This is a genomic window from Streptomyces spinosus, assembly GCF_020400655.1.
In the GTDB taxonomy this organism is placed as follows: Bacteria; Actinomycetota; Actinomycetes; order Streptomycetales; family Streptomycetaceae; genus Streptomyces; species Streptomyces argyrophylli.
Genome location: NZ_JAINRC010000001.1, coordinates 457,172 through 514,467, shown reverse-complemented (window position 1 = coordinate 514,467; position 57,296 = coordinate 457,172). Strand labels below are relative to the sequence as shown.

The 57,296-nt window shown below is 74.2% G+C and carries 51 protein-coding genes (2 of these 51 running past the window's edge); 18 read left to right on the top strand and 33 right to left on the bottom strand.

Features of this window, described 5'->3' with window-relative positions:
• Window positions 1-867, top strand: partial view of a DUF5919 domain-containing protein gene (locus tag LG395_RS02190; protein ID WP_171151734.1) — the 3' portion only. The gene continues 372 nt to the left of window position 1, outside the view; 867 of the gene's 1,239 nt are visible here — the last part of the coding sequence; its start codon lies beyond the left edge, outside the window; its stop codon occupies window positions 865-867.
• A gap of 136 nt (window positions 868-1,003) precedes the next feature.
• Complete coding sequence (locus LG395_RS02185) at window positions 1,004-1,729, top strand: 3'-5' exonuclease (protein WP_225808221.1); 726 nt, start codon at window positions 1,004-1,006, stop codon at window positions 1,727-1,729.
• A gap of 91 nt (window positions 1,730-1,820) precedes the next feature.
• On the opposite strand, the gene LG395_RS02180 is transcribed toward LG395_RS02185, so the two are convergent.
• Entirely contained in the window at window positions 1,821-2,684 is an 864-nt protein-coding gene (locus tag LG395_RS02180; RefSeq protein ID WP_171151730.1) for a phosphotransferase enzyme family protein, read from the bottom strand.
• A 176-nt stretch (window positions 2,685-2,860) separates the two neighbouring features.
• Between LG395_RS02180 and LG395_RS02175 the strand changes: the two genes are divergently transcribed.
• From LG395_RS02175 to mgt, 4 genes are all read left to right on the top strand, one after another.
• On the top strand, window positions 2,861-3,793 hold the full coding sequence (locus LG395_RS02175) for a carbohydrate ABC transporter permease (RefSeq protein WP_225808220.1): 933 nt from the start codon (window positions 2,861-2,863) through the stop codon (window positions 3,791-3,793).
• Window positions 3,790-4,623: a carbohydrate ABC transporter permease gene (locus LG395_RS02170; RefSeq protein WP_171151727.1), complete on the top strand. Its 834-nt coding sequence runs from the start codon at window positions 3,790-3,792 to the stop codon at window positions 4,621-4,623. The genes LG395_RS02175 and LG395_RS02170 overlap by 4 nt, the downstream gene beginning before the upstream one ends.
• Window positions 4,623-5,921, top strand: a complete 1,299-nt coding sequence (locus tag LG395_RS02165; protein WP_225808219.1) for an ABC transporter substrate-binding protein — start codon at window positions 4,623-4,625, stop codon at window positions 5,919-5,921. The genes LG395_RS02170 and LG395_RS02165 overlap by 1 nt, the downstream gene beginning before the upstream one ends.
• 106 nt (window positions 5,922-6,027) lie before the next feature.
• Window positions 6,028-7,251, top strand: coding sequence for a macrolide-inactivating glycosyltransferase (gene mgt, locus LG395_RS02160; protein ID WP_225808218.1), 1,224 nt, complete (start codon window positions 6,028-6,030; stop codon window positions 7,249-7,251).
• Window positions 7,252-7,448: 197 nt separating this feature from the next.
• Here mgt and LG395_RS02155 read toward each other — a convergent pair whose 3' ends face one another.
• Window positions 7,449-9,692: an MMPL family transporter gene (locus LG395_RS02155; protein ID WP_225808217.1), complete on the bottom strand. Its 2,244-nt coding sequence runs from the start codon at window positions 9,690-9,692 to the stop codon at window positions 7,449-7,451.
• A gap of 279 nt (window positions 9,693-9,971) precedes the next feature.
• Here LG395_RS02155 and LG395_RS02150 point away from each other — a divergent pair, with 279 nt between their 5' ends.
• From LG395_RS02150 to LG395_RS02135, 4 genes are all read left to right on the top strand, one after another.
• The gene (locus LG395_RS02150) at window positions 9,972-10,994 is read left to right on the top strand and encodes a ketopantoate reductase family protein (protein WP_225808216.1); all 1,023 of its coding nucleotides are present in this window, start codon (window positions 9,972-9,974) and stop codon (window positions 10,992-10,994) included.
• Window positions 10,995-11,062: 68 nt separating this feature from the next.
• Window positions 11,063-11,746 (top strand): mycothiol-dependent nitroreductase Rv2466c family protein, encoded by a 684-nt coding sequence (locus LG395_RS02145; RefSeq protein WP_225808215.1) that lies wholly within the window; start codon window positions 11,063-11,065, stop codon window positions 11,744-11,746.
• A gap of 243 nt (window positions 11,747-11,989) precedes the next feature.
• Entirely contained in the window at window positions 11,990-13,516 is a 1,527-nt protein-coding gene (locus tag LG395_RS02140; RefSeq protein WP_225808214.1) for an AbeC-like domain-containing protein, read from the top strand.
• 71 nt (window positions 13,517-13,587) lie between these two features.
• Entirely contained in the window at window positions 13,588-13,911 is a 324-nt protein-coding gene (locus tag LG395_RS02135) for a hypothetical protein (protein WP_103811639.1), read from the top strand.
• Between the two features lie 42 nt (window positions 13,912-13,953).
• On the opposite strand, the gene LG395_RS02130 is transcribed toward LG395_RS02135, so the two are convergent.
• The 23 genes from LG395_RS02130 to LG395_RS02025 all read right to left on the bottom strand — a co-directional run bounded on the left by LG395_RS02130 (window position 13,954) and on the right by LG395_RS02025 (window position 40,449).
• Entirely contained in the window at window positions 13,954-15,291 is a 1,338-nt protein-coding gene (locus LG395_RS02130; protein WP_171151710.1) for a protein kinase domain-containing protein, read from the bottom strand.
• Entirely contained in the window at window positions 15,292-16,257 is a 966-nt protein-coding gene (locus LG395_RS02125) for a PP2C family serine/threonine-protein phosphatase (protein WP_225808213.1), read from the bottom strand.
• The gene (locus LG395_RS02120; RefSeq protein WP_103811642.1) at window positions 16,251-16,919 is read right to left on the bottom strand and encodes a vWA domain-containing protein; all 669 of its coding nucleotides are present in this window, start codon (window positions 16,917-16,919) and stop codon (window positions 16,251-16,253) included. Before LG395_RS02120 ends, LG395_RS02125 begins: the two co-directional genes overlap by 7 nt.
• 82 nt (window positions 16,920-17,001) lie before the next feature.
• On the bottom strand, window positions 17,002-17,127 hold the full coding sequence (locus LG395_RS41100; protein ID WP_263981976.1) for a hypothetical protein: 126 nt from the start codon (window positions 17,125-17,127) through the stop codon (window positions 17,002-17,004).
• Window positions 17,124-18,824 carry a TRAFAC clade GTPase domain-containing protein gene (locus tag LG395_RS02115; RefSeq protein ID WP_225808212.1) on the bottom strand — a complete coding sequence of 567 codons (1,701 nt, stop codon included), beginning with the start codon at window positions 18,822-18,824 and terminating at the stop codon, window positions 17,124-17,126. The genes LG395_RS41100 and LG395_RS02115 overlap by 4 nt, the downstream gene beginning before the upstream one ends.
• Window positions 18,821-21,487 (bottom strand): GTPase-associated protein 1-related protein, encoded by a 2,667-nt coding sequence (locus tag LG395_RS02110; RefSeq protein WP_225808211.1) that lies wholly within the window; start codon window positions 21,485-21,487, stop codon window positions 18,821-18,823. The genes LG395_RS02115 and LG395_RS02110 overlap by 4 nt, the downstream gene beginning before the upstream one ends.
• Window positions 21,484-22,755, bottom strand: coding sequence for a TRAFAC clade GTPase domain-containing protein (locus LG395_RS02105; protein ID WP_225808210.1), 1,272 nt, complete (start codon window positions 22,753-22,755; stop codon window positions 21,484-21,486). The genes LG395_RS02110 and LG395_RS02105 overlap by 4 nt, the downstream gene beginning before the upstream one ends.
• Before the next feature lie 3 nt (window positions 22,756-22,758).
• The gene (locus tag LG395_RS02100) at window positions 22,759-24,954 is read right to left on the bottom strand and encodes a hypothetical protein (RefSeq protein ID WP_225808209.1); all 2,196 of its coding nucleotides are present in this window, start codon (window positions 24,952-24,954) and stop codon (window positions 22,759-22,761) included.
• 318 nt (window positions 24,955-25,272) lie between these two features.
• On the bottom strand, window positions 25,273-26,010 hold the full coding sequence (locus LG395_RS02095) for a sirohydrochlorin chelatase (RefSeq protein ID WP_225808208.1): 738 nt from the start codon (window positions 26,008-26,010) through the stop codon (window positions 25,273-25,275).
• A gap of 2 nt (window positions 26,011-26,012) precedes the next feature.
• Window positions 26,013-26,897, bottom strand: coding sequence for an ABC transporter permease (locus LG395_RS02090; protein WP_171151698.1), 885 nt, complete (start codon window positions 26,895-26,897; stop codon window positions 26,013-26,015).
• Complete coding sequence (locus tag LG395_RS02085) at window positions 26,884-27,687, bottom strand: ABC transporter ATP-binding protein (protein WP_171151687.1); 804 nt, start codon at window positions 27,685-27,687, stop codon at window positions 26,884-26,886. The genes LG395_RS02090 and LG395_RS02085 overlap by 14 nt, the downstream gene beginning before the upstream one ends.
• Before the next feature lie 12 nt (window positions 27,688-27,699).
• On the bottom strand, window positions 27,700-28,812 hold the full coding sequence (locus tag LG395_RS02080; RefSeq protein WP_171151685.1) for an aliphatic sulfonate ABC transporter substrate-binding protein: 1,113 nt from the start codon (window positions 28,810-28,812) through the stop codon (window positions 27,700-27,702).
• Between the two features lie 272 nt (window positions 28,813-29,084).
• Complete coding sequence (locus LG395_RS02070) at window positions 29,085-30,419, bottom strand: sulfate adenylyltransferase subunit 1 (protein ID WP_225808207.1); 1,335 nt, start codon at window positions 30,417-30,419, stop codon at window positions 29,085-29,087.
• A 2-nt stretch (window positions 30,420-30,421) separates the two neighbouring features.
• Complete coding sequence (gene cysD, locus LG395_RS02065; protein ID WP_171151679.1) at window positions 30,422-31,357, bottom strand: sulfate adenylyltransferase subunit CysD; 936 nt, start codon at window positions 31,355-31,357, stop codon at window positions 30,422-30,424.
• The gene (gene cysC, locus LG395_RS02060) at window positions 31,354-31,920 is read right to left on the bottom strand and encodes an adenylyl-sulfate kinase (RefSeq protein WP_171151676.1); all 567 of its coding nucleotides are present in this window, start codon (window positions 31,918-31,920) and stop codon (window positions 31,354-31,356) included. The genes cysD and cysC overlap by 4 nt, the downstream gene beginning before the upstream one ends.
• On the bottom strand, window positions 31,917-32,627 hold the full coding sequence (locus LG395_RS02055; protein ID WP_171151674.1) for a phosphoadenylyl-sulfate reductase: 711 nt from the start codon (window positions 32,625-32,627) through the stop codon (window positions 31,917-31,919). Before LG395_RS02055 ends, cysC begins: the two co-directional genes overlap by 4 nt.
• Window positions 32,624-32,806, bottom strand: coding sequence for a hypothetical protein (locus tag LG395_RS02050; protein WP_171151672.1), 183 nt, complete (start codon window positions 32,804-32,806; stop codon window positions 32,624-32,626). Before LG395_RS02050 ends, LG395_RS02055 begins: the two co-directional genes overlap by 4 nt.
• On the bottom strand, window positions 32,803-34,500 hold the full coding sequence (locus tag LG395_RS02045) for a nitrite/sulfite reductase (protein ID WP_225808206.1): 1,698 nt from the start codon (window positions 34,498-34,500) through the stop codon (window positions 32,803-32,805). The genes LG395_RS02050 and LG395_RS02045 overlap by 4 nt, the downstream gene beginning before the upstream one ends.
• A gap of 125 nt (window positions 34,501-34,625) precedes the next feature.
• Window positions 34,626-34,709 (bottom strand): putative leader peptide, encoded by an 84-nt coding sequence (locus LG395_RS41610; protein WP_309486338.1) that lies wholly within the window; start codon window positions 34,707-34,709, stop codon window positions 34,626-34,628.
• Window positions 34,710-34,836: 127 nt separating this feature from the next.
• Entirely contained in the window at window positions 34,837-35,409 is a 573-nt protein-coding gene (locus tag LG395_RS02040) for a GNAT family N-acetyltransferase (RefSeq protein WP_225808205.1), read from the bottom strand.
• 342 nt (window positions 35,410-35,751) lie between these two features.
• Complete coding sequence (locus tag LG395_RS02035) at window positions 35,752-37,086, bottom strand: hypothetical protein (RefSeq protein ID WP_225808204.1); 1,335 nt, start codon at window positions 37,084-37,086, stop codon at window positions 35,752-35,754.
• A 154-nt stretch (window positions 37,087-37,240) separates the two neighbouring features.
• Window positions 37,241-38,536, bottom strand: a complete 1,296-nt coding sequence (locus LG395_RS02030) for a GAF domain-containing protein (protein WP_225808203.1) — start codon at window positions 38,534-38,536, stop codon at window positions 37,241-37,243.
• A gap of 278 nt (window positions 38,537-38,814) precedes the next feature.
• Window positions 38,815-40,449 (bottom strand): acyl-CoA dehydrogenase family protein, encoded by a 1,635-nt coding sequence (locus LG395_RS02025; RefSeq protein ID WP_225808202.1) that lies wholly within the window; start codon window positions 40,447-40,449, stop codon window positions 38,815-38,817.
• 141 nt (window positions 40,450-40,590) lie between these two features.
• Between LG395_RS02025 and LG395_RS02020 the strand changes: the two genes are divergently transcribed.
• Together LG395_RS02020 and LG395_RS02015 are read left to right on the top strand one after the other, a co-directional pair.
• Window positions 40,591-41,790 (top strand): YihY/virulence factor BrkB family protein, encoded by a 1,200-nt coding sequence (locus tag LG395_RS02020; protein ID WP_171151661.1) that lies wholly within the window; start codon window positions 40,591-40,593, stop codon window positions 41,788-41,790.
• A 99-nt stretch (window positions 41,791-41,889) separates the two neighbouring features.
• Window positions 41,890-42,579 (top strand): helix-turn-helix domain-containing protein, encoded by a 690-nt coding sequence (locus tag LG395_RS02015; protein WP_225808201.1) that lies wholly within the window; start codon window positions 41,890-41,892, stop codon window positions 42,577-42,579.
• Here the strand turns inward: LG395_RS02015 and LG395_RS02010 are convergent.
• Window positions 42,559-42,963 carry a VOC family protein gene (locus LG395_RS02010; RefSeq protein ID WP_225808200.1) on the bottom strand — a complete coding sequence of 135 codons (405 nt, stop codon included), beginning with the start codon at window positions 42,961-42,963 and terminating at the stop codon, window positions 42,559-42,561. The genes LG395_RS02015 and LG395_RS02010 overlap by 21 nt on opposite strands.
• Before the next feature lie 24 nt (window positions 42,964-42,987).
• On the bottom strand, window positions 42,988-43,386 hold the full coding sequence (locus LG395_RS02005) for a DUF817 family protein (protein WP_225808457.1): 399 nt from the start codon (window positions 43,384-43,386) through the stop codon (window positions 42,988-42,990).
• Between the two features lie 56 nt (window positions 43,387-43,442).
• Here LG395_RS02005 and LG395_RS02000 point away from each other — a divergent pair, with 56 nt between their 5' ends.
• The 4 genes from LG395_RS02000 to LG395_RS01985 all read left to right on the top strand — a co-directional run bounded on the left by LG395_RS02000 (window position 43,443) and on the right by LG395_RS01985 (window position 47,183).
• Window positions 43,443-44,135: a ThuA domain-containing protein gene (locus tag LG395_RS02000; protein WP_225808199.1), complete on the top strand. Its 693-nt coding sequence runs from the start codon at window positions 43,443-43,445 to the stop codon at window positions 44,133-44,135.
• 123 nt (window positions 44,136-44,258) lie between these two features.
• Window positions 44,259-45,122, top strand: coding sequence for an isocitrate lyase/PEP mutase family protein (locus LG395_RS01995; protein ID WP_171151653.1), 864 nt, complete (start codon window positions 44,259-44,261; stop codon window positions 45,120-45,122).
• Window positions 45,119-45,373 (top strand): hypothetical protein, encoded by a 255-nt coding sequence (locus LG395_RS01990; RefSeq protein WP_225808198.1) that lies wholly within the window; start codon window positions 45,119-45,121, stop codon window positions 45,371-45,373. Before LG395_RS01995 ends, LG395_RS01990 begins: the two co-directional genes overlap by 4 nt.
• Before the next feature lie 241 nt (window positions 45,374-45,614).
• Entirely contained in the window at window positions 45,615-47,183 is a 1,569-nt protein-coding gene (locus LG395_RS01985) for a carboxylesterase/lipase family protein (RefSeq protein ID WP_225808197.1), read from the top strand.
• 320 nt (window positions 47,184-47,503) lie between these two features.
• Here the strand turns inward: LG395_RS01985 and mmuM are convergent, their stop codons facing one another.
• Complete coding sequence (gene mmuM, locus LG395_RS01980; protein ID WP_225808196.1) at window positions 47,504-48,442, bottom strand: homocysteine S-methyltransferase; 939 nt, start codon at window positions 48,440-48,442, stop codon at window positions 47,504-47,506.
• A 146-nt stretch (window positions 48,443-48,588) separates the two neighbouring features.
• Here mmuM and LG395_RS01975 point away from each other — a divergent pair, with 146 nt between their 5' ends.
• Window positions 48,589-50,310, top strand: coding sequence for a DUF2264 domain-containing protein (locus LG395_RS01975; RefSeq protein ID WP_225808456.1), 1,722 nt, complete (start codon window positions 48,589-48,591; stop codon window positions 50,308-50,310).
• 63 nt (window positions 50,311-50,373) lie between these two features.
• A complete protein-coding gene (locus LG395_RS01970; RefSeq protein WP_225808195.1) occupies window positions 50,374-51,186 on the top strand; it encodes an isocitrate lyase/PEP mutase family protein in 813 nt (270 codons plus the stop codon).
• Between the two features lie 135 nt (window positions 51,187-51,321).
• On the opposite strand, the gene LG395_RS01965 is transcribed toward LG395_RS01970, so the two are convergent.
• The 5 genes from LG395_RS01965 to LG395_RS01945 all read right to left on the bottom strand — a co-directional run.
• On the bottom strand, window positions 51,322-51,906 hold the full coding sequence (locus tag LG395_RS01965; protein ID WP_171151644.1) for a TetR/AcrR family transcriptional regulator: 585 nt from the start codon (window positions 51,904-51,906) through the stop codon (window positions 51,322-51,324).
• 27 nt (window positions 51,907-51,933) lie between these two features.
• Entirely contained in the window at window positions 51,934-52,107 is a 174-nt protein-coding gene (locus LG395_RS01960) for a hypothetical protein (RefSeq protein WP_225808194.1), read from the bottom strand.
• Window positions 52,104-54,986 carry a glycoside hydrolase family 2 TIM barrel-domain containing protein gene (locus LG395_RS01955; RefSeq protein ID WP_225808193.1) on the bottom strand — a complete coding sequence of 961 codons (2,883 nt, stop codon included), beginning with the start codon at window positions 54,984-54,986 and terminating at the stop codon, window positions 52,104-52,106. Before LG395_RS01955 ends, LG395_RS01960 begins: the two co-directional genes overlap by 4 nt.
• Window positions 54,987-55,202: 216 nt before the next feature.
• Entirely contained in the window at window positions 55,203-56,453 is a 1,251-nt protein-coding gene (locus LG395_RS01950) for an ROK family transcriptional regulator (protein ID WP_225808192.1), read from the bottom strand.
• A gap of 141 nt (window positions 56,454-56,594) precedes the next feature.
• Window positions 56,595-57,296, bottom strand: the 3' portion of a protein-coding gene (locus LG395_RS01945) for an FAD-binding protein (protein ID WP_225808191.1). 609 nt of this gene lie beyond the right edge of the window; 702 of the gene's 1,311 nt are visible here — the last part of the coding sequence; its start codon lies beyond the right edge, outside the window; its stop codon occupies window positions 56,595-56,597.

Below are 57,296 nucleotides of genomic sequence, written 5' to 3'. Positions count from 1 at the left end.
CCGGCCGACGACAACGTGCTCAGCTTCCTCACCCTGCCCCAGCTGCGCGAGCTGGTGGTCCAGCACTGGCCGTGCTTCGAGCCGTACTTCGACGAGCGGCGGGACCTCGAACTCGCCCTGGACGAGCTGGAGGTCACCCGCAACGTCGTCTCCCGCAACCGGGCCCTGTCCGAAGCGGTCCTCAGCCAGGCCGAGCGGGCCTCCGCGCGGCTGCTGGAGATGCTCGGCGCGGGCGGTGACGTGCCCTCGGCGCGCCGGCTGCCCGTCGACGCGGTCGAGGACCTGGTCGGCGACCGGTACGCCGACGTCGTCGCCGTCCACGCCGACCGGGTGCGGCTGCTGCGACAGTTCCCGGCCGAGGACATCTTCGGCGGCGCCCGCAGGCTCGACGCCATCGGCATCGGCCTCAACCTGCTGGTGCAGAACTTCTCCGGGCGGCGCCTGGTCCGGCTCGCCGAGGGCGGCTGCCGGGTGCGGCTGCTCTTCCTCAACCCGGCCTCCAGCTCGGTCAAGCGCCGCGAGCGCGAACTCGGGATGAAACGGGGCGAACTGAGCCGCTCGGTCGAGATGAACATCCTGCACATGCGCCGGGTGCGCTCCCGGCTGCGCGACCCGGGCGCGTTCGAGATCCAGGTGTACGACGAGACGCCCCGCTTCACCGCCTACCTGGTGGACGGCGACGGCGCGGACGGCATGGCCGTGGTGCAGTCCTATCTGCGCGGGGCGCGGGGGATGGAGTCGCCGGTGCTGGTGCTGCGCAACGGCAGCCGGCTGGTCAAGTCGGACGATGTGGGCGAAGTCGGTCTCTTCCCGACGTACCGCGAGGAATTCGAGCTGACGTGGGCGGATTCGCGTCCCGTGTCCTGAACGGCCGGAACCGGATGCGGGGCCCGGCGCGGGCCGGTTCCGGGCCGGGAAGCGGAACGCGGGCGTCTGATTGTCAGTGCCGCGTGCGATGGTGGAGGCCACTGGGGGAAAGCACCACCAAGAAGGGGGGCCGCCCATGGGCTGGCACCAGGAGCTGCTGATCGGCTTCGACCTGGAGACGACCGGGACCGATCCGCGCGAGGCGCGCATCGTCACGGGCACCGTGATCGAGGTCAAGGCCGGTGAGCCCATGGGGCGCCGGGAATGGCTGGCCGATCCGGGCGTGGAGATCCCGGCCGACGCGGTCGCCGTGCACGGCATCAGCAACGAACGCGCGACGGCCGAGGGCCGCCCGGCCGACCAGGTGGCCGACGCCATCGCCGGCGTCCTGGTGTCGTACTGGAAGTCGGGCGTTCCGGTCGTCGCCTACAACGCGGCCTTCGACCTCACGCTGCTGGCGGCGGAACTGCGGCGGTACGGTCTGCCGTCCCTGACCGACCGGCTGGGCGGCACCCACCCCGCCCCGGTCATCGATCCGTACACCATCGACCGCTGGGTCGACCGCTACCGCCGCGGCAAACGGAATCTGGAGGCGGTCTGCGCCGAGTACGGCATCGTCCTCGGCGCGGCCCACAACGCCACCGCCGACGCCCTCGCCGCGGCACGGCTCGCGTCCGCGATAGCCGACCGCCACCCGAAGATAGCGTCCCTCGGCCCGGCGGAGCTGCACCGCAGCCAGATCGAGTGGTACGCGCAGTGGGCGGCGGACTTCCAGGCGTTCCTGCGGCGCAAGGGCGAGGCGGAGGCGGTGGTCGACGGCAGCTGGCCCCTCCGGGAACTGACCGAGGACCAGCCGGCCTGAGGCCTCTCGTTCGGATCATGCCGGGCCCGCGGGCCCCGTCGTGGCGGACAGCAGCCGCCTCCGGGGGCGCCCTCGGAGTCCCGGGGCACCCTCAGAAGGGATACCACCGCACCGTCGCGTCCCCGTCCCGCAGCGACGCGACCCGGCGCCGGAACTCGGCCAGCGCCTTGGGGTTGGACGGCGCGTGCTGGGCCACCCACGCGCAGCTCGCCGTCTCCCGGGCGCCGCGCAGGACCGCGCAGCCCTCCCACTCCCGCACATCCCATCCGTACGCCTCGGTGAAGGAGTCGTACGCCTCGGCGGGCAGCCCGTAGCGGTCGCGGGAGAGGGCCATGACGACCAGGTCGTGCTCGCGCAGATCGGCGGCGAAGGTCTCCAGGTCGACCAGGACCGGCCCGTCCGGCCCAATGTGCACATTGCGCGGCAGCGCGTCCCCGTGGATCGGCCCTGGTGTCAGACGCGGCGTCAGCGCCGCCGCCTGGGCGGCGAAACCGTCGCGGCGCGCACGCAGGAAGGCCGCGTCCTCGGGGTCGATCGCGTCGCCCGCGAGCCGCAGCCAGCGTTCCACACCGTCCAGCAGATCGCGGGGCGGCAGTCCGAAGGGGGGAGAGGGCAGTGCGTGCACCCCGCGCAGCAGGACGGCCAGGTCCCGGGGCTCGGCCGACCGTACGGGATCCGGCAGCCGGTGCCACACGGTCACCGGGTGGCCGTCCACCAGCAGCGGCTTCGGCTCGGCCGCCCGGACCGCCGGCACGCCCGCCTCGGCCAGCCAGCCGGCGACGGCCAGTTCGCGCTCGGCCCGCCCCAGCAGCTCCGCGTCCCGGCCCACCTTCACCACCAGGCCGCCGGCCGCGAACACCGCGTTCTCGCCGAGGGCCAGGAGCCGCGCGTCCCGGGCCGGGTCCGGCAGCACTCCCGCCGCGGCCAGTACGTCCCGCGCGCGTGCCTCGTCCATCGTCCTGCCTCCGTGCCGTCTTCCCGTGCCGTGTCTGTCCGGTCCCCGGTCAGTCTCGCACTGACCCGGGCCGGGCACCGGGCGCGGCCCCGGCCGTCGTGCGCGGTCCCTTGACGGGGTACCGGGCCTTCACGAACATGAACACGCCAACCGGAGCGGGCAAAGGGGCTGATTCCGTGACAGCAGCGGTCGAAGCGCGGACACCACCGGCCGGAGCACGGCGGCCGGCCGGTCGCCGCGTCGCCGATCACGGCGCCTGGTTCCTGGTCCTGCCCGCCCTCGTGCCGGTCCTCCTGCTCAGCGTCGGCCCGCTGCTCTACGGCATCGGGCTGGCCTTCACCGACGCCCAGTCCGGCCGCACGTCCGCCACCCGGTGGATCGGCGCCCTGAACTTCCGGGACCTGCTGCACGACACCCTGTTCTGGGAGTCGTTCCGCATCGGCCTGGTCTGGGCGGCCGGCGTGACCGTGCCGCAGTTCCTGCTGGCGCTCGGCCTGGCCCTCCTGCTGAACGCGGACTTACGCCTGCGCGGCCTGGCCCGCGCCCTCGCGATCGTGCCCTGGGCGATGCCCGAGGTCGTCGTCGGCATCATGTGGCGCCTCGTCTACAACCCGGACGCCGGCGTCCTCAACGAAACCCTGCGCGACCTCGGCCTCGGCACCGGCCGGGACTGGCTGAGCGGCCTGGCCACCGCGCTGCCCGCGGTGATCGTCGTCGGCGTCTGGGCGGGCCTGCCGCAGACCACGGTCGCCCTGCTCGCCGGACTGCAGAACGTCCCGCGTGAACTCCACGAGGCCGCGGCGGTCGACGGGGCGGGCGCCTGGCGCCGCTTCCGCACCGTCACCTGGCCCGCGCTCAGACCGGTGGCCCTCGCCATCACCGCGCTCAACCTCATCTGGAACCTCAACTCCTTCGCCCTGGTCTACGTGCTCACGAACGGCGGACCCGGCGGGAAGACCCGGCTGCCGATGCTCTTCGCCTACGAAGAGGCCTTCCGTTACGGCCAGTTCGGCTACGCGGCGGCGATGGGCTGCGTGCTCGTCGCGGTGGTCGCGGTGCTGCTCGCGGTATTCCTGGCAGGCCGGCTGCGGGGCGGTGAGGAGGCGTGAGGCCCCGCCGCGCCGCCCGCGCCGGACAGTACGCCGCCCTCCTCGGCTACCTGCTCTTCCTGGCCTTCCCCTTGCTGTGGCTGCTGTCCACCGCGCTCAAGTCCCCCCGCGAGCTGGGCGGCCCGCACCCCACCTGGATCCCGCGCCACCCCACCCTGGCCAATGTCCGGCAGGCGTTCGCGGAGCAGCCGCTGGCGCACGCCGCGCTGAACTCCCTGCTGGTGGCGCTCTGCACGGCCGTCGTCGCGGTGCTGCTCGCGACCCCGACGGCCTACGTCATGGCCCGGCACCGCTCCCGGCTCACCCGGGCCGCCACGGGGTGGGTGGTGGTCAGCCAGGCGTTCCCCTTCGTGCTGGTGATCATCCCGCTGTTCCTGGTGCTGAAGAACCTGCGGCTGGTCGACTCCCTGACCGGGCTGGTGCTGGTGTACGTGGTGTGGGCGCTGCCGTTCGCGCTGTGGATGCTCACCGGGCACGTCCGGGCGGTGCCCGCCGAACTGGAGGAGGCGGCGGCCGTGGACGGCGCCGGGCGGCTGAGAACGCTCGTGTCGGTGACGGCGCCGCTGCTGGCACCCGGCATCGCGGCTACGGCCCTGTTCGCGTTCGTCACCGCGTGGAACGAGTTCTTCTTCGCGCTGGTGCTGCTCAAGAGCCCGGAGAGGCAGACCCTGCCGGTGATCCTGACCCACTTCATCGGCGCCGAGGGCGTGGCCGATCTCGGCCCGCTCGCCGCCGCCGCCTTCCTCGCGACCCTGCCCTCCGTGGCCGTCTTCGCGCTCGTCCAGCGGCGGATCACGGGCGGCCTGCTCGCCGGGGCGGTGAAGAGCTGATGGGCGCGGAAGAGCCGGTGCGGACCAGGGGCGCCGTGGCACTGGTCGTGCTCCTGCTGCTCCTCGCGGGCTGCTCCCCGGGCGGCCGGACGGACGGCGGTCCGATCACCCTGCGCTTCCAGTCCCTGGCCTGGCAGCAGGAGTCCGTCACCGCCAACAAGGAGCTGGTGAAGGAGTGGAACGCGTCCCACCCGGACGTCAGGGTCGAGTACGTCCAGGGCAGCTGGGACAGCGTGCACGACCAGCTGCTCACCTCCTTCGAGGGCGGTGAGGCCCCCGACATCGTCCACGACGCCTCCGACGACCTCGCCGACTTCGCCCACGGCGGCTACCTCGCCGACCTGACCGGCCTGCTGCCCGCCCGGCTCAGGTCCGGCATACCCGAGAGCAGCTGGGATGCGGCCGCCTTCGGGAACGGCGTCTACGGCGTGCCGTTCCTCCAGGAGCCCCGTGTCCTGATCGCGAACGCGGACCGGCTGCGCGCGGCCCGGGTGCGCATACCGACACCGGAACACCCCTGGAGCTGGGCGGAGTTCCGGCAGGTGGCCAAGCGGCTCAGCGGGCCCGGTCGGTACGGCGTGGCCTGGCCGCTGAAGGAGCCCGTCTCCGCCACGCTCAACCTGTCCCTGTCGGCGGGCGGGCGGCTGTTCCACCGGGGCGCGGACGGGAAGGTCACCGTGCGGTTCACGGCCGGGGACGCGGTCGTACCGCGCACCGTGCACGACCAGGTCGCCGTCGACCACAGCGCGCCCGCCTCCACGCTGGGCAGCGGCGGCTCGGACACGCTGCCGGGTTTCTTCGGCGGCCGGTACGCGATGGTCCCGCTGGGCTTCTCCTACCGCCAGCAGATCGCGCAGCAGGCTCCCGAGGGCTTCCGCTGGGAGGTGCTGCCCGCACCGGCGGGCGCCGACGGGCTCACCCAGGGGGTCAGCCCGCAGACGCTGTCCGTCTCGGCCGACTGCCCGCACAAGAAGGAGGCGGTCGCGTTCATCGACTTCCTGTTGCGGCCCCGGAACATGGTCCGCCTCGCCCTCGGCGACTGGATGCTGCCCACCGGCACCGAGGCCCTGAAGGACCCGGCCCTGCACACCACGGAGAACGGCTGGGCCACCGGCACCGCCCTCGCGTCCCGGCTGCGCCCGGCGCCCGCCCAGTCCGTGCGCGGCTACCCCGAGTGGAAGGACAAGGTCGCCACCCCGGCCTACCAGGAGTACTACAGCGGAGCCATCGGCCTCGCCGAACTGCGCCGCCGCCTGGAGAGAGACGGCAACCTGGTGCTGGCCCGCTACCAGCGCTGAGCGCGGCCACGGGCCCGGAAGCGGCCCGGTCCGGCCTCCCGCACACCGTCGTACCGGACGGGAAACCGATTGAACGAGACGTCTCGTCTCGTCTAGCCTGCCCGGCATGACCGCACCCGCCCACATCGCCATGTTCTCCGTCGCCGCCCACGGCCACGTGAACCCCAGCCTGGAGGTGATCCGTGAACTCGTCGCCCGGGGACACCGCGTCACCTACGCCATCCCGCCCGTCTTCGCCGGGAAGGTCGCCGCCACCGGGGCCCGGCCCGTGCCCTACACCTCCACCCTGCCGGGCCCGGACGCCGACCCGGAGGCCTGGGGGACCACCCTGCTCGACAACGTGGAACCGTTCCTGGACAACGCCGTCCAGGCGCTCCCCCAGCTCGTCGAGGCCTACGCCGACGACGTCCCGGACCTCGTCCTGTACGACATCACCTCCTACGCGGCCCGGGTCCTGGCCCACCGCTGGGGCGTCCCGGCGATCTCGCTCTCGCCGAACCTCGTCGCCTGGGAGGGCTACGAGGAGGAGGTCGCCGAGCCGATGTGGGCCGAGCCGAGGAAGACCGAGCGCGGACGGGCTTACTACGCCCGGTTCACGGCCTGGCTGGCGGAGAACGGGATCAGCCAGGACCCGGACTCCTTCGCCGGCCACCCCGCGCGCTCCCTCGTGCTCATCCCGAAGGCGCTCCAGCCCCACGCCGACCGGGTGGACGAGCGCGTGTACACCTTCGTCGGCGCCTGCCAGGGCGACCGCGCCGACCAGGGCGACTGGCAGCGGCCCGCCGGTGCGGAGAAGGTCGTCCTGGTCTCGCTCGGCTCGGCCTTCACCAAGCAGCCCGCCTTCTACCGGGAGTGCGCGCGCGCCTTCGGCGACCTGCCCGGCTGGCATGTCGTCCTCCAGGTCGGCCGGCACGTGACCCGCGCCGAACTGGGCGACGTACCGGCCCGGGTCGAGGTGCGCGACTGGGTGCCGCAGCTGGCGATCCTGCGGCAGGCCGACCTGTTCGTCACGCACGCGGGCGCCGGCGGCAGCCAGGAGGGGCTGGCGACCGGGACGCCGATGGTCGCCGTACCGCAGGCCGTCGACCAGTTCGGCAACGCCGACATGCTCCAGAAGCTCGGGGTCGCCCGGCACCTGCCCGCCGAGGAGGCCACCGCCGACCGCCTCCGCGAGGCCGCGCTCGCCCTGGTGGACGACCCGGAGGTCGCGCGCCGGCTCAAGGAGGTGCAGGCGGAGATGGCCCAGGAGGGCGGCACCCGGCGGGCGGCCGACCTCATCGAGGCGGAACTGCCGGGCCACCGCCGGAGTCGGGACCTTCCCTTCGGATGACGCCGGGCTCGCGGGCCCTGGCACCGCGCCTCGCAGCGCGGGCGGGTGCGGCGGCCGGCACCACCGCCGCGGGCACGGCCGGCGCCCCTGAGCAGACCCCGCCTGTCCATGCGGTTGCTCATCCGTGGGAACAGGAGCACGGACAGGGCCCGCCGGCTCCCAGCGGGAGCCGGCGGGCCCTGCGGCACCGGCCGGAATCAGACGGTCAGCCGCTCGCCCCGGTCGGGCACCGGCGCCGCCACCGGCTCCGGGGTCTCGTCGTGGGTGAGGTCCGGCAGGCGGTGCAGCCACTTGGGCAGGTACCAGTTGCGCTCGCCGAGCAGCGCCATCACCGCCGGCAGCAGCACTCCGCGGATGACCGTGGCGTCGATCAGGACCGCCGCGGCCAGGCCCACGCCCATCTGCTTCATGGACTGCATGGAGAGCGTGCCGAAGATCGCGAACACGGCGACCATGATGACCGCGGCGCTGGTCACGACCCCGGCCGTGGTGACCACGCCGTGCCGGATCGCGTCCTTCGTCGTACGGCCGCGCATCCGGGCCTCGCGGATCCGGGAGACCACGAACACGTGGTAGTCCATCGACAGCCCGAACAGGATCACGAAGAGGAACAGCGGCAGCCAGGTGACGATCGCGCCGACGCCCTCCGCGCCCACCAGCGAGGCGCCCCAGCCGTGCTGGAAGACGGCGACGAGGATGCCGTAGGCGGCGGCCACCGACAGCAGGTTGAGCACGATCGACGTGACCGCGACGGTCAGCGAGCGGAACGACAGCAGCATCAGCAGGAAGGCGAAGACGACCACGAACACGAAGACCGGGACGACGGAGCCCATGAGCTGGTCGTTGAAGTCGTGGTTGCCCGCGACCTGCCCGGTCACCGGTGCCTGCACGCCGTCGACCTTGCCGAGCGTGGCGGGCCGCACCTCGTCGCGCAGCTTCTCCAGGCTCCGTGTCGCCCGGTCCATGTCGGAGCCGCCGACCAGCGGCACGGACACCAGGGCCACGTTCCGGGCGTCGTACAGCTTGACGTCGACCGGGCCGCGCGAGGCACCCGAGGCGACCGCCTGCCGCTTGAAGCCGGCCAGGGCCCGGCGGACTTCGGGGGCGTTGACGTCCTTGGCCTTGACGACGACCTGGGCCGGTTCGCTGCCGCCCGGGAAGGCGTCGTTGACGCGGTTGTACGTCTGCACGATCGGCAGCGAGTCGCCGAACTCCTGGTCCAGGGTGAGCTGCTGGGTCTTCATGCCGAGCGCGGGCGCGGCGACCGCCAGCAGCGCGCCGGCCGCGACGACGACCGAGACCAGCGGCTTGGCGAGCACACCCCGCAGCACGGCCGTCCAGAACCGGCTGTCGCCGTTCCCCGCGCGCTTGCGGCGGCCCAGGAACGGAAGCCGTCCCTTCTCGACCCGCTCGCCGAGCAGCGACAGCAGCGCGGGCAGCACCGTCACCGAGCCGACCATGGCGACCGCCACCACCATCAGCGAGGCCAGGCCCATCGCCTCGAACTCGGCGAGCCCGGTGAACAGCATGCCCGCCATCGCCACGCACACCGTGACACCGGAGACGATGATCGCCCGGCCGCTGGTCGCGGCGGCGATCCGCAGGGCGGTGCCGGCGTCCCGGCCGGCCGTCCGCTCCTCGCGCTCGCGGCGCAGGTAGAACAGGCAGTAGTCGACACCGACGGCCATACCGACCAGCAGCATCACGGAGTTGGCGGTGTCGCTCATCGGCTGGAGGTGGCTGACCAGGCCCATCAGGCCCATCGTCGCCATGATCGCGGTGATCGCGAGGGCCACCGGCAGCAGCGCGGCCACCAGCGCGCCGAACGCGATCAGCAGGATGCCGAGGGCCACCGGCACCGCCGAGTACTCGGCCTGCTGGAAGTCGTCCCCGAAGGCGTCCTTGTACTGCTTCTGCATGCTGGCGCCGCCGATCTCCTCGATCCGCAGCGTGCCGTGGTCCTTCTGCACCCCGGCGACGGCCTCGAGCACCGGCTCGATCCGGTCGGCGGCCGTCTCCGCGTCACCGCGCACGTCGAACCGGACCAGCGCGCTGCGGCCGTCCCGGGAGACGGTGTGCGTGTCGTACGGCGAGGTCACGTCCGTCACCTCGCCGGTGCCCCGGACGGCCCGGACCACGTCGGCGACGGCCGCGCGGAACTGCGGGCTGGTGGCCCTGACGCCGGCGTCCTTCGACTGGACGAGGACCGTCTCCCCGGCCGGCTCCTTGATCCCGGCGTCGTCGATGATCGTCGCGGCGGTGTGCGTCTCGCCCTTGAGCTGGTCGCTCTCGTTCACGTCGACCCGGCCGGCGGCCGAGCCGAGGCCCATCGCCAGGACGACGAACAACACCCATATGCCGACGGCCGCCCAGCGGTGCCGGGCGCTCCAGCCGCCGGCGCGGGCGGCCAGCCCCCGCACCCGCACCTCTGTGTTCCCCATGACGGGTCTGCCCCCTCGTGTGCGGTGACGGCCCCCTGCCGCCACGTCTCCTTGCTCCTGTCCGACGGTAGGGGCGGGATAAAGCCATCTCGTCGTACTGCCCGGTGAACCGCGCGGGGCCCGGATCACCGCTGGGGAGGACGGCGGCCCCTTACATCTATCGCCGGTTCTCGGGGGCGGCTCTCAGGGACGCGGTGCCCGGTCCGCCGGAGCTTCGCCCGGCCCGGCCCACGCCCAGCCGGGCGCCGCCGGGCCCGAGGCGTGTGCGAGGCTTCGCCCATGCGCTACGTCATCATCGGGGCCGGCGCCGTCGGCGGTACCGTCGGCGGGCGGCTCGCCCAGGCCGGCCGGGAGGTCGTCCTGGTCGCCCGGGGCCCGCACCTGGCAGCCCTGCGCGAGCACGGACTGCGACTGCGGGTTCCGCAGGGCGAGTCGACGTACCGGCTGCCCGCCGTCGACGGGCCGGGACCGCTCGGCGAACTGCGCGCCGACGACGTCCTCGTCCTCGCCGTGAAGACCCAGGACACCGTGGCCGCCCTGGACGCCTGGGGTGACGTGCCCGTCGCCGGCGGCGGCACCGCGGCCGAACTGCTGCCGCTGGTCTGCCTGCAGAACGGCGTGGAGAGCGGCCGGCTGGCGCTGCGCCGCTTCCGGCACGTGTACGGCGTCTGCGTCTGGCTGCCGTCGACCTTCGTGGAGCCCGGCGTCGTCCGCGCCGCGGGCAGCCCGCTCACCGGCATCCTGCACCTCGGCCGCGTCCCGCACGGCACCGACGACACCGCGCGCCGGATCGCCGCCGACCTCGCGGACGCCCACTTCGAGGCGCCGGTGGTGCCCGACGTGGCGCGCTGGCAGTACGCCAAGCTCCTCGGGAACCTCGGCAACGCGCTCGAAGCGGTCAGCGGGCCGGTGGCAGGTGAGGAGGCGCGGGCCCTGTTCGCGCGCGTGCGGGCCGAGGGGGAGGCCGTGCTGGACGCCGCCGGCATCCCGTACGCCGGCGCGGAGGAGCAGCGCGCGGCCCGCGGCGACAAGGTCACCCTGGTCCCGCTGGACGGCGCCCCGCGCGGCGGCGGCTCCTCCTGGCAGTCCCTCGTCCGGGGCACCGGCACCATCGAGGCGGACTACCTCAACGGCGAGATCGTCCTGCTCGGCCGGCTGCACGGCGTCCCCACCCCGCTCAACGAACTGCTGCAAGTCCTCGCCAACCGGTTCGCCCGGGAGCACCGGGCGGCAGGGTCGCTGCCCGTCGCCGATCTGGTCCGACTGGCCGACGAGGCGGAGCGGCGCGTGACCGCCGGCTGAAATGGACCAAAGAAGATGTGGTGGATTGGGCCGGGATTCTGAGCCACCGGCGCACTAGCGTCGGTGCCATGACGCACCGCAGCACCCACACGTTCACCGCCGCCACAGCCACAGCCACAGCCACCGCCACCACGGCCGCCGTCACCGCCCCGGCCCGGGTCGACTTCTTCTTCGACCCCGCCTGCCCCTTCGCCTGGATCACCTCCCGCTGGCTGCTGGAGGTGGAGCGGCTGCGCCCGCTCGACCTCCGGTTCCGGGCGATGAGCCTGTACCTGCACAACACCGGCAACGAACTGCCCGACTGGTACCGCGACCTGGTGGACCGCTCGATCGGGCCCGTGCGGGTCGCCGTGGCCGCCGCCGAACGGTACGGCGACAAGGTCCTGCGCGACCTGTACACCGCGTTCGGCACCCGCATCCACGAACAGGGCGCGGAGGACTTCGACACGGTGGTCACCGAGTCACTGGCCGCGCTCCAGCTCCCCGCCGACTTGTCGGCCGCCGCCCACGACCCCTCCTACGACGACGCGGTCCGCCGCAGCCACGAGGCCGGCACCGAGCCGGAGACCGGCGGTTACGTCGGCACGCCCACCCTCCACGTCGACGGCACCGTGTGGTTCGGCCCCGTGCTGCGCGCCGTCCCGCGCGGCGCCGAGGCGGCCGAACTCTTCGACAGCTTCCGGGTGTTGGCCCGGCACCCCGACTTCTTCGAGCTGAAGCGCACCCGCACCGGCGCGCTCCGGTTCGACTGACCCGGATCAGGTTGGCCGATAAACGCCCCTCCGGCGCCCCGGCCGCACCGGACGTGTGACACGGCGGGGCCGTCCGGCGCAGAACCAAGAGCCACCGCGGTCCGACGTCACAGGGGAGCGCCGGACCGCGGAGGCCGATACCACACGACCGTCCTCTGGCACCGCCCCTCGCCGAACCAGGCGACAAACCCGCGGAGTTGTCCCTAGGGTGAACCGCGCGGAAGGCCGGAGGGGGACGGACGGATGAGTGGGACGGGCAGGGCGTTGCCGCCGTTGCCGCAGTACCGCAAGGACGGGGTGACCCGGCGCCTGAGCGCCTCGGTGCACCTCGACGACGACTTCGCCCTGTACGCCGACCGGATGCTCACCGGGGACCGGCTCAACGCCATCGGGCTCAGCCTCAACATCAACTTCGTCGCCCTCGCCCGGCACGCGCGCGTGGCCACCCGCCGCCGCGCCGCCCTCGACCGCCGGCTCGCCTGCCTCCAGGCGGTCGTGGCCCTCACGCTCCTCGTCGGGCTCTGGGGGCTGGTCAACGGACACCGGTCACTCGGATGGGTGGCGATTTTTGGCCCTCTCGGCGCCTACGCGGTCGCCTGGACACTGGTCCGCCACGCCCAGGCGCGCAGCCGCGACACGGCACGGGACGTGTTCCTCTCCACCGACAGACCCGAGCAGACTGCCCCCCCGGTGGAACCCGAGGCCGAGGCCGCGCTGCACGACCTGAAACGCGCCAACGTCCTGCCCTACGCAGACGAGGCCGCCTACACCAAGCCGTTCGTCGGCAGCGGCGACAAGATCAAGGAAACCGTCTGGCAGCCCATCGACGTCAGCAGGCCCGCCGACGCCCCGGGCGGCGGAAAACTGCCGATGCGCCCGTTCGACGTCATCGACCTGCACACCTACGTGGCACGGCACATGGAGAACATCTCCGGGCTCCAGGGACTGCGGGCCAGGAACCGGCTCTACGTCCTCGGCAGCAACGCCCACCTCATACCGGAGCTGGTGCCCGACCCCACCCGGCGGCCCCGCGCCCAGATCCCCAAGCGACTCGTGCAGGCCGGCCTGCAGACGCCCGGCGCCGGCATGCGCACCCACCTGTGCCTGGAACGCGTCGGCGAGGGCGGCCGGCTGATCGTCTCCATGTACCTGCGGGCGATCCTCCAGCACCCCAGCCTGACCTGGGAGGTGGCCGCCTACGCGATACCGCCGCTGGACGGCCGCTTCTACCGCGTGGACCGCCTCCCGGTCGCCCCCTGGGAGCGGTGGTGGGACCTGTTCCGGTACGCCACCCGCCGCACCGGCCCCGAACTGCGCGGCGCCCTCGGCCGCATCCTGCGGCGCCACCGCTGGCGCGGCGACCACGACCGGGCGCTGGCCAGGGCCCGCCGCGCCATCACCCGGCAGCACGTCCGCCACGACTACGGCGCCACGGGCAGCCTGCGCGAGGACCTCGGCGCCTGGGACGAGGCCGGCTACGCCGAACGCACCGACGCGCAGGACTTCCTGTTCCGGCTCCAGCAGGGCGTGCTGACCGCCACGGAACGGTTCCTGCGGGACCACAACATCGACACCGGTTCCTTCGACAAGGCCGTACAGGTCATCACCACGCAGACCTACAACATCGGTAACGTCAGCGGTCCCAGCAACTTCGGCGCCCACGGGACGATCCTCCTGGGCGGGCAGCAAGGGCCCGGACCCCAGGGCGGCCCGGGAGCCCAGGGCGGCCCCAATCCCGCGGGATCAGGCCCGCCCGCGCCGAAGCCGTGACCGCAAACCCCACCCATCCGACGGCTCCTCCGGTCCGGGGCGCGCCGCCGGACCGCGAGCGAGGACAGGACATGAGCACCTACAACTTCGGCAACGTCAACGGCCCCGCCAACTTCGGCGACCACGGGCAGATCCAGATCAACCACGCCCACCCCGACCTGCCCACCATGATGGACCTCGCGCAGCGGCTCACCGACACGCTGCGCGCCGAGTACCCGGAACTGGTGCCCCAGGGCGAGATCATCCAGGCCCAGTTCCAGGAGTCCGCCGAGGACGGCCTGCCGCCGAACCGCGGCCGGATCCGCTCCGCGCTGGAGACCATCGCCATCGCGGCCTCGGCCGGCACCGGCAGCCTCGCCTTCACCCAGCAGCTCATCAACGCCCTGGGGCTGTGACCGGCCGGAGCCCCGCCACCACGGGGCTCCGGCCCTGCCACGTCACCGGGCTCGCACCACCGCCCGGACCCCGCCGCCGAGGTCGAGGTCGAGCCCCGACCGCAGCGGCACCGTCTGGCCGGGCTCGATCTTCTGCACGGTGCCGTCCGAGCGGGTGCCCGTCCAGGTCTCCCGCGAGCGGTTGGCGAGCCCGAACCGCCCCGGTTTCCTGGGGTGTTCGACCAGCTCCGCGACGAGTGCCGCGTCCGAACAGTCGTGCCGCGCCGGCTCGGGCAGCAGATGGTGGGCCTGTACCCGGGCGGCGCGGCGCAGCCGGATGTGGTGCTCGGTGCGGGGCGGGGGAGTGGTCACCGTCAGCCGCGGCGGCAGCACCAGCCGGGCCCCGCACCCCCAGCAGTCCCGCGGCGGCGGGTTCTCGCCCGGCTCCGTCATGTTCTGCCGCCCGCACGCGGCGCACTCGACCACCGCGTCCAGCACCGCCCGCAGCGCGTCCCGCCACTCCGACTCCCGCACCCGGGCCGCGGGATCACGCAGTCCCGTCGTGAACGACCGCCGGAACAGCTCCCGCAGCCGCTCCGCCGCCGCGTCCCAGGTGGCCAGCACGGTCGCGTGCTCCAGCGGGTCCGGCCGGTTGGCGTCGTCCGCCGGGTCGAACACGAACAGCGGGCTCCTGCCGTACAGCTTGCGCTCCGCGGCCTCGTCCAGGCAGTGGATGCCCAGCTCGCGCCGGCCCTTGAGCGGGTGGTGGTTCATCAGCAGCATGAACAGCAGCACCGCGAGCGAGTGCAGGTCGGACTGGGTGCCCGGACGCGCGCCCGGGTCCGCGCGCACCAGCTCCGGCGCCATGAACTCCATGGTCCCCGAGATGCCGCTGGCGTCGCCCTCCACCACCGCGTTGTCGTTGTCGCAGACCAGCACGTCACCGGTGTCCGGGTCGAAGAAGATGTTCCCCCAGGAGATGTCCCGGTAGGCGATGCCCCGCGAGTGCAGCGCCTGATAGGCCTCCACCGTGTAGAGGCAGGCCGTCAGCAGCGCGCGCGGGCTGGTGCGCAACTGCCGCCGGAACAGCGCCGGGAGTCCCTTGTAGCGGTCCGGGCGCAGCCCCATCAGATAGCCGAACGAGCCGCGGTGCTCCGGCACGAAGGCCTCCGGCCACAGGAAGCGGTCGTCGGCGAAGTCCCGGGTCACCAGCTCCCGTACGATCGCCTCCTGGTCGGCGGTCGCGCAGGTCGGGTAGTACCACTTCAGGGCCCGTTCCCCGTCCGGTGTCCGGACCCGGTACACCTCGCCCTGGCCGCCCGCGCCGAGGAAGCCGAGGATCTCGACGTCGTCACCGTTCTCCGCCGCGAGGCGCGTCCCGTCATCGAGCATGCCGCTCATCTACGTCTCCGTTGTCCGTTCCGTGTCCACCTCGCCGCCGTCCGGGCCGGGTGGTGTCCGCGCCTCCGCCGCACCGGGCTCGACGGGCCCCTCCGGGCCGCCGGGGGCCGCAGGAGTGCCCGCCGGGACCGGTGCCGGGCGCACCGCCGCCGCCAGGGTCGTGTCGTCCCCGGAGTACCGGGACGCCTGGGCGAGCCAGTCCGGCAGGGCCTCGCGGACACCCGCGCCGCCCTCCTGGGCGAGCCGCCCGGCCAGCCCGCTGACGAACTCGCGGTACCCGTCGGCCGACGCGAAGCTCTTCGACAGGCCGTCCGTGGAGAGCACGACCAGCCGGGGCGACCGCGCCTCCTCGAACAGCGGCGCCCAGTGCATCCGCATCGCCCGCCACGCCTCCCGCCCGCACAACGACTCGGTCTCGTCGCCCAGGTCCTCCTCGGCGGGTGCGAGCGGCCGGACCAGCGTGCCGTCGTGCTCCACCACCGCGAGGTCACCGTCGCCGATCTGCCAGGCCACGAACAGCCACGGCGTGAGCACCGCGCCGATCAGCGTGGTGCCGTACAGCACCAGCTTCTCCTCGGTCCCCGGCTCCCGGGAGGCCTCCTCGACCACCGGGCGGTTGCGGTCCCAGTGGCCGAGGGCCTCCTGCCGCCACTCGTGCACCAGCGCCCGCGGGAAGTCGTCCCGCGCGTACGTCATCAGCCGGGCGAGCCGCCCCGGTTCATGGCAGTCGTGCGCCGCCCGCCCGAAGGCGCCGGCCAGCACCACGAACCGGTCCACGGCGAACCGCGCGCCCAGCGCGCTGCGCGCGTGCACCGCAGAGCCGTGCCCGTCGGCCACCGCCAGCACCAGCGGGTCCGGACCGGACCCGGTGCCCTGGCAGGCGTACCAGTCCTGGTTGCGCCGCTTGCCGACGCCCTGGACGCTGTCGGCCAGCGTCTCCCACCGCCGCACCCCGAGCGTCACCACACGTCGTCGTCATCGTCGTCGTCCAGCACCGGCGGCGCGTACGGCTGTTTCGCGGTGCTCACCCCGGAGCCGTCACCGGCGACCGGCTGGGAAGCCGCCTTCACGGCCGCCGTCGACGCCCAGCGGATCGCCGCCGCCAGCTGCTTGGGGCTGTTGGCGTCCAGCGGCTGCAGCTCCGGGTTGCCGAGGAACTCCTGGAGCACCCCACGGTCCGCGTCCGCGCCGATCGCGATGGCCACCCGGACCGCCTTGCGGCCCCACGGGGTGGCGTCCACGGCCTTCAGGCCCGCCTTCCAGTCGTCGGTGGGCACCCCGTCCGACACCAGCGCCAGCACCGGCTTCAGCGCCCGCTGCGGCATCGGCGGCGTCTGGAGCTCGCGCGCCACCAGGTGCAGCGCCTCACCGAGGTTGGTCATGCCGTCGACCTGCACGTCCTGCCAGGTGAAGTCGTCGACCGGGACCGGGGTCTGGTGGTGCCACTGCGCGGTGGTGGAGAAGGTGACCGTGCGCAGCAGCAGTTGGGCCGCGGGATTGTCGTGGGCCACCGACCGCATCTCCGGAACGGCCTCCCTGATCGCGTAGTTGAGCTTGGCGATCTTCTCGCCCTGCATCGAGTACGAGCAGTCGAGCAGCCAGATGAAGTGGACCGGCCGGTTGGCCATCGGCCCGCCGGGAATGTCACTCACGCCGCAGTTCCTTTCAGGTGAGAGGGAATCATGTGGGAGCAGGTCGTCAGGGGAGGTGTCAGGGCCGGGGCAGCACCAGCCAGACCCCGAGGACGAGCGCGGCGGCCGCCAGGAACAGGGCGGCGACGAACAGGCCCGCCATCACTCTCCGGGCCCGGCCGACGGACGGAGTCACGTGGTTCATACCGGGGTGTAACCGCCTTCCCTGTCGCCGTTCCCGCCGCCCTGCCCGGCGCCCTCCCGCCGCCGCCGGGGCCACGGCACCCGGCCCGCCCCGCCGCCCGCCCGCCCGGTCAGCGGGCCGGTGCGCAACCCGGAGGCCGCGAGCAGCCACAGCACCGGTTCCGCGGCGCGCCGCTGCTCGCTCTCCAACGGGCCGGTGCCGGTGGCCGCGTGGGAGCTGACCGCCCAGTAGCGGGCCGACCCGAAGTCGTGGCCGAGGGCCCGCACCAGCGCGCCCAGGCCGATGTCGCCGAGCCAGTGGTCGATCCGGCCGTCGCCGGGCACCGGCAGCGAGGTCAGCCGGTCCAGCACGTCCCGCTTGGTGACGACCGCGGCCACCGGCAGCCGGCGCCGCCGTCCGGTCAGCGCGGCCAGCTCGCCGGTCAGCCGCTCGTACGTCGTCCGCGGGCCCTGCGCCGACGGCCGCGCCCGCTGTGCCCGTTCGGCGTCCGCCGGACCGAGCCGGCCGCGCACCGTGGGGTCGGCGAGGACGTCGGCGACCAGGACGACCCCGTCCGCGTGCGCCAAGTATCCCTGCGCACGCACCCGTTCGGCGTCGCTCACGGACTCGCCCATCGGGTCGTACAGGTACAGCAGCCGGCGCCGGCGACCCCGGGCCACGGTGAGCATGAGGGCGCGTGGCGGCCCACCGGTCGTGGCGTGCGCCCAGCCGGACCGGTTCAGCTGCTGGTTGACGCCCGCGTGGGCGCCGCGGTCGGCGGAGGTCGCCCACTCGACGCGCAGCCGGCCCTCCCGGGCAAAGGAGTGCAGCCCCTCCACCATGGCCGCCATGAGCATCGTCTTGCCGGAGGAGGTGCCCCCGACCAGCGGTGTGTGCACCACCCGGGTGGTGGCCACCGCCTGCGGCAGGACCTGCTCGCAGCGCGGGCACAGCGCCGACAGCCTGCCCCGCCCGGTCAGCCGGGTGGCGGGCAGCCTGCGCCCGCAGCCGCACACGTGCCACAGGGCGCCGTACCGGCCCGGCCGCAGCGCGGCGTGGCGGGCCGGGCAGCCGGGGCAGCGGTGCACGGCCAGCGGCACCGGCGCGTAACAGCCGGGGTGGGGGCAGGCCATGCGCAGGCCCCGCAGCAGCGCCCAGCCGCGCTCCAGCCCGCGCAGCAGGGGTACCGCCGCCGCCCAGCCGAGCCAGACCACGCCGAGCAGCAGCGCGAGGACCAGCAGGGCCCAGCCGAGCAGCGCGGTCGCGAGCACCGCGCCGATCAGCGCGCCCGCCGCCGTACCGGGGGCGATCAGGGTGACCAGCAGGAACCGGCCGAGCGGCACCCGGACCCGGCGCCCCCGGGGACGCCGGCCGCGGAACAGGTTCCCCACGGTCCGGTCCATCCAGGGATCGGCGAAGGACCGCCACAGCGTCCGCATGCCGTCCCGGGCGGCACTCGCTGCGTCCGTCCACGACTGCCGCCACCAGTAGGCGGGTTCGGCGGGCTCGGCGGCGCCGACGCCCGGCAGGCGCGGGTCGAGGCGGCCCGCCTGCCACGGCCCGAGCCCCCGCCACACCGCGCGCACCCCCCGCCCGAGGAACTCCCACAGCGTCCGGAACAGGCACACCGCGACGGCGACCAGCCCCGACCAGACCAGCAGGGCCAGCAGCACCTGCGACGCGAGGTGCAGGTCCGAGTCACCACCCGCGGCGTTCACCGGGCACCTCCGCCGGCGGGCGGCTGGACGTCCCCGTGCCAGGTCGCCCCGGCGTCCTCACGGCGCCCGCGCCCGGTCAGCCGGCCCGCGAGCCGGCCCAGGGCACCCGGCCGGTTCCACGCCCGGTACGCGTCCAGCCGTCCCCGGCCGGTGCGCCGCAGCGCCTCCTCGACCGCCGCCTGGTCCTCGGCGGGCATCGCCCGCACCACCGGCCGCAGCACCTTGGCCAACAGCGCCGTACGGGTCGCCTCCCAGCCCGGATGGGTGTCCGGGTACGCGGTCCAGTCGCAGAAGCGGGCGGCCGCGTACGACGGCACGGTCCGCAGCCGCTCGGCCACCGCGGCACCGCGCGCCGCCCGCTCGTAGGCCGCCAGCAGCGCCGGGTCGCCCGAGCGGGCCAGCGCGTACAGCTCGCTCTCCGGCACCGGCACGGTCAGCAGCCGCCGGGCGAGGGCGTCGTGCACCCGCCGGGTCACCTGATCCGGCACGGGCTCGACCGCGCCGTCCCGCAGCGCCCGGACCCGCTCCACCCAGTTCTCGCCCTCGCCGTCGGTGCCGAGCAGCGCGGTGAACTCCAGCAGGAGCAGCGGCACCCGGTGCGCGGGGGCCAGTTCCGCGGTGAAGCAGCGCAGCAGGTCGGCGGCGAGCAGCGGGACGGCGGCGTCCTCGGCCGGGGCGGCCAGCGCGGCGGCGACCAGCGGGTCCCGGGTGCCCGCCAGCCGGTGCGCGTCCGAGCCCAGCTCGTTCAGCAGCAGGCTCGCCTCCTCGCCGGTGGGCAGTTCGTCGGGCCACACCAGCCGGAACGCCGTGTGCAGGACGGCGGGATCGGCGTGCGGCGAGACCCCGGCGGTCTGCAGCACCGCACGGAACCGGCCGCGCCGGTCACCGCCGGCCGGACCGGCCGCGTCCCCGAGGACGCACATCCGCAGATGCGGGAAGCGCGGGTCCGGGGCGACCGGCAGCCCGGACCCCGCGAGCCGCCCGGCGACCGCGACCGGATGAGCCGCCGCGAGCGCGTTCAGCGCCCCGAACAGGGCGGTGCGCAGGGCGGGGTGAGCGTGTACGGCGTCGAGGAGGGCGGCGTCGGACCGGGCGCCCCCCGTCCTGGCGCCCGCTGCCTTCGCGTCCGCCGGCGCCCGGTCGCGGGTCGGCTCCGCGCTCACCCGCGTCCGGTCGCCCGCCGGCTCCCCGGTCGCCGCCGTCCGGTCGCCCGCCGGCTCCCCGCTCACCAGCTCCCGGGCGGCCCGGCCCGCGTACTCCGGGAGCAGGTCGGCGCAGTCGACGTCGAGCAGGTCGGCGACGCGCAGCAGCTCCAGGGGCCGGCCGATCGCCGGTCCGCGGGTGTCCGCGATGCCGTGCCGCAGGGCCGGCGCGAGGTCCCGGGACAGCGCGGCCCGCACCTGGGGAGTCAGCGAGCCCGCCCCGAGCGCGGGTACCGGACCCCGGCCGCGGACCGTCAGGGTCAGCACCCGGGCGGCGAGCGGAGCCGAGACGGCCGTGGGAACCTGCCCGTCCAGCCGGGCCAACAGCGCGGCCAGGGCGGCCGGTTCGCCGCCTCCGAAGTCCCTGGAGTCCCCGGAGTCCCTGGAGTCCCTGGAGCCTGTGGCGTCCTCGCCGTCCCCGACGTCGCCGTCCCCGACGTCGCCGGGCCCGGTCTCCCGTGCCAGCTCCCCGATCAGGGCCGTCAGCGTCGGCTCGGGCAGTGCGGCGGCGTGGTCCGTGGCCCAGCGGGCCGCCGCCGCCCGGGCGACGGCGGGCAGGGCGATGCGCTCGGCGAGCGCGGTGACGGCGAGGGGACCGACCTCGCCTGCGGTGTCCCCGGCGTCGCGGACCGCGTCGCGGAACAGCTCCGGCCGCCCGGCCGTCCAGATCCGCGCGCAGACTTCGGCCCAGACGTCGGCGACGGGCTCCGCGGCTGTCCGGCCGGTGCCGTCGTGCACCCGGAACCGGTGGTCGTGCCCGACCGGCTCCGACGAGGGCAACGCCCCGACGATCTGCTGGCGGGCCTGGAGCGGGCGCCGCGTGTACGTGGTGAACGTCAGCCGGTGCGCCAGCTCGCGCGGCAGGACCGTACAGGCCAGCGCGATCCACTGGGCCACGTCCGCGCTGTCCCGCTCCACCAGCACGATCTGCCGGGCGTCGCTGCCGTCGGCCAGCGTGCGCAGGTCGGCGAAGAACGCGGCGAGCCGGTCCGCGCGGGACCGGGCGAACGCCACCAGCCCGTCCCGGCGCAGCAGCCCCGACGGCGCGAACCGGTCGATCGGCTCCGGCCGCCCGCCCGGCGGGGTGGCGTCCGCCCAGCGCGGCGACTCCCACGCGGTGATCGGCAGCGCCCCGTCCGGCAGCCGGACACCGGCGGGCAGGTGCACGGCGTGCGCGTGGAAGTTGCCCCACCGGCCGCTGTAGTCCGCACCGGTGTACACCGACCGGCACAACAGCCGCCCGCCGTCGGACAGTTCGGTGCAGCTGAGGGAGCGCGGGAAGGACTTCAGCTGCTCGCCGTCCGGCCGGTCCGGCAGGTCGCGCGGCGGCTCGTACCCGATGAGCTGTTCGGCCTCCCGCAGCAGCGTGGCCGGTACGCCGGGACTGACGGCGGTGAAGCGGAACCCGGACCCGTCCGGGCCGGGCGGTGCCGAGGTGTAGTGCAGCTGGGCCAGGTTCACCGCACACGCTCCTTCCCGGCCGTGGCCTTCTCCTTGCCGGCGGTGCGGACGGGCAGCAGCCCGCGCAGGGACAGCAGCCACAGCAGCGGGTCCTCCACCCGCACCGGCTGCGGCCCCGACTTCGGCACGTCCGCCGGGGCGTTCGCGGGCGGGGGCGCGCCCAGCGCCGACAGGCCGAACAGCGACAACCGGTCGAAGTCGTGCTCCAGTTGGCGCAGCAGCGCGCCCGAGTCCCAGTCGGTGAGCAGGGCGCGGAGTTCCTCGTGGACGGCGAGCCGGTCCTCCGCGTCGTAGGCGCCGCCCGGGTGCGGGGCGTTGTGCAGCAGCGGGGAGTGCGGCTCGAGCAGGGGCCTGAGCATGTCCGTCTTCGTGACGGCCACGGCGATCGGGGTGGTCACCCGGCCGCCCGACCTGCCCTTGCCGTGGGTGCGCAGCTGGGCGGCGAGGTCGGCGGCGATCTGCCGGGGCGAGGTCTCCACCACGGGCAGCGGCGGACCGTCGTGCACCGGCAGCCGGTCGCGCACGGAGCCGAGTTGCAGCGGGTCGACCAGCAGGATGATGCCGTCGGCGGCGCTCAGGTAGCGGGTGTAGCGGTCCATCGCCTCGGCGTCCGCGAGGTCCTCACCGGCCGCGTCGAAGAAGACCAGCGTGGTGTGGCGGGTGCCGGAGCCGCCCAGCAGCCCGCGCCGGGGCAGGCTGAGCCGGTACAGCAGCGGGTCGTTGAAGCCGAGCGCGGCCGGCCGGGTGGCGTCGGGCAGCCGCAGCCGCTCGTACAGGTCCTCCGCCATCTCCCTGTCCCGGGCCTGCGTGTGCTGCCCCATCGCCGCGAGCGACGCGTGGTAGGCCTGGCCCACCCGGTGGTCCAGCTCGTTGCGCAGGACGGCGACGTAGGTGCTCTTGCCGGACGCCTTGGCGCCGACCAGGGCGATGATCCGGCTGTCCTGGTCGCAGTAGTCGCTGGGCAGGTCGCTGTGGCAGGACCCGCACACCCGCACCGGCGTCGGCACCCCGCAGTCGGGGCAGGGCACGCTGCTGCCGGTGCCGCCGGGCCCGGCGAGTCCGGCGAGCCTGCGCGCCGGAACGAACACCGGGCCGCGCATCCGGGCCGCCGGGGGCACGCCCGGCCCCATGAACGCGGCCCACGTCTCGTCCGGCCGCGGCCCGCACGGCGCGCCGCCGCGCACGCCGTTCGGCGTCATGAGACAGCGGTACGGCAGTCGGGCCGCCGAGGCGCGGGTGAAGCAGTAGGGGCAGATCACGGTCGTCATGGCTCAGCGCACCACCAGGCTGGTGAGAGGGGGTTCCTCGAGTCGGACCGAGGCGGCGTGCTCCCCGAGCAGGAAGCCGCGCAGGGTGTAGGGGGGCGGGCAGGGTGCGGCCGGCAGTTCCCGTTCGAGGCTGCCGTGCCGGGCCAGTTCGGGCCCGGGGATCCGCAGGACGGTGGTGCCGTCGGCGGCGTCGCGCGGGCGGAGGGTGCCGCCGCGGGCGACGCACACGAACTCCGGGACCTCCGCGAGGCCGCCGGGCGCGCTGAGCGTGACCCGCAGCAGTGTGCGACGGTTCCGGCCGAGCAACCGCCGCGGGGACCGCACCAGTTGGTAGGAGACGGCGGCGTCCGCCGGGACCAGTGCCTCGGCCGCGTCGGGCACCACGATCACCGCGCCGGGCACCCGCGGCACCGGGGCGGCCCGCACCCGGACGGCCCCCGGGCCGACCGGCAGGTGCAGTCCGCCGCGGCGGTAGGCGTGCGCGGTGACCGTGCGCTCCCCGCCGCCCGTGGAGCCCAACGGCGTCCAGCCGACCACCAGGTGCGCGACGTCCTCGGGCCAGTCCAGGACGATCCGCGCCCGCCCGTCCGGGAGCCGGTGGGCGCTGAGCCCGGGCACCGGCCGTACGGCCTCCACACCGACCACCGGCCCCGCGAGCGCCCGCGCCCCGCGTACGGCGACGGCGGCGACCTCGGTGTACGTGCCGGGCGGCGGACACAGGGCGTCCGCCCGTCCGGGCCAGTCCAGCGCGGGCGGCAGCGCGTCGGTGCGCAGCTCGGTGCCCGGCTCCGGCGCCCCGCCGGGCCAGGTCACCAGCCGGACCTCGGCGCCCTCCGCCCCCGTCCAGGCGAACCGTACGGCGCCTCCCTCCACGGGCCGTGCGGTCAGGACGCGCACGGGCTCGGGCCAGGGGTGCACGGTGGCGGTCGTGCGCAGGCCGGGGGAGGGGACCGTACGGCCGTCGGGCGTCCGGTAGTGGCACACGACGCGGAAGACGTGGTCGCCGGGCGGCAGGCCGGTCGCGGTGAACCCGTCGGCGCGGGCGGTGAGCGGCGCGGTGCTCCCGTCCGGCCCGGTGTGTTCGACCGTGACCTCGGCGGCGGCGTCGGGCCGGCGCCAGGAGCAGTCGATCCGTGCGGGGCCGTCCGTCAGCACCGGGTGCTCCACCTCGGGGGCGACGAGGAGCCGCCGGGACACCAGCGGCGGCCCGTCCACCAGGCCGTCGCGCAGCGGCAGGGCGGCGTACCGGACCGTGCCGCCCGGCTCGGCACCGGTGTCCCGCACCGGGCCGGCGGCGGCGGAGCCGGGGACAGCGCGTACGGCGGGCTTGCCCCGGCCGTCCCGGAACAGCCGCAGCAGCCGCCACTCGCCGGGCGTCTCCCGGCCGTCCTCCCAGCTCAACTCGATGTGACCGATGCGGAGTTCGGCGCCGAGCGCGGGCCGGCGGCCGTGCAGGCGGACCAGTGCGCCCAGGGCCCGCCGGTCGTCGCAGGCCGTCCGCAGCGCCCGCAGATAGGCGGCGCCCGCTGTCTCCCGGTCGCCCCGCTCCTCGGCCCGCCGCCCGTCCCGCAGGTCGTCCTGCACGGCGCGCAGCCGCTCGGCGGTCGCCTCCCGTACGGCCGTGAGCGCCGGGTCGGCACCGTCCGTGGGCAGCCGGTCCAGCAGGGTGCGCAGCCGGTGCAGCCGGGCCTGCGCCAGAGCGTCGGCCAGGGACTCGGCGGCGTCCCGCTGTCGCCGGTCGAGCCGGGGGCGCAGCCGGGCCGCCGCGAGCAGCCCGGCCGCCTCGTCGGGGTGGACGCCCGCCTCGCGCACGGCGGAGCCGCGGTCGCCCTCGGGGCGCTCCTGGAGCAGGTTGATCAGCTGGTAGAGGACGATCCGGCGGGGCGCCTGCGGGTCGGCGCGGTGCAGTTCGGCCAGCCGCGCGGCGAGCGGGGCGACGGCGGGACCCGCGGACCGGGCCAGTCCCTCCAGCAGCGGCGCGTCCACCCGGCGCCGGCCGTGCGTCCCTGCGGGCACGAACAGCCCGTCCAGGACCCGTAACCCGCCGGTGCCCGCCCCCAGCGCCTCCCCGAGGTGGCGCAGGCCCGCCGCGTGCTGGGCCGCGGCGAGGGCGCCGTACCCGGGCACGAGCGGGCTGAGCGGCAGCCCCGACAGGGCCCTGGGCAGCCCCAGGTGACACCCGAACTCCCGACCGGCCACGCGAACCGTTCTCCCCCGATAGTGCTCAGGGGACCATCCCAGCAGATCCGGCAGAGCCCGGGAGGGATTTTCGAGGAAACCGGGCAGGTGGGAGCCTGCCGTGACGAACGGGGGCACCGCGGTGCCGGCCGGCGGCACGGCGAACGGCGGGCCCGGCGAATCCGCACGCCGGCGGCACGGCGAACGGCGGGCCCGGCGAATCCGTACGCCGGCGGCGCGACGAGGCCGTGCGGCGGCCAGGCGCCGAGTGCTGTCGCCCAGGTGACCGAGGGCCGGGTACGTACAGGGCGACGGCGGCCCGCCCCAGCCATGCGGTGGTTACGCGCCGAGTGCTGTCAGGGCCGGTCGGCGTGCGCTGTCGTAGCGTTCCAGTACCACGCGTGCCACCTCGGGCGCGGGGCCGAGTACTTCGGCGAGCACGTCCGCCCCGGCCGCGCCGCGCGCGATCCGGTCCGGCAGGAAGCCGGGGGCCAGCACGTACGGCGCGACGGCGACCCGCTCGCAGCCGAGGGCGCGCAGCTCGCGTACCGCGTCCTCGGTGCGGGGGAGGGACGCGGAGGCGAACGCGGGCCGCACGGCGCACCAACCGGTGTGCCACCACTCCCGCGCGATGTCGGCGATCACCGCGATCGCCTCCGGGTCGGAGGACCCCGCCGAGGCCAGCACGACCCCGGTCGAGGACTTGCCGGCGGGCGACAGGCCCGCCTCGTACAGCCGCCGTTCCAGCGCGGACAGCAGCAGCGGGGACGGGCCGAGCACGTCCGCCTGCCGGATCCGCAGCCGCCCCGGCGCGTCCCGCAGCACGGCGGGGATGTCGGCCTTGGCGTGGAACGCGCGGGTCAGCAGCAGCGGCAGGGCCACGACGTCCCGCACGCCCTCCGCCGCCAGCGACCGGAGCACCCCGTGCACCGAGGGGACGTTGAAGTCCAGGAACCCGGTCTCCACGCGCAGGCCCGGCCGCAGCGACCGCACCCGCGCCACCAGGGCGTGCACGGTCGCGGCGTGCCGCGGGTCGCGGCTGCCGTGGGCGATGACGAGGAGGACGGGACGGCGCATGGTCAGCTCTTCACCAGCAGGCCGCGGCTGCGCAGCACCCACCGCTCCAGCGGGCTGAAGATCAGCAGGTCGATGGCGATGCCGACGAACAGGATCAGGAAGATGGCCTCGAACACCATGGACATGGAGCTGGCGTTGCGGCCGTTCTCCAGCAGCGCGCCCAGGCCGATGCCGAGGTCGGGGGAGGAGGCGATGATCTCCGCGGCCATCAGCGAGCGCCAGGAGAAGGCCCAGCCCTGCTTCAGACCCGCGAGATAGCCCGGCAGCGCGGCCGGCAGGACGATGTGCCAGGCACCCCGCACCCCGGTCGCGCCCATCGTGCGCCCCGCCCGCAGGAACAGCGGCGGCACCTGGTCGATGCCGGAGACCAGGCCGTTGGCGATCGACGGGACCGCGCCGAGCAGGATCACCGCGTACATCATCGAGTTGTCCAGGCCCAGCCAGATCACCGCGGGCGGCACCCACGCCACCGACGGCAGCGACTGCAGACCGGACAGCACCGGCCCGATGGCCGCCCGCACGAACTTCACCCGCGCCACCAGCAGGCCGAGCGGGGTGCCGATGGCCAGCGCGAACAGGAAGCCCAGCAGACCGCGCGAGACGCTGGTCCAGATGTAGCCCAGCAGCGTGCCCTCCACCCAGGCACGCTTGAACTCGCCGCCGACGTCGGCGGGCGAGGGCAGCTTCGTCGGATCGTCGACGATCTTGAAGGAGATCAGCGCCTGCCACACGATCAGCACCACCACGGTGGCGATGACCGGCGGCAGGATCTTCGCCGTGAACGTCTGCCGGAACGGCGTACGGCCGGCGGCGGCGACCTCCAGGGCGTCCAGGCCCGCCTCGACGCTCCCCGCGTCCGTGACCGTCTTGGTCTCAGTGCTGGCCATGACGCCGGATCTCCCCACGCAGGACTTCGGTGATCTCCAAGGACAGTTCGGCGACCGGCGCGTCCTCGATGCGCCGCGGCTGCGGTATGTCCACCCGCCACTCACGGGCCACCCGGCCGGGCCGGGACGACAGCAGCACCACCCGCTGCGCGAGCCGTACCGCCTCGCGCACGTTGTGCGTGACGAACAGGACGGACACGCCGGTCTCCGCCCAGATCCGGGTCAGCTCGTCGTGCAGCAGGTCCCGGGTGATCGCGTCCAGCGCGGCGAACGGCTCGTCCATCAGCAGCAGCTGGCTGTCCTGCGCGAGCGCGCGGGCCATGGCCACGCGCTGGCGCATACCACCGGACAGCTCGTGCACCCGCTTGCCGTACGAGCCCTGCAGCCGCACCAGTTCGAGCAGCCGCTCGGCCCGCTCGCGGCGCTCGTTCTTCGCGACGCCCCTGAGCCTGAGGGCGAGTTCGATGTTCTTGCCCGCGGTCAGCCACGGGAACAGGGCGTGCTCCTGGAACATCAGGGCCGGACGCCCGTCGGTCGCGATGCTGCCGGCGGAGGGCCGGTCCAGCCCCGCCACCAGGTTCAGCAGCGTCGACTTGCCGCAGCCCGAGGCCCCCAGGAGGGTGACGAACTCACCCGGTGCGACATCCAGGCTGATGTCGTCCAGGACGAGCTGCTGCCCGCCCGGTGTCGCGAAGGACTTCGAGACGTGCTCGATGCGCGCCGCGTGCTCGACCGTCTCGGCGGCCTCGGCGAAGGTCGTTGCCATGGTCGTCACCTCCTGGGAACTCATCGGCTACGGGACTTACCGGGCGCCGAGTCCGGCGTCGCTGACGGTCTGCTCGCCCTCGGCCCGGAGGACCTTGTTCAGGAGGGTGAGGTCATAGATGCCGTCCAGCTTGGGGTTCTCCAGCAGGCCGGCCTTGACGGCGTGCTTCGCCTCGGTGTCGAGGGTCGCGGCCAGCGGGTCGTCGGTGAACTGGACGGACTTCCACGCCGGGTCCAGGACCTTCGCGGGCAGCTCCTTGCCGGAGTCGATGCCCAGCTGCTTGTTGGCCGCGGCCTTCGCCTCGTCCGGGTTGGCGTTGATCCACTTGTTGGTCTCGACCGACGCCTTCAGGACCGCCTCGACGGCCTTCGGGTGCTCCTTGAGGAACTTCTGCGACACGATGATGTTCGTGATCACGAACTTCTTGTCCGGCCACAGCGTCGACTCGTCCAGCAGCACCTTGCCGCCCTCGGCGACCAGCTTGGACGCGGTCGGCTCCGGCACCCAGGCGCCGTCGATGGAGCCGGACTTGTAGGCGTCCGGGGTCACCTTGTTGTCCGTGCGGACGACGGACACGTCACCCTTGCCGCTCTGCGCGTCGACCTTCCAGCCCTGCTCGGCCACCCAGTTGAGGAACGCCACGTCCTGCGTGTTGCCCAGCTGCGGGGTGGCGATCTTCTTGCCCTTGACGTCCTTCAGGGACTTGATCTTCTCGGGGTTGACGACCAGCTTCACCCCGCCGGAGGCCGAACCGCCGATGATGCGCAGGCTCTTGCCGTCGGACTTGGTGTAGCCGTTGATCGCCGGGGAGGGGCCGATCCAGCCGATGTCGATGGAACCCGAGTTCAGGGCCTCGATCTCGGACGGACCGGCGTTGAAGATCTGGTACTTGGCCTCGGTGGCGCCCAGCTCCTTCTGGAAGAAGCCCTTCTGGTTGCCGACCAGGGCGGTGGCGTGGGTGAGGTTGCCGAAGTAGCCGATCTTGACGGAGCCGAGTCCGTCGATCTTCTTGGCGCCGGTGGCGATCTTGGCGCCCGCGTCGTCGTCCTTGGAGTCGGACCCGTAGCCGCAGGCCGCGAGGGACAACAGGGGCAGTGCGGCGATCGCGGCGATCCCGCGGCGAAGCAGGGTGGAGCGGTTGGCAGGCACGGGAGGCGTTCCTCTCGTTGGCCCGGCGGTCACGGTCTCTCAGGGCGTGGCCGGGAGTCGGCAAAGGGTCTTCGTCGCTTCCGGGGTGGGGGTCCTCCCGCTCGCGAGCGAAGCCGAGCATGCGGGGGAGGGTGGGGGGACGGGGCGCGCAGGCAGTGCGCGTACGTCACAGCGCACATCGCGCGACCCCGCCCTGCCCGCTGCCGAGGGCGCCGCTGCCGACACGGCCGCCCTCCTTGGCGAACGTCGAGTAGAAGTCGGTGGGGTTCATGTCAGAAGTCCCAGCCGTCGTCGTCGGCCGAGTCCTTGACCGGCTCGGGCGAGGCGAACGACTCGCCGACCATGCCCGCGGTGAGCGTGGTGCCGTCGGCGGGGTCGATCAGGATGAAGGAGCCGGTGCGGCGCGAGTCGGCGTAGGAGTCGACCGGCAGCGGCTCGGCGGTGCGGATCTTCACCCGGCCGATGTCGTTGGCGACGAGCTGTCCCGGATGCGGGTGCAGGGACAGGTCGTCGAGCGTCAGCCGGGACGGGATGTCCTTCACGATCGCCTTGACCGTGCGGGTGCCGTGCTTGAGCAGCACCCGGTGACCGACGGTCAGCGGCGCGTCGGCGACGTGGCAGACGGTCGCCTCCACGTCCTGCGTGGTGGCCGGGGCGTCCTTCGTCGGCACGATCAGGTCGCCGCGCGAGACGTCGATGTCGTCCGCGAGCCGCACCGTCACCGACTGGGTCGTCCAGGCCACGTCGACCGGCTCGCCGAGCAGGTCGATGCCGGAGATCGTCGAGGTGCGGCCCGACGGCAGGACGGTGACCCGCTCGCCCACGCGGAACGTGCCGGCCGCGATCTGGCCCGCGTAGCCCCGGTAGTCCGGGTGCTCGGCGGTCTGCGGCCGGATCACGTACTGCACCGGCAGCCGCGCGTGGCAGTGCGCCAGGTCGTGGCTGACCGGCACGGTCTCCAGGTGCTCCAGCACGGTGGGACCGCCGTACCAGTCCATGGTCGCGGACGGCTCCACCACGTTGTCGCCGGCCAGCGCCGAGATCGGGATCGCGGTGACCTCCGGGACGCCCAGCTCGGTCGCGTACGCCGTGAACTCCTCGGCGATCGCGGCGAAGACCTTCTCCTCGTACCCGACGAGGTCCATCTTGTTGACGGCGAGGACGACGTGCGGGACGCGCAGGAGGGCCGCGATGGCCGCGTGCCGGCGGGTCTGCTCGACCACGCCGTTGCGGGCGTCGACCAGGATCACCGTCAGTTCGGCCGTGGAGGCACCGGTGACCATGTTGCGGGTGTACTGCACGTGGCCCGGGGTGTCGGCGAGGATGAACCGGCGGCGCGGGGTCGCGAAGTAGCGGTAGGCGACGTCGATGGTGATGCCCTGCTCGCGTTCGGCGCGCAGGCCGTCGGTGAGCAGCGCGAGGTCGGGGGCGTCCTGGCCCCGGCTCGCGGAGGCGCGCTCGACGGCCTCCAGCTGGTCGGCGAGGACCGACTTGGAGTCGTGCAGCAGCCGCCCGACGAGTGTGGACTTGCCGTCGTCGACGGAGCCGGCGGTGGCGAACCGCAGCAGGGTGGTGGCCGGGAGCGCCTCGGTCGTGGTCGTGCTCATGCTTAGAAGTACCCCTCGCGCTTGCGGTCTTCCATCGCGGCCTCGGACAGCTTGTCGTCGGCGCGGGTCGCGCCCCGCTCGGTCAGCCGGGACGCGGCGATCTCGGCGATGACCTTCTCGATCGTGTCGGCGTCGGAGTCGACCGCGCCGGTGCAGGACATGTCGCCGACGGTCCGGTAGCGCACCTGCCGCTTCTCGACCGTCTCGCCGTCCTTGGGCCCGCCCCACTCCCCGGCGGTCAGCCACATCCCGCCGCGCTGGAACACCTCGCGCTCGTGGGCGAAGTAGATCTCCGGCAGCTCGATGCCCTCACGGGCGATGTACTGCCAGACGTCCAGCTCGGTCCAGTTGGACAGCGGGAAGACGCGGACGTGCTCACCGGGGGCGTGCCGGCCGTTGTACAGGTTCCACAGCTCGGGGCGCTGGCGGCGCGGGTCCCACTGGGAGAACTCGTCGCGCAGGGAGAACACCCGCTCCTTGGCGCGGGCCTTCTCCTCGTCACGGCGGCCACCGCCGAAGACGGCGTCGAACCTCTCGCTCTGGATCTTCTCCGTCAGGGGAAGGGTCTGGAGCGGGTTGCGGGTGCCGTCGGGACGTTCCTTGAGCACACCGCGGTCGATGTAGTCCTGGACGGAGGCCACATGGAGCCGCAGACCATGTGCGGCCACCACACGGTCCCGGTATTCGAGGACCTCCGGGAAGTTGTGTCCGGTGTCCACATGGAGCAGCGCGAACGGCACCGGCGCGGGGGTGAAGGCCTTCAGCGCGAGGTGCAGCATGACGATGGAGTCCTTGCCACCGGAGAACAGGATCACCGGGTTCTCGAACTCGCCCGCGACCTCGCGGAAGATGTGGACCGCCTCGGACTCCAGTGCGTCCAGGTGCGACAGCGCGTACGGGCTGTCCGTGCCCTCGTCCACCGTGGCGAACGTGGTCATGCCAGTCCCCTCTCGCTCAGCAGCGCGTACACGGATGCGGCCGACTCCTGGACCGTCTGGTGCTGCGACTCGATCCGCAGATCCGGCGTCTTCGGCTCCTCGTAAGGGTCGTCGACGCCGGTGAGCCCGGTCAGCTCGCCCGCGGCCTGCTTGGCGTACAGCCCCTTCACATCGCGCACGCTGCACACCTCGACGGGGGTCGCCACGTGGACCTCCAGGTACGGCGTCCCGTTCTCCTCGTGCCGCCCCCGCACCGCGTCCCGGCTGTCCGTGTACGGCGCGATCACCGGCACCAGCGCCTTGACGCCGTTGCGGGCCAGCAGCTCGGCGACGAAGCCGATGCGCTGCACGTTGGTGTGCCGGTCCTCCCGGGAGAAGCCGAGGCCCGCCGAGACGAACTCGCGGATCTCGTCGCCGTCGAGCACCTCGACACGGTGGCCCCCGGCACGCAGCCGGTCCGCCAGCGCGTACGCGATGGTGGTCTTGCCGGCGCTCGGCAGACCCGTGAGCCAGACGGTGGCTCCGCTCGTCACGTGGTTCTCCTGCATCCGCTCGTTGGTCATCCGTGCAGCCCGCACTCGGTCTTGGCGCGGCCCGCCCAGCGGCCGGCCCGCGCGTCCTCGCCCTCCAGGACCCTGCGGGTGCACGGGGCGCAGCCGACGGAGGCGTAGCCGTCCGTCAGCAACGGGTTGGTGAGCACGCCGTGTTCGGTGATGTACGCGTCCACGTCGTCCTGCGTCCAGCGGGCGATGGGCGAGATCTTGACCTTCCGCCGCTTCTCGTCCCAGCCGACGACCGGGGTGTTCGCCCGGGTCGGGGACTCGTCGCGGCGCAGGCCCGTCGCCCACGCCTGGTAGTTCTCCAGGCCCTCTTCCAGCGGCCGGACCTTGCGCAGCGCGCAGCACAGGTCGGGGTCGCGGTCGTGCAGCCTCGGGCCGTACTCGGCGTCCTGTTCGGCGACCGTCTGCTTCGGCGTGAGGGTGATGACGTTGACGTCCATCACGGCCTCCACGGCGTCCCGGGTCCCGATGGTCTCCGGGAAGTGGTAGCCGGTGTCGAGGAAGACGACGTCCACGCCCTTGAGCACGCGCGAGGCGAGATGGGCGACCACGGCGTCCTCCATGGAGGAGGTGACGCAGAACCTCGTGCCGAAGGTGTCCACCGCCCACTGGAGGATCTCCAGGGCGCTGGCGTCCTCCAGGTCACGGCCCGCCTGCTCGGCGAGCGCCTTCAACTCCTCGCTCGTCCGCTCTTCCTGAGCCGTCGTCATATCAGCTCGTCCCCTCCGTTGTCGGCTCGCTGGAGCCCCCGGGAGAGCAGCCCGAGGAACTTCAGCCGGAATGCGCGGTTGCAGGCCCCGCACTCCCAGGCGCCGTGACCCTCCTCGTTCGGACGCAGGTCCTCGTCGCCGCAGTAGGGGCAGTAGAAGGGCGCGGCCCGCTCGCTCACGACAGCGCCTCCTCGCTCGCCCGCGCCGCCCAGGCCGCGAACCGCTCGCCGTCCTCACGCTCGGCCTGGAACCGCCCCAGCACCCGCTCGATGTAGTCGGGCAGCTCCTCCGCGGTGACCTTCAGGCCGCGCACCTTGCGGCCGAAGCCCGGCTCGAGCCCGAGCGCGCCGCCCAGGTGCACCTGGTAGCCCTCGACCTGCTCGCCCCGGTCGTCGAGGACCAGCTGGCCCTTGAGACCGATGTCCGCGACCTGGATACGGGCGCAGGCGTTCGGGCAGCCGTTGAGGTTGATGGTGATCGGCTCGTCGAAGTCCGGCAGCCGGCGCTCCAGTTCGTCGATCAGCTGCGAGCCGCGCTGCTTGGTCTCCACGATCGCGAGCTTGCAGAACTCGATGCCGGTGCAGGCCATGGTGCCGCGCCGGAAGGAGGACGGCCGGGCGGTGAGGTCCAGCGCCTCCAGGCCCTCCACCAGCGAGTCGACCTTGTCCTGCTCGACGTCGAGGATGATCATCTTCTGCTCGACGGTGGTGCGGACCCGGCCCGAGCCGTGCGCCTCCGCGAGGTCGGCGACCTTCGTCAGCGTGGCGCCGTCGACCCGGCCGACGCGCGGCGCGAAACCGACGTAGAACCGGCCGTCCTTCTGCCGGTGCACACCGATGTGGTCGCGCCACTGCTGCACCGGCTGGTCCGGGGCGGGCCCGTCGACCAGCTCGCGCTTGAGGTACTCGTCCTCCAGCACCCGGCGGAACTTCTCCGCCCCCCAGTCGGCGACGAGGAACTTCAGCCGGGCCCGGTTGCGCAGCCGCCGGTAGCCGTAGTCACGGAAGATCGAGATGACGCCCTCGTAGACGTCCGGCACCTCGTCGATCGGCACCCAGGCGCCGAGCCGCACGCCCAGCTTGGGGTTGGTGGACAGACCGCCGCCGACCCAGACGTCGAAGCCCGGGCCGTGCTCGGGGTGGCGGACGCCGACGAACGCGACGTCGTTGATCTCGTGCACGACGTCCAGCAGCGGCGAACCCGAGATCGCCGTCTTGAACTTGCGCGGGAGGTTGGAGTACGCCTTGTTGTTCAGGACGCGGCGCTTCATCTCCTCCAGCGCCGGCGTGGCGTCGATGATCTCGTCCTCGGCGATGCCCGCCACCGGGGAGCCGATCATCACACGCGGGGTGTCGCCGCAGGCGGTGACGGTGGACAGGCCGACGCCCTCCAGCCGTTCCCAGATCTCGGGCACGTCCTCGATCCTGATCCAGTGGTACTGGATGTTCTGCCGGTCGGTGATGTCCGCCGTGCCGCGCGCGAACTCCTGCGAGACCTCACCGATCACCCGCAGCTGCCGCGTGGTCAGCGCCCCGCCGTCGATGCGGACCCGCAGCATGAAGTACTCGTCGTCCAGTTCCTCCGGCTCCAGGATCGCGGTCTTGCCGCCGTCGATGCCGGGCTTGCGCTGCGTGTACAGCCCCCACCAGCGCATCCGGCCGCGCAGGTCGTTCGGGTCGATCGAGTCGAAACCGCGCTTGGAGTAGACCGTCTCAATGCGTGTCCGCACATTGAGACCGTCGTCGTCCTTCTTGAACTGCTCGTTGCCGTTGAGCGGGGTGAAATGGCCAACGGCCCACTGGCCCTCACCGCGGTGACGGCTCACCTTGCGGCGGGGCGCGGAGGCGGCGGGGTTCTGTGGGGTGGCGGCCATGGAGGTACGTCCTTCGGGACAGGCGGGTGAGCGGCTGACCTGCGCGTGTGTGCGCATGCGGCAGGGACGCGCGTCATTGCGCACACGTGATCAGGGGCAAAGGGGAACGGCGGTGCTGGGAGGCGTCAGCTCGCCGGACAGATGGCGCTGGACATGCGGCCGAGGTCGACGTGCCGCCGACTCACCAAGGCAATTCCAGTTCCGGACATGACGGAAGCGTGTCACGGCGATCTGGACACAGTCCAGCTTCATCCATCATGCGGACACCCTTGTCCCGGAATGTGGAACAAGGGTGTCGTCGCTCACATGCGTCGCCGGAGGGCTTGTCCCGGCAGGTCAGGCGGGGTAGGCACCGGGCCAGGGCCCCGGCGTCGCCACGTCCGGTTCCAGCTCCACCCTGGTGTCGAACAGCTTGAAGCCACGCCGCTGGTAGTTGGCCATCGCGAACTCGCCGTCCTTGCTGCACGTGTGCAGCCATACCCGCTTCGTCGGCGTCCGCGCGGGCCACCGCTCGGCCAGGTCCCACGCGCGGGCCGTCCCGTACGCCAGCAGGTGGCCGCCGATGCGCCGGCCGCGGAAGGCGGGGATCAGCCCGAAGTAGACGATCTCGACCGCGCCCTCGTCCTGCGCCTCCAACTCGACGTAGCCGGCCGGGGTGCCGTGGTCGTAGGCCACCCAGGTCTCCACGCCGGGCCGCTCCAGGTACTCCCGCCACCGCGCGTAGGTCCAGCCCAGCCGGTCCGTCCAGCGGATGTCGCCGCCCACCGAGGCGTACAGGAACCGGCTGAACTCGGGGGAGGGCACCTCGGCGCGGACGATCCGGACGTCGCCGTCGGGGGCGGCGGCGGGCAGGAGGTCGGCCGGGGATGTCTGCTCGAGGGACCAGGTGGTGACAGGGGCGCTGCTCATGCGGGCCAGGGAACCATCCCGCGGCCCGGTCTGTCGATCGGATCCGGCAACACGGTCCGGAGCCGAGCGGCACGAGGACCCGGCCCCGGGGGACAAGGCACCACCCCACCCCTGGTGCCGGAGGCACGACTGCCCGTCCGAGCCGGGGGACGCGCGTGTCGGCCCGTCCGGGCCGACGGGCCGGGCCGTCCTCCCAGTCGAGGGGCGCGGTCGCTCCCGGAGCCGGCGGGTGCGGCCGGCCCCGGTGGAGCGGTGCGCGCCTGCCTCCGGTGGCGAGGGGTGGGGCGGTCCCCGGGGGCCGGGCGGGACGACGTGTCCGGAGCCCGGCGGCGGGGCCGGCCGTCAGTCCAGGGAGCGGTCGAGCTCGGCGAGCGGCAGCGCGAACAGCATGCGGTCGGACAGCGACCACACCTCGCCGGTCTCCTGCCAGTAGGAGAGGGAGCCCGCGTCCTGGGCCCAGCAGCGGTCCGAGGCGTCGGCGCCGCAGCGGGCCGCCCGGGCACCCCGGGTGTCCTGCCGCCACAGCCCGCCATGCCCGTCCTGCGACTCGGGCAGCCGTCCCACATACCAGGACGGCCGGTCCGCCCCGGGCTTGCTGTACGACAGCAGGCCCCGGATCCCGTCCGCCCGGGTCCGGTACGCCTCGACCGCGTCCACGCGCCCCCAGGCGTCCGTGGCGAGCGGCCCGGGGCGCGCCGGATCGTCGCTGAAGGCGTACCGCCACAGCCGGGCGCGCCGGTCGCCGCCGGGCGTGGTCCACTCCGCGGCGACCAGGCTGTCGGACGTCGTACCGCGGCCGAGGGCGAGCGCGCCGGGACAGGGCGGCCCCGAGGGGGCGCAGCGGCCGGAGGTGAAACGGTACGAAGCGACCGCGGGCAGCACGAAGTCGTGGCCGTCGGCGGACCAGCCGCCGGCCACGCGGCCGATCGCCGGCCCGTCGACCGTGGTGCGCTGGATGCGGTCCAGGTCGTAGACGTAGAGCGCGTCGGCCCCGCCGGCCGTGGTGGTGACCAGCAGCTTGTTCCGGTGCCAGACCATGCCGGAGAGGCCGGAGGCCAGGCCCCGGTAGTTTCGGCCGCCGTCGACCGGCACCACCAGGAGCACCCAGCGGTAGGAGAGGTGGGCGGGGTCGTCCGCGTCGACGAAGGCGACCCGGGCGAGACCGTGCTCGGCGGGGCGGCCGGTGGTGGCGCGGTGGGTCCAGCCGGCGAGGACGACCCGGTGGGTGCCCCAGACGCCGTCCTCGTCGGCGTCCCCGGAGGTGGTCACCGAGGCGGGCCGCCAGTCGCCGGTGGCGGTGTCGGCCGGGTCCCAGCAGTAGGCGCGGGAGGCGGCCGGGGCGACGGGCAGGGAGGCGCGGTCGCCGGCGGAGCAGCCGTCGCCCTCGCGCATGGTCCGGTCGGTGCTCCGGAGCACCGCGTCCACGCCGACCGGGTGGCCCATCGCGGCGGCGAGCCGGTCCAGGGAGCGCGCGGGGACCCGGTGCTCCTGGAGGCGGAGCCGGCTGGTGTCCGCCGGGGAGGTCAGTTGCTTCAGCGCGCCCGGGTCGTCGGTGACGTCGGCCTGGGAGGCGCTGATCAGGGTGGCCGCGGCGGTGAGCGCGAGCGCGGTGCCGGTCAGGACCGCGCGCAGCGCCGCGCCCCGTCTGCGTCGGCGGTGTCGGCCGCGATGCTTCATCTCTCCTCCAGAGGGCGGGCCAACTGCGTCTCACGATCCGTGGGTTGACGCGAGGAGCAGGTGGGGAGGCCCGTACGGGATGCTACGGCAGGAAGGAGCCGCGCAGGGCCAAGACCGCGCAGATGGGCGGAAGACGCACGTGCGGGACGGCCGGTCACGCTCGTCCGGGCCGCCCGCTCGGGGCGTCGTGCACAGCATTCCGCTTACGGGTCACCGCTGGTGCTGTCGACTCGGGAAGCAGGTGGGACGAATCCTCCGGAAGGATCACGTCCACTTCCACATCGTCACGGAAACGATACGGCCGGTGCTGCAGGAGTTCCCCAAGATACCTGCGGATCCTGGACATCTCGGCCCGTACGGTCACCGTCCGGGACGGATCGCCGAACAGATCCCCGGCCAGCTCTGCCGCCCCCCGCCCGGCACGGTGCTCGGCGAGCAGGAACAGCAACTCGGCATGGCGCGGGCTCAGTTCCCGCGACCAGGAACCCGCCGAGGCCGTGACCGTCACCATGCGGCGGCCCGGCCGGCCGAGGTCCAGCACGATCCGGGCGGCACCGGCGCGCGGCTCCTCCTCCGCCCGCAGCAGCCAGCCCCCGGCCAGCGGCTCCACCGCGCAGGAACCGAGCGAGGGCAGCCACCGGCGGCCCGGCGCCAGCGCCCTGGGCAGCGTCACCCGCCGCACGTACGGCATCCCGGTCACGGCCGCCGCCCAGCCGTCGCGGTCCACCACCAGCGCCCGCCCGGGCAGCCGGGCCAGCACCGGCGCCGCCACCGCCCGCAGCCCCTCCAGGGAGGCGAGATGAAGCTCCCGCAGCCGGGCCTCGGCCAGCTTGGCGACCGAGTCCACCCAGGCGAGGGTCGCCGGATGCATGGTCTCCAGCGGGCCGCTGACGTCCACCACGCCGAGCAGCCGCCCGTCCCGCGGATCGGTGATCGGCGCGCCCGAGCACGTCCACGACACGTGCGACCGTACGAAGTGCTCGCCGGCGAACACCTGGACCGGCCGCCGTACCACCGCCGGGGTGCCCACCCCGTTGGTGCCGACGACGTCTTCCCGCCAGTCCGCGCCGAGTTCGAAGCCGAGCCCGTCGGCCTTCCGCAGGACCGACGGCGCACCCTCCCGCCACAGCACGCGCCCGTCGGCGTCCGCGACGACCATGATGTGCCGGGCGACGTCCGCGACCGAAAGCAGCCCCTCCCGCAGCACCGGCAGGACGTGCCGCAGCGGTGACTCCTCCCGCCGGCGCCGCACCTCGTCCGAGGGCAACAGCCCGGACCTGAAATCGCGTTCGGGGTCGACGCCACTGCGCAGCATCCGTCCCCACGACTGCTCGATCACGGGACGGGGCGCCAGCCGCGTGCGCTGACCGGCCAGCGTGGCCTCGCGCACCTCGCTCAGCACCCGCGCCGCCTGCGCCGCGTCCACGGCGGCCAGGCGCGCCACGTTCATCGGCGGGTTCACCACTGCGGTCCTCCCGGAAAGGGGCGTCGAAAGACACGTGCCCAGCCGTCCGGGCGGCGGTTTCCGGTCCGGCCGTGCCTCTCATACTGCCGTTCCGGACATGGCGGAGGCACAGACTCCGCGCATGTGCCCCCATAAGTTGCAACCCTCTGCAACCCTGGTGAACCTCCGCTGCCTGGCCGAGACTTGACCCAGGTGGTGGGGGGTGGTGCCGTGTCGGCGCAGCACCACCCCCTCCCTCCGGGACCCCGGCCGGGTACGCCAGGTCAGGCGGGCCGCGCCCGGTCCACCACCGACTCCAGGTCCAGGCCCGCCGGCAGCGTGCCGAAGGACGCGCCGTGGTCGCCGCCCAGGCGGGAGGCGCAGAAGGCGTCGGCCACCTCCGGCGGGGCGTACCGCACCAGCAGGGAACCCTGGAGGACCAGCGCGAGCCGTTCCGCCAGGCGCCGGGCACGTGCCTCGACACCGTCCAGGTCGGCGAGTTCGGTGAACAGGTCCTTCACCGCCCGGTCCAGCCGGTGGTCCGCGCCGTGCGCCCGGCCGATCTCGGTGAGGCAGGCGTCCAGCGCGGCCGGTTCCCGCCGCAGCGCCCGCACCACGTCCAGCGCCTGCACGTTCCCCGCGCCCTCCCAGATGGAGTTCAGCGGTGACTCCCGCACCAGCCGGGGCAGACCGGACTCCTCCACGTACCCGTTGCCGCCCAGGCACTCGGCGGCCTCCACGGCCACCGGGGCGCAGCGCTTGGTGATCCAGTACTTCGCCGCCGGCACCGCGAGCCGCAGGAAGGCCCGCTCCTGCTCGCCACCGTCGTCCCAGGCCGCGGCAAGCCGCAGCGCGAGCGCGGTCGCCGCCTCCGACTCCAGCGCCAGATCGGCGAGGACGTTGCGCATCAGCGGCTTGTCGACCAGTTTCCCGCCGAACGCCTCCCGGTGCGCGCAGTGGTGCACGGCCTGCGCCACCGCCTGCCGCATCAGTCCCGCCGAGCCGAGCGCGCAGTCCAGCCGGGTCGCGGCGACCATTCCGATGATCGTGTGCACCCCGCGTCCCTCGTCGCCGACCCGGCGCGCCCAGGTGCCGTCGAACTCGACCTCCGCGGAGGCGTTCGCACGGTTGCCCAGCTTGTCCTTCAGCCGCTGGATCCGGAAGACGTTGCGGGTGCCGTCGGGCAGGACCCGCGGGACCAGGAAGCAGGTGAGCCCGCCGGGGGCCTGCGCGAGCACCAGGAACGCGTCCGACATCGGCGCCGAGCAGAACCACTTGTGCCCGGTCAGCACGTACGTGCCGTCCTCCGCGAGGGGCCGTGCCGCGGTGGTGTTCGCGCGGACGTCGCTGCCGCCCTGCTTCTCGGTCATGCCCATGCCGAACAGGGCGCCGGGCTTCCGGCCGGCCGGCCGCAGCTCCCGGTCGTAGATCGTGGACACCAGCCGGGGCTCCCACTCGGCGGCCAGCTCCGCGTCGGCGCGCAGGGCGGGCACGGCCGCGTGCGTCATCGACAGCGGGCAGCAGGTGCCCGCCTCGACCTGCGTCCAGACCAGGAACCCGGCCGCCCGGCGCACGTGCCCCGACGGGCGCGCCCAGGCGCCGGTCAGCCCGGCCGAGACGCCCTTGCCGAGCAGCCGGTGCCAGGCCGGGTGGAAGTCGACCTCGTCGATCCGGTGGCCGTACCGGTCGTGGCTGCGCAGTCGGGGCGGATGCTCGTTCGCCTGCGCCGCCCACTCGTGCAGTTGCGCCGAACCGGCGGCCCGGCCGAGCGCGGACAGCTCGGCGCGCACCTCCTCCAGTACATCGGCTCCGGTGTACCGGTCGACGGCCTCGACGAGGGCCCGGTCGGCGGTGAAGACGTCGTAGCCGGCCAGCGGCGGCGGCTGGTTCGTCACGGTGTGGGTGGAGGTGCCTGCCATGGTTGCGAACCTACCCGGGACGGCGGCGGTGATGGCTCCCGGAGTGCCACAGTGCCGGAAATCGACGCGTCCGCCGATGCGTCCCCCGGTGATCGCCCCCGGAAGGTGAGGACGGGCCGGTGCGGCGGCTACCTTTAGGACGTGCAGCCAGCAAGTGAAACCCCCGAGCGGCCGGCCGGCCGGCTCCACCGCGCCAGAGCCCTCTACCGGAACGTCTCCAAGCGCCGGACCGCCTGGCTGTTGCTCAAGGACACCGTCAACTCCTGCATGGAGTACCGCATCCTGGGGCTGGCGGCCGAGGCGGCGTTCTTCACGCTGCTGTCCGTGCCGCCGCTGCTGCTGAGCCTGATCGGACTGCTCGGCTACGTCGACGACTGGACCGGCGCCGACACCATCCACAGCCTGGAGACCAACCTCCTGGAGGCCTCCCGCACGGTGCTGTCCGACAAGGGCGTCAAGGACATCGCCGAGCCGATCCTGCACGACGTGATGAAGGGCGGCCGGCCCGACGTCATCTCCATCGGCTTCCTGTTCGCGCTGTGGTCGGGTTCCCGCGCGGTGAACGTCTTCATCGACACCATCACCGTCATGTACGGCCTCGACGGTGTCCGGGGCATCGTCAAGACCCGGATCATGGCGTTCCTGCTGTTCATCGTGGCGCTGCTGATCGGCTCGGTGGCGCTGCCGCTGATGGTGGCCGGGCCGGACGCGGTGGTGCGGATCCTGCCCTGGTCGGAGACGGTCGTCCAGGTCCTGTACTGGCCGGTCGTGATCGTCCTGTCCATCGTCTTCCTGACGACGCTCTACCACGTGTCCGTGCCGGTCCGCTCCCCCTGGATCGAGGACGTGCCCGGCGCGCTGGTCGCCCTCGCCATGTGGGTCCTCGGCAGTTTCCTGCTGCGCATCTACCTCACCAGCACCATCGAGGGCGCCACCATCTACGGCTCGCTCGCCGCCGCCGTCGCCGTCCTGCTGTGGATCGGTGTGTCCGCGTTCGCCGTGCTCGTCGGCGCGGCCGTCAACGCGGCCATCGACCGGGTGTGGCCGGCCGCGGCCACGGCCGCCGCGCGCGAGGCCAACGAGCGGGTGCGGCACGCGCAGGTCGCCGAGTACGTCGCCCGCGCCGCTGCGGTCCGGGACCCCGACCCCGACGACCCCGACATGCCCTCCGAGTTCCCCGAGCGCTGGTCCCGCTTCCTGCCCCCGGAGGACGTGACGGCCCGCCTGCGCACCCACGCGAAGAACCCGCACCACGCGCACAAGGGGAACGGGCGGGCCGGGGGCAGCGGGCGCGCCGGGGGCGAGGACGGCAACGGGGACACGGCGCACCCGCTGCGCTGACCGTCCGGCCGTCCGGCGGTGTGGTGCGGGCGGCACAGCGGGGTCCCGCCCTCCGCGAAGGCCCCGCACGGCCCTCACCGGCGGCGTACGCTGGCCGTCGTGTACGCGGAGCGGGTGTCCAGGCTGGCCGGCGCGGTCGTGTGGACGAACGCTCCGGCCGGCGGTGGTGTCCGGCCCGTGTTGCCCGACGGGTGCATGGATCTGCTGTGGAGCGAGGGCCGGCTGCTGGTAGCCGGACCCGACACCCGCCCCTACCTCCCCGAGGGCCCGGCCCGTTCCTGGACGGGCGTCCGCTTCTTCCCCGGCACCGCGCCCGCGCTGCTCGGCGTCCCGGCGCACGAACTGCGCGACCTCCGCGTGGAGCTGGCCGACCTCTGGCCCGCCGCGAGCGTCCGCCGGCTGTGCGGCAGACTCGCGGCGTCCCCCGACCCGGCCCGCGCGCTGGAGGACATCGCCCTGCACCGGGCGGCGGGGACCGGTGCCCCGGACCCACTGCCGCGCCGGGTGGTGGAGTGCCTCGAGGCGGGCCGCACGGTGGCCGCGACGGCCGCCGCACTGGGCCTCGGCGAACGCCGGTTGCACCGCCTCTGCCTGACCGCCTTCGGGTACGGCCCGAAGACCCTGGCCCGCGTCCTGCGCCTCCAGCGGGCGCTGGCCCTGGCCCGCTCCGGGACGCCGTACGCGCAGACGGCGGTCCGCGCGGGCTATGCGGACCAGCCCCATCTGGCGCGGGAGGTGCGGCGGCTGGCGGGGATGCCGCTCGGGGACCTACTCGCCGGGCGCGGATAGCGGAGCGAAGAGGTCGACCGCGTTGCCGTCGGGGTCGTGGACCGTGGCGTACCGCTGTCCCCAGAAGGCGTCCCACGGCTTGAGCTCCCCGTGGTGCCCGGCGGCCACCAGGTCCTCGTAGCGGGCGTCGACCTCGGCAGGGGAGTCGCAGCGGAAGGCGAGCGCGACCCGCCCTCCGCCGGCGGGTGGCCGCCAGCCGGGGTGGAAGGAGCGGATGGTCTCCTCGGTGTCCAGGGCGAGCACCAGCCCGCCGGGCAGTGCGGCCTCGACGTGGGGCTGGTCCTCGGCTCCGTCGGGGAAGACCAGACCGAGGCGGCGGTAGAAGGCGAGGGAGGCGGCCAGGTCGGAGACGGCCAGGCCGATCACGGCGAATCGTACGGTCATGCGGTCACCGTAGGCGGCGGCCGGTCAGCCGGTCTTGAAGGAATCGGACACCGGTGGCAGGCCCGCGCGGCGGTCCCGGCCGGCCGTGCCGAGGTGTTCGACGAGTACGAACGTCACGCTGATCAGCGGGGACCAGGCGCGGAACCTGGCCGGCGGCACCGGCCGCCGGCCGCCGAGCTGCTGCGGGTGGCTCCAGGCCCCCGCGTAGGCCGCGGCGTTCTCGGCGACCCACGGGAAGAAGCCGATCAGCACGGAGGAGACGGCGAGCGGCATGCGGTAGCGGTGGGCGCCCACGCCGAAGCCCACCCGGGTCCCGGCGGTCGCGGCGGTCATCGCCACCGCGAGCGGCCGGCGCAGGTCCGGCAGCCAGTGGTGGGTGAAGAAGCCGAGGTGGACGGCGGCGGCCGGCCCGGGGTCGCGGATCGGGTGGGGAGCGGCAGTCTGCCGGGCCGTCGTGCCCGCGCCTAGAGTCCCGTGGCATGCCTCCTCGTCTCCTCCTCTACACCCGCACCACCGACTACCGCCACGACTCCCTTCCGGACGCGGTCGCCGCCGTCCGGGCGCTGGGCGGCTTCGCCTGCGAGCACACCGAGGACCCCGCTGACCTCGAACGGCCGCTGGAGTCGTTCGCGGCCGTGGTCTTCCTCTCCACCAGCGGTGACGTGCTGACCGGGGCCGGGCGCGAGCGGCTGGAGCGGTACGTCCGGTCGGGCGGCGGCTTCGCCGGGGTGCACGCGGCGGCCTGCACCGAGTACGGCTGGCCGTACTACGGCGAACTCCTCGGCGCCCGCTTCACCCGGCACCCCGCTCACCAGCCGGGCCGGGTCCTCGTCGCCGGCCCCGCCCACCCCGCGACCCGGCGGCTGCCGCCCGTCTGGGAGTTCACCGACGAGTGGTACGACTTCGACCGCGTCCCGGGCGGCGGGGCACGCGTGCTCCTGCGCGCCGACGAGACCTCGTACGACGGCGGCGGGATGGGCGCGGACCACCCGCTGGCCTGGTACCGCGAGCGGGGCCCGGAAGGCGGACGCGTGTTCTACACGGCCCTCGGCCACGCCGCGGACGCGTACCGCGACCCGCTCTTCCTGGCCCACCTGAACGGCGGCCTCACCTGGGTGGCAACGGCTGTCCAGGGACGTTTCTGCGGTGAACCGGTTGCGCCGTTGGAGTGAGTAAAGCTGGCGTAGACGGAAGGTCACGTGAATATCTAGAGATGCTCTTGTCTTGGCAAAGGGCGTCGAGACGCGGCGGCCCCTCTTCGCCCCGCGTCACCCACCCACAGGAGGAGCCGGACCTTGACCTACGGAAACAAGCTGCGCGAGCGCATCGCCGGTCCCGGAACCACACCGCTGATCGGCGTGTACGACATGTACTCGGCGTCGATCGCGGCCAAGCACTACGACGGGATGTTCGTATCGGGCTTCGGCTTCGCGGCCTCGTACTACGGACTGCCGGACATCGGATTCATCGCCTGGCCCGACATGGTGGCCTTCGTCCAGCGGCTGCGGGGCGCCTTCCCCCACCACCACCTGCTGGTCGACATCGACGACGGGTACGTCGACCCCGAGGTCGCCTGCCACGTCGTCGAGGGGCTGGAGCGCATCGGTGCCTCCGGAGTGATCCTGGAGGACCAGAAGCGGCCCCGCCGCTGCGGCCACGCCGACGGCAAGCAGGTCCTGCCCCTGGAGGAGTACCTGGAGAAACTGCACAAGGTCCTGGAGACCCGCAAGGACCTGGTCGTCGTCGCCCGCACGGACGCCACCGACGAGCACGACATCCTGCACCGCGCCGAACGGCTGGCGGCCACCGACGCCGACGTCGTGCTGGTCGACGGGGTGCGCAGCGTCGAGTGGATCAAGCGGATCCGTGAGGTCGTCGGGGGCAAGCCGCTGCTGTTCAACCAGATCGCGGGCGGCAAGTCGCCCCGGCTGTCCCTCGGCGAGCTGTCCGACCTGGGCGTGGACGTCGCCATCTACAGCACCCCGTGCCTGTTCGCCGCGCACGAGGCGATGGACTCCGCGCTCGCTGGCCTGAAGGCTGCCGACGGCCGGCTGCCGGAGGTCGATCCCGCGAGCGGCGTCGGCGTGCAGGCCTCCACCAGCCTACTGGAACGCAACATCGCCCGTGAGCGGCTCACCCCCGAGGGCGTGGGCGTGTGAGCGGTGCCGTAGCGCGGCTCGGCACGGCCACGGCGGTGGCCGCCGCGCTCCTCGGGGCCGGGACCGTGCCCGCGGTCGCGTCCGGGGGCCTGATCACCGTGATCGACAACTCCCACGCCGACTCCTGGCTGGAGGTCGACCGCGCGGCCAACGTCCAGACCGGCAGCGGTACCGCCGGCAGCGACCACGACGGCAGCGCCGTGGACGTGGTCGAGGCCCTCGTCGGCGCCGGCCGGGGCGAGGAGGACTGAGCGACCACCGGACAGCGTGACGGCCGGGCACCCCCTGCGGGACGTGCCCGGCCGTCACCGTGCCGGGCGGCCGTCGTGCTCACCCCTCCCCGAGGCCGGGGCGGCCCTTCTCGCGGAGACCTTCGCGACCCCGCCCTACGCCGGACGGCCCGCGCCGGGGATCCGTGCACCGGAATACGTCTCGCCGCTGTGGTGCTCTTGGTGGGACAGGCACGTGCGCGTGGCGAAGGGCTGGTGGGCGATGACAGCAGACCAGACGGGCCCCGTGGTCGGAACGCCTCACGGGGCCGTACGCGGCCGGTACGAGCGGGGGATCGCGGTCTTCCGGGGCATCCCGTACGCCGCCCCGCCCTTCGGCGCCCTGCGGTTCCGCCCGCCCCGGCCGCCCGAGCCCTGGGACGGGGTCCGGGACGCCGGCGCGTTCGGGCCGACCGCGCCGAAGCCGGCGTACTCGGAGGCGTTCGCCCAGTACCTGTCCGACCCCGTGATCCCCGGCGACGACTGCCTGAACCTGAACGTCTGGACCCCCGAGCCGGGGCCCGGCGCCCGGCTCCCGGTCCTGCTCTGGCTGCACGGCGGCGCGCTGACCAGGGGCTCATCCGCGGTGCCGGTGTACGACGGCAGCACCTTCGCGCGCGACGGGGTCGTCTGCGTCTCGGTCAACTACCGACTGGGTGTGGAGGGCTACGGCCTGTTCCCCGACGCACCCCCGAACCCCGGCCTGCGCGACCAGCTCGCCGCGCTGCGCTGGGTGCACGCGTCGATCGAGGCCTTCGGCGGCGATCCGGACCGGATCACCCTGTGCGGGCAGTCGGCCGGTGCCATCAGCGCCGGCGTCCTCCTCGCCGCGCCCCAGGCGCGGGGCCTGGTCCGGCGGGCGGTGCTGCAGAGCGGCGCGCCCGAGGCCGTGGAGCGCGACAAGGTGCGGCGGATGGTGCGCCGGATGGCCGGCCGGCTGAAGATCCCCGCCACTGCCGAGGCGTTCGCCGCGGTCGACCGCGCCGTGCTGCTGCGTACGCAGGCCGAGGTCGGCCGGCTCAGCAGCCCGGTGCTCGGCGGGCCCGCGTTCGGCATGGTCGTGGACGGCGACCTCGTCCCCCGCGACCCGTTGAAGGCGCTGACCGAGGGCTCCGCCGCCGGGGACGTCGACCTCCTCATGGGGTGGACCCGGGACGAGTACCGGCTGTGGCTGGTCCCCGGCGGACTGGTGGACCACGTCGACCGGCTCGGCGCGGTCGCCCTGGCCGGTGCGATGGCCCGCTGCCACGCGGGGCACGACGTGCCGCGCGGCTACCGGGCGCTGCACCCGGACGCCGGGACCGCCGAGATCGTCGGCCAGATGGTCACCGACCACCTGCTGCGGGTGCCGCTGTACCGGCTCGCCGACGCCCGCCCGGGCACCAGTCACCTCTACGAGTTCGCGTGGCCCTCCCTGCTGCCCGGCCTCGGTGCCTGCCACGCCCTGGAGCTGGGGTTCGTCTTCGACAGCGGGGACGTGCCCGAGTCGCGGAAGCTGGCCGGCGAGGGCGCCCCGCAGGAGCTGGCCGACGCGATGCACTCCGCCTGGGTGCGGTTCGCGACGAGCGGGGACCCCGGCTGGGCGGCGTGGGACGCGACCCATCCGGTGCGGGTCTTCGGCGAGGGGGAACCGTACACCGCGCACGGTCCGCGGGATGCCGAGATCGACCTCTGGCCGGCCGCCCGCGCCGTCCCGGAGCCCGTCCCCGCGTCCGGCGCGCGGGCGCCGGGGGCGGAGCTGGCGGCAGCGGTACGGCGTCTGCGGCGCTCGGTGGCGGTCCGCCACCGCTGAGGACCGGCCCATGACGGCCCGCCGGATGCGCGGTCCTCAGACCCGGCGCCGGCGGACGGGCCGGGGGGTTCGCCTCCGCACGGGCGTCGGCCAGATCGTGGTCCGGCTCGCGCACGGCGCGCGGCCCCCGGCCCCGGGAGGCCCGCCCCGCGGACACGCCCCGTCCGGCACCGGAGCCGGGGGCAGGCCGTGCTATGCGGTGAGCGCCCCGGCGATTCCCGCGATGGCCTCCTGTCCGACCCGGCAGCATCCGCCGATCAGGTGTGCGCCCGCCCCCGCGGACACGCCCCGTCCGGCACCGGAGCCGGGGGCAGGCCGTGCTATGCGGTGAGCGCCCCGGCGATTCCCGCGATGGCCTTTGGCCCGACCCGGCAGCATCCGCCGATCAGCCGTGCGCCCGCATCCCGCCACGCCTCTACCTGTTCGGCGCCAAACGTGGTGCGCCCGCGCCAGGCCCGGGCCCGCGCGTCCCAGGCCTCCCCGCTGTTGGGGTACACCACGACCGGCTTGCCGGTGACGCGCGCCGCGATCTCCACCGCGCCCCGCACGTCCTGCGGCGCACAGCAGTTGACGCCGACCGCGATCACCTCGTCGGCGTCGGCGGCGAGCCCGAACGCCTCCTCCAGGGGCTGCCCGGCCCGCGTCCGCAGCCCCTCGACGGTGTACGACAGCCAGGCCGGCACCCCGAGCCCGCGCACCGCCCGCAGCAGCGCGGCGGCCTCGTCGGCGTCCGGCACGGTCTCCAGCGCCAGCACGTCCGGCGCGGCGGCGGCCAGCACCTCCATCCGGGGCCGGTGGAACCGCTCCAGCTCGTCCACGCCCAGCCCGTACCGGCCCCGGTACTCGGAGCCGTCCGCGAGCATCGCCCCGTACGGCCCGACCGAGGCGGCCACCCACAGCGGGCGCGCGACACCCGCCCCGTGCGCCTTCCGGGCCGCCTCCCGGGCCAGTTCCACGCTCAGCCCGAGCAGCCGCGCGGCCTCGTTACGGCCGATGCCGCGCTTGCCGAAGCCCTCGAAGGTGGCCTGGTAGCTGGAGGTGATCGCCACGCTCGCGCCCGCGAGGTAGTAGGCGAGGTGCGCCTCGGTGACCGCTTCCGGCCGCTCGGCGAGCAGCCGTGCCGACCACAGCTCGTCGCTCAGGTCGTGCCCGGCCGACTCCAGCTGGTTGGACATGCCGCCGTCGAGCACGACGGCCCCGGCGGCGAGGGCGTCGGCCAGGCGGGTCGAGGTGCGGCGGGGGGAGGTGTGGCTGGTCATGGTCACGACGCTAGTCGAAGAAACGGGGAAAGAGCTTTCCCCCTGTGTCTGGTGCCCCGGGCGAGGTGAGGGTGGGATGAGGCCCGGGGCGCCCCGACCGGAACCGGGCGCCCCGGGCCCCGTGAGGAAGGACAGTCACCGCCGTGATCGAACTGCCCGCCGACGACCGTGAGTCCAGCCCGTACACCGGCTACACCCGCGCCCACTGGGAAGCCGCCGCCGACGCCCTGCTCGCCGCCGTCGAGCCGTACGCCACCCCCGACCGCGCCCTCTACCACCTGCCCGGCGACCACACGGGCCACGCCGGCCGCCTCTCCGACGGCCTGGAGGGGTACGCGCGCACACTGCTGCTGGCCGCGTTCCGCCGTGACGAGACCGCGCTCGGCCGGTACGCCGACGGTCTCGCGGCCGGGCCCGGCGGGGTCTGGCCACGGATCACCGACCGCGGCCAGCCGCTGGTCGAGGCCGCCTCGGTCGCGCTCGCCCTGCGGCTCACCCGGCCCCTGCTGTGGGACCGCCTGGACGACGCCGTCCGCGAGCGGACCGCCGACTGGCTGGCGGACGCGCTCACCGCCGAACCCTGGCCGTGCAACTGGGAGTTGTTCCCGGTCACCGTCGGCGGCTTCCTCGCGGAGACCGGCCACCGGGAGGAGGCGGCGCGCAAGGCGATCGACCGGGGGCTGGAACGGGTCGAGGGCTGGTACGTCGGCGACGGATGGTACACGGACGGCGACGGCAGGAAGTTCGACTACTACAACGGCTGGGCCCTGCACCTGTACACGGTCCTGCACGCCTGGCTGGCGGACGACGGCGACCTGCTCGCCCGCTACGGCCGGCGGCTGTCCCGCCACCTCGCCGACCACGCCCGTCTGTTCGGCGCCGACGGAGCCCCCGTGCACCAGGGCCGCTCCCTCACCTACCGCTTCGCGACGACGGCCCCGCTCTGGCTCGGCGCCCTGACCGGACACACCCCGCTGCCCCCGGGCGAGACACGGCGGCTGGCCTCCGGAGCGCTGCGGTACTTCCTCGACGGCGGCGCGGTCGACGAGCGGGGCCTGCTGCCGCTCGGCTGGCTCGGCCCCGACGCGTCCGTCGCGCAGACCTACTCGGGCCCCGCCTCGCCGTACTGGGCGAGCAAGGGCTTCCTCGGCCTGCTGCTGCCGCCCGGACACGAGGTGTGGACGGCACGGGAGGAACCCGGACCGGCCGACCGCGCCGACGCGGCGCACCCCGTGCCGGCCCCCAACTGGCTCCTCCAGACGACCCGTTCGGACGGCGTGGTCCGGCTGCACAACCACGGCAGCGAGGACGTCCGCTACGACCCCTACTACACCCGGCTCGCCTACTCGACCGCCACCGCCCCCGTGCCGTCGTACGACAACAGCGTGATCGTCGACGGCGATGCGAGCCGCACGGGGATCGAGCCGCTCGGCACCGGCGAGGGGTGGATCGCCTCCCGGCACACCGTGCGCGCCGGGATCGACGTCACCAGCCTGGTGGCGGTCCGGGGAGCGATGGAGGTGCGGGCCCATCTGGTGGCGGGCGCGGCGCCCGGCACGCCGGTACGGGTGACGGGCTGGCCGGACGGGACGGGCCTGCGCGCCGAACTCACCCCGGTCGCCGGCCTGTCGCCGGAGCTGACCGGGGTGACCGGGGAGGGCCCGGCCACGCTGTTCGTGGCGCTCGCCCGGCTCACCGGGGAGCCGTCCCCGCCGCCGGCCGAGGAGCTGGTGAGCGTGGAGACGCACGGCGACGGGCGCGGCCACGAGGTGCGGGTGAACTGGTCCGGGGGACCGGCCGTCGCCTTCCGGTTCACGCTGGTGGAGGAGGTGTCCGCGGGGCCGTCCTGGTCGGTGACGCCCCGGTGAGGCGGCGGGGCGGTGCCGCACGTTTCGGCGGGCGCCGAAACGACCGGGGTCCAGCATGGCCGTATGACCGCCACGCCCGCTCCCGCCCCTTCCTTCGCCGCACTCCACCACCGCCCGGGCGAGCCGCTGCTGCTGCCCAACGCCTGGGACCACGCCTCGGCCGCCGCCCTCGCCGCCCGCGGATTCCCGGCGATCGGCACGACCAGCCTGGCGGTCGCGGCGGCCGTGGGGCTGCCCGACGGGGAGGGCGCGACCCGCGAACACACCGTGCGTCTCGCCCTGACCCTCGGCTCCGGGCCGTACCTGCTGTCGGTCGACGCCGAGGACGGCTTCAGCGACGACCCGGACGAGGTCGCCGGGCTCGCCCGCGAGTTGTGGGCCGCCGGTGCCGTCGGCGTCAACCTGGAGGACGGCCTGGGCCCGGCGGACCGGCACGCGGCGAAGATCGCCGCCGTCAAGGCGGCCGTACCGGGCCTGTTCGTCAACGCCCGCACCGACACCCACTGGTCGGGCGACGGCGACGAGCGGGAGACCCTGCGCCGGCTCGACGCCTACCAGGAAGCGGGCGCCGACGGGGTGTTCGTGCCCGGCGTCACCGACCCGGAACGCATCGCCGCCCTCGTCCGGCACACCGTCGTCCCCCTCAACGTCCTCCACGCGCCGGCCGGACCCCCGCTCGGCCGGCTCGCCGCACTGGGCGTGCGCCGGGTCAGCCTCGGCTCGCTGCTGTACCGGCGGGCGCTGGGCGCGGCCCTGGACGCGGTGACGGACGTCGCCGCCGGGCGTATCCCGGCCGGTACGACCCCCTCCTACGCCGATGTCCGCGAGCTGGAGAGCAGCGTCCCGGCGAGCGAGCCGGCGAACTCCACGGGGTGATCCAGCGTCACGGGATGCCCCGGGGTGAGCGGGCCCGGGGACGGGGCGGCCGTCCGGGCTGCCGCGCGGGCAGGTCGTGCCGCCGTAGCCGGCGCGCCTGCGCTCCACCGGCCCGTGAGGTCGCAGGACGGCGTGTCAGTCGTCGTTCCCCCGCTCCCGGGGCCAGTGGGCGAGGGTGAGGTGCAGGGCGTCGACGGCCTTGTCCCAGGACGCCTGGACGTCCCGGTCGGCGCCGAAGCCGCCCGCGCCCTCCAGGAGGCAGTAGCCGTGGAAGGTGCTGCGCAGCAGGCGCACCGCGTCCGTCAGGTCCGGTTCCTCCAGGCCGTAGGCGCGCAGCATGCCGTAGGTGATCTGCGCGGTGCGTCGCAGCGCGGGGGAGTCGGCGACGAGGGCCTGGTCCATGCGGATCTGCGTGGCCGCGTACCGGCCCGGGTGCTCCAGGGCGTAGTCCCGGTAGGCGCCGGCGAAGGCCCGCAGCGCCTCCTTGCCCGACCGGCCGGCCACCGCGGCGGCGATCCGGTCGATCAGCTCCCCGCCCGCGTACAGGGCGAGCCGGGTGCGCAGGTCCTTCAGTCCGCGGACGTGCGAGTACAGGCTCGCGTCCTTGACGCCGAAGCGGCGCGCCAGCGCCGAGATGCTGACGTGGTCGAAGCCGGCCTCGTCCGCCAGCTCCGCCGCCGCCGCCACCAGCCGCTCGACGGTCACTCCCACCCGGGCCACCGCCCACCTCCCTAGGGTTCCTAGGTCTTAGCCTAGATTCCCTAGGAAATGCGGTGTCAACAGCGGCTGCCGGGCGGTGTCCCCGCTCACCTGGGAGGACAACACCGGGTGCCGGACGGGGACCGGGTCGTCGACGCCCTGCACCTCGGTGTCGAGCGGTTCGGCGCCGACCGGTTCGCCGCGCAGCCGCGTGTCGGTCACCCGGTCCGCGGAGCGGAGACCGGGGAGAAGACGAACGAGAACTCCGCCGGTTCGGCCCGCAGGTGGTACCGGGGCAGCGGGCCCGGACCGCAGGACTGGGAACCGATGCCGTGCTGGCCGTGGTCGAGGTTGACCCACACCCCCGCGGCACAGCCGCTGCCGGGCACGAGGTCGGTGCGGTGGGCCGCCGCGTCCAGCTGCTCGGTGGTCCAGCGGCGGGCGGTGAACCAGTACGCCGGGTCGCCCTCGACGCGCAGACCGCCCAGCTCCGCCCAGCGGACGTCGATCCGGGCGCCGTTCTCCTGGGGACGGACGTACGGCGTCTGCAGCTCGTCCACGGTCGACTGCCAGCGGGCGATACGGGCCGCCGTGCGCGTGTCCGGGTACGCCTCGCCGGGCCCGCCGCCGTACCAGCGCACCAGGTCGGCCGTGGCCAGCCCGAAGCGGATGCCGAGGCGGGGCAGCGGGACGGTCCAGTCGCCCTCCGGGACGGTGGACACGGTCAGCCGCAGCCTGTCCCCGTCCGACGTCCAGCGGTACACCGTCGACAGGCCCAGTTCCCGCGCGGCCGGTGCCACCCGGGTGCGGACCGTCAGCGCGTCCTCGCCGGCCTTCACCGCGTCCAGGCGGTGCCGCATCCGGTGCAGGCCGAGCCTCCGCCACAGCGGGCCGTAGCGCGGGTCGCCCTGCCAGGCGGCACCGTCGTCGTTGTCGGTGGGGGCCCGCCACACGTCCAGGCGCAGATCCGTGACCGGCACCGCGCCGATCGCCCGCAGCGCCCCGGTGCGCGCGTCGAACACGGCCGGGCCGAGGCTGATCACCCCGTCACCGGGGGCCGGGCGCGCGGTCGCGGCGACGTACGGCGTCCGGCGCGCGGACACGGGCAACTGTCCCCAGGCGACGACATGGTCCCGCGGCGCCCACGCGGTTTCACAGGCGAGCACCGCCCGGACCGTCCAGTACGCCTCGCCCGCCGGGGCACCGGCCGGTACGGCGGGCAGCTTCACCTCGGCGGACTCGCCGGGCGCCAGCGCGGGCACCGGCAGGCTGCCCGAGTCCACCGGCTCGCCCTCGACCTCGTACGTCCACGAGAAGGCCAGCGCCGACAGGTCCGCGAAGTCGTACTTGTTGGTGACACGGACCGTGCCGGCCGTGCCGTCGCCCGTGACGGCGACCGGTTCGATCACCTTCTTGTACTCGACCAGGCCGGGGGAGGGCCGCCGGTCCGGGAACAGCAGGCCGTCGCAGACGAAGTTGCCGTCGTGCAGCTCCTCGCCGAAGTCGCCGCCGTAGGCGTAGCCCAGCTCGGGATGGGCGATGCCGTGGTCGATCCACTCCCACACGAAGCCGCCCTGGAGCCGCTCGTGGGCCTCGAACAGCCGCTGGTAGTCGGCGAGTCCGCCGGGGCCGTTGCCCATGGCGTGCGCGTACTCGCAGAGGATGAAGGGCAGTGTGCGGCGCTTGAGCGGACCGCCGTCCAGGCGCCGGCCGATCCGCTCCACCTCGGCGTGGCTCGCGTACATCCGCGAATAGACGTCCGTGTCACGGCAGGTGTGGTCGCCCTCGTAGTGCACGAGCCGGGAGGTGTCACGGGCGCGGATCCACTCGGCCGTCGCGGTCAGGCCCCGGCCGGTGCCGGCCTCGTTGCCGAGCGACCAGATGACGACCGACGGGTGGTTCTTGTCCCGCTCGACCATGCGGGCCGCCCGGTCCAGCAGGGCCGGGGTCCAGCGGTCGTCGTCGACGGGGTTGTCCCGCCAGCCCTGCTCGGTGAAGCCGTGCGTCTCCAGGTCGCACTCGTCGATCACCCACAGGCCGTACTCGTCGCACAGGTCGAGGAAGGCCGGGTGCGGCGGGTAGTGGGAGGTGCGGACGGCGTTGACGTTGTGCCGCTTCATCAACAGCACGTCCTCGCGCATGGTCGCGAGGTCGAGGGCCCGGCCCTTCTCCGGATGCCACTCGTGCCGGTTGACGCCCTTGAAGAGCACCGGGCGGCCGTTCACCTTGATCAGGCCGTCCGACAGCTCCACGGTGCGGAAGCCGATGCGCAGCGGCACCCGCTCGCCCTCGGTGGCCAGCACGCCGTCGTACAGCCTCGGCGTCTCCGCCGTCCACGGCTCGACCGGGACGGTCACCGGCTCACCGGTGGGGACGTCGACACCGAGGTCCGGGACGGTCACCCGGCCCGCCACCTCGGAGTCGACGCGCAGGGTGCCGGTGCCGGACACGTGGTCGTAGGAGGCGTGCACGAAGAAGTCCCGGACACCGCCCGCCGGACGATGCAGCAGGGTGACGTCCCGGAAGACGCCCGGCAGCCACCACTGGTCCTGGTCCTCCAGGTACGAGCCCGCCGACCACTGGTGGACGCGCACCGCCAGCACGTTGCCCGAGGGCCTCAGGAGCGCGCCGACCGCGAACTCGTGCGGAAGCCGGGAGCCCTTGAACTCGCCCAGCTCGGTGCCGTTCAGCCAGACCCGGGCGCAGGACTCGACGCCGTCGAAGCGCAGCACGGCGTCGCCGCCGGCCGGCCAGCCGGCGGGCAGGCCGAAGACGCGCAGGTGGTCGCCGGTCGGGTTCTCGGTCGGCACCCGGGGCGGGTCGACCGGGAACGGGTAGCGGTGGTTGGTGTAGGCGGGGGAGCCGTGACCCTGGAGCACCCAGTGGCCGGGGACCTGGATCTCCGCCCAGTCACCGGCGTCGTACCCCGGCGCCGCGAAGGAGTCGTCCTGGGCGTCGGCCGTGTCCGACAGCCGGAAACGCCAGCTTCCGCCGAGCGGGAGGGACACGGCGTCGGAGGACGCGTACCAGGCGCGCGGCGGCAGCGCCCCGGACCCCGGGGAGACGTCCTCGACGTAGTCGGTGCGGGTGTGGGCAGACATCGGTCTCCTAGCACGGGCCCCTGACCGCGGACAGCAGGGGCGGGATCGGGATGGCGGTCGCCGTGAGGACCGGGCGGGGCTGGGATGGGGGCCGCCGGGTCAGGGGAGTGACCGGCGGCCCCCGGTCGGGGAGGCGGTCGCGCCGCTGCCTGGTCCGGGCCTCGCCAGTAGGGGGCCGGGAGGTGCGGGGCTGAGACACGTGCGTCCCTTCCGTCGTCACGAAGGCGGAGCGGCACGGCTCCTCGCGGGTGCGGTGGTGCGCTTGGTGCCGGCCCGCTGCCCGACGGACTGCAGAGCGCCCTCCAGCGCGAACGTGGCCGCGCCGAGGCACACCGGGTCGGTCGGGATCGGGGAGAGGACGATCTCGGTGGCGGCCAGCGGCCGGCCCAGGGCGTGCCGGGCGACCGCCCGGCGGACCTCGTCGAGCAGCGGTTCGCCCAGCCGGGAGGCCACCCAGCTGCTCAGGACGACCACTTCGGGGTTGAGGAGATTGATCAGGTCGGAGATGCCGGCGCCGAGGTAACGGGCCGTGTCCCGGACGACCTTGAGCGCGACCGGGTCGTCCTCGGCGACCGCGCGGGCCAGCGCGTCGACGGTGGCCGTCTGGTCGCCGGGGTGCAACAGCGGTGAGCGCGGGTCGAGTTTGCGCAGGTTCTGCATGATGCCCGGCGCGCCGACGTACGTCTCCACGCAGCCGTGGTTGCCGCAGTGGCACAGCCGGCCGTCCAGTACGAGCGTGGTGTGCCCCCACTCGCCGGCGCTGTTGCTGACCCCGCGGTGCAGACCACCGCCGAGGGCCAGACCGGCACCGACGCCGGTGCCGAGGTTCACCACGACGGCGTCCCCGCGCCCGCGCGCCGCCCCGAACCACAGCTCGGCCACCGCGCAGGCGCGCAGCGGGTTGTCGAGGTACAGCGGGTGGGCGATGTGCTCGGCGAGCAGAGCGAGCAACGGCACGTCGTGCCAGTCCAGGTTGGGCGCGTACTCGGCGGCCCCGGTGTCCCGGTCGACCTGGCCGGGCACGCTCACCCCGACGCCCAGCACCCGGGCCGCCTCGACGCCGGCCTCGGCGACGACCGAGCCGACGGCGGCGGCGACGTGTCCGACGACCTGCTCGGGCCGGCTCTCGCCGGGCCGCATGTCCTCGTCGGCGCGGGCCAGCACGTTCAACGCCAGGTCGAACAGCTCGACGTGGACGTACGTCTCGGCGATGTCCACGCCGACCAGCGCGCCCCCCGACGCGTCGACGGCGACCAGGCCCCGGGGGCGGCCCCCGGCCGAGTCCTCGAACCCGACCTCGGTGATCATGCGGAGGTCCAGCAGCTCACCGACGAGCGTGGCCACCGTGGCGAGGCTCAGCCCGGTGGCCGCGGCCAGCTCCTGACGGGAGGCGGGGGACTCGGCGATGATCTGGCGCAGCACCTCGTAGCGGTTCGCGGTGCGGATGTCGCGTGAGGTGCGTTTCACGCGGCTGCCCCTCCCCTCCCGTGCGGACCGGTGCGGGCCGGGGCGGGTTCGGCACCGGCGCGGTCGTCAGGCTAGGGCGGGGAGGGACTTTCGACAAGGGGTTCGGAAAGGGGCTGGAGAAAGTGCCCGGGCGAACGGCCCTCAGCGGCCGAGGAGATCCCGCACGAAGGCGTTGGCGAAGGTGCCGGAAGGGTCCAGGGCGCGGACCAGGTCCCGGAAGTCCGCGAACCGCGCGTACCGCTCGCGCAGCACGGCCGACGGGGTGCGGAAGACCTTCCCCCAGTGCGGGCGCGGGCCGAACGGCTCCAGCGCCTCCTCCAGCCGGCGTACCACCGGCAGCACCGCCGCCTCGTCCTTCACCCAGGTGAAGTGCAGCGCGACCGAGTCCCGCCCGTGGGCCGGGCTCAGCCACTGCGGGTCGGCGGCGATCGTCCGCACCTCGCAGGTCTGCAGCACACCGGCGACCGTGTCCCGGATGCCGTCGACCGCGTGCAGCGCGTCGAGGGCCGCCGGCCGCGGCAGCAGGTACTCCGACTGGATCTCCTCCCCGCTGCTCGGCGTGAACTCGGCCCGGAAGTGCGGCAGCCGCTCGTGCCACGGCCCGGGCACCCCCAGCTGCCGCGTGCAGTTCACCGCGGGCATCCCCGGTACCGGGTGCAGCGGTTCCGTCGCGGGCGCCGCCCACGGGAAGTCCACCGCCGGCCGGTCCGTGCGCCGCTTGACCCACACCTGCCGGAAGCCCGGCCGCCGCCAGTCGGTGAACAGGCTCACGCTGTACCCGGCGGCGGCGACGGCCTCGAAGTCCAGCCCGTCCAGGGGAAGTTCGGTGTAGACCCGCTGCTC

Bases quoted from the DNA above. Each gene is read 5' to 3' on its own strand.
- LG395_RS02185 (WP_225808221.1), top strand. From the start codon at position 1,004: ATGGGCTGGCACCAGGAGCTGCTGATCGGCTTCGACCTGGAGACGACC.
- LG395_RS02180 (WP_171151730.1), bottom strand. From the start codon at position 2,684: ATGGACGAGGCACGCGCGCGGGACGTACTGGCCGCGGCGGGAGTGCTG.
- LG395_RS02165 (WP_225808219.1), top strand. From the start codon at position 4,623: ATGGGCGCGGAAGAGCCGGTGCGGACCAGGGGCGCCGTGGCACTGGTC.
- mgt (WP_225808218.1), top strand. From the start codon at position 6,028: ATGACCGCACCCGCCCACATCGCCATGTTCTCCGTCGCCGCCCACGGC.
- LG395_RS02155 (WP_225808217.1), bottom strand. From the start codon at position 9,692: ATGGGGAACACAGAGGTGCGGGTGCGGGGGCTGGCCGCCCGCGCCGGC.
- LG395_RS02150 (WP_225808216.1), top strand. From the start codon at position 9,972: ATGCGCTACGTCATCATCGGGGCCGGCGCCGTCGGCGGTACCGTCGGC.
- LG395_RS02145 (WP_225808215.1), top strand. From the start codon at position 11,063: ATGACGCACCGCAGCACCCACACGTTCACCGCCGCCACAGCCACAGCC.
- LG395_RS02140 (WP_225808214.1), top strand. From the start codon at position 11,990: ATGAGTGGGACGGGCAGGGCGTTGCCGCCGTTGCCGCAGTACCGCAAG.
- LG395_RS02135 (WP_103811639.1), top strand. From the start codon at position 13,588: ATGAGCACCTACAACTTCGGCAACGTCAACGGCCCCGCCAACTTCGGC.
- LG395_RS02130 (WP_171151710.1), bottom strand. From the start codon at position 15,291: ATGAGCGGCATGCTCGATGACGGGACGCGCCTCGCGGCGGAGAACGGT.
- LG395_RS02120 (WP_103811642.1), bottom strand. From the start codon at position 16,919: ATGGCCAACCGGCCGGTCCACTTCATCTGGCTGCTCGACTGCTCGTAC.
- LG395_RS41100 (WP_263981976.1), bottom strand. From the start codon at position 17,127: ATGAACCACGTGACTCCGTCCGTCGGCCGGGCCCGGAGAGTGATGGCG.
- LG395_RS02105 (WP_225808210.1), bottom strand. From the start codon at position 22,755: ATGACGACCGTGATCTGCCCCTACTGCTTCACCCGCGCCTCGGCGGCC.
- LG395_RS02095 (WP_225808208.1), bottom strand. From the start codon at position 26,010: ATGCGCCGTCCCGTCCTCCTCGTCATCGCCCACGGCAGCCGCGACCCG.
- LG395_RS02090 (WP_171151698.1), bottom strand. From the start codon at position 26,897: ATGGCCAGCACTGAGACCAAGACGGTCACGGACGCGGGGAGCGTCGAG.
- LG395_RS02085 (WP_171151687.1), bottom strand. From the start codon at position 27,687: ATGAGTTCCCAGGAGGTGACGACCATGGCAACGACCTTCGCCGAGGCC.
- LG395_RS02070 (WP_225808207.1), bottom strand. From the start codon at position 30,419: ATGAGCACGACCACGACCGAGGCGCTCCCGGCCACCACCCTGCTGCGG.
- cysD (WP_171151679.1), bottom strand. From the start codon at position 31,357: ATGACCACGTTCGCCACGGTGGACGAGGGCACGGACAGCCCGTACGCG.
- cysC (WP_171151676.1), bottom strand. From the start codon at position 31,920: ATGACCAACGAGCGGATGCAGGAGAACCACGTGACGAGCGGAGCCACC.
- LG395_RS02055 (WP_171151674.1), bottom strand. From the start codon at position 32,627: ATGACGACGGCTCAGGAAGAGCGGACGAGCGAGGAGTTGAAGGCGCTC.
- LG395_RS02045 (WP_225808206.1), bottom strand. From the start codon at position 34,500: ATGGCCGCCACCCCACAGAACCCCGCCGCCTCCGCGCCCCGCCGCAAG.
- LG395_RS41610 (WP_309486338.1), bottom strand. From the start codon at position 34,709: ATGTCCGGAACTGGAATTGCCTTGGTGAGTCGGCGGCACGTCGACCTC.
- LG395_RS02040 (WP_225808205.1), bottom strand. From the start codon at position 35,409: ATGAGCAGCGCCCCTGTCACCACCTGGTCCCTCGAGCAGACATCCCCG.
- LG395_RS02035 (WP_225808204.1), bottom strand. From the start codon at position 37,086: ATGAAGCATCGCGGCCGACACCGCCGACGCAGACGGGGCGCGGCGCTG.
- LG395_RS02030 (WP_225808203.1), bottom strand. From the start codon at position 38,536: ATGAACGTGGCGCGCCTGGCCGCCGTGGACGCGGCGCAGGCGGCGCGG.
- LG395_RS02025 (WP_225808202.1), bottom strand. From the start codon at position 40,449: ATGGCAGGCACCTCCACCCACACCGTGACGAACCAGCCGCCGCCGCTG.
- LG395_RS02010 (WP_225808200.1), bottom strand. From the start codon at position 42,963: ATGACCGTACGATTCGCCGTGATCGGCCTGGCCGTCTCCGACCTGGCC.
- LG395_RS02000 (WP_225808199.1), top strand. From the start codon at position 43,443: ATGCCTCCTCGTCTCCTCCTCTACACCCGCACCACCGACTACCGCCAC.
- LG395_RS01985 (WP_225808197.1), top strand. From the start codon at position 45,615: ATGACAGCAGACCAGACGGGCCCCGTGGTCGGAACGCCTCACGGGGCC.
- mmuM (WP_225808196.1), bottom strand. From the start codon at position 48,442: ATGACCAGCCACACCTCCCCCCGCCGCACCTCGACCCGCCTGGCCGAC.
- LG395_RS01970 (WP_225808195.1), top strand. From the start codon at position 50,374: ATGACCGCCACGCCCGCTCCCGCCCCTTCCTTCGCCGCACTCCACCAC.
- LG395_RS01955 (WP_225808193.1), bottom strand. From the start codon at position 54,986: ATGTCTGCCCACACCCGCACCGACTACGTCGAGGACGTCTCCCCGGGG.